General features: G+C 41.0%; 55 protein-coding genes and 2 tRNA genes (1 of these 57 running past the window's edge). 20 read left to right on the top strand and 37 right to left on the bottom strand.

Annotated features, from left to right (window positions below):
• Positions 1–587: 587 nt before the first annotated feature.
• The 3 genes from RG963_RS05650 to RG963_RS05660 form a co-directional block, all read right to left on the bottom strand.
• The gene (locus RG963_RS05650) at positions 588–1,370 is read right to left on the bottom strand and encodes a class I SAM-dependent methyltransferase (RefSeq protein ID WP_310575302.1); all 783 of its coding nucleotides are present in this window, start codon (positions 1,368–1,370) and stop codon (positions 588–590) included.
• A gap of 349 nt (positions 1,371–1,719) precedes the next feature.
• On the bottom strand, positions 1,720–2,445 hold the full coding sequence (locus RG963_RS05655; RefSeq protein WP_310575303.1) for a class I SAM-dependent methyltransferase: 726 nt from the start codon (positions 2,443–2,445) through the stop codon (positions 1,720–1,722).
• 516 nt (positions 2,446–2,961) lie between these two features.
• On the bottom strand, positions 2,962–3,318 hold the full coding sequence (locus tag RG963_RS05660; RefSeq protein ID WP_310575304.1) for a winged helix-turn-helix transcriptional regulator: 357 nt from the start codon (positions 3,316–3,318) through the stop codon (positions 2,962–2,964).
• A gap of 137 nt (positions 3,319–3,455) precedes the next feature.
• Between RG963_RS05660 and RG963_RS05665 the strand changes: the two genes are divergently transcribed.
• The 5 genes from RG963_RS05665 (at position 3,456) to RG963_RS05685 (ending at position 6,326) form a co-directional block, all read left to right on the top strand.
• On the top strand, positions 3,456–4,115 hold the full coding sequence (locus RG963_RS05665; RefSeq protein WP_310575305.1) for a nitrite/sulfite reductase domain-containing protein: 660 nt from the start codon (positions 3,456–3,458) through the stop codon (positions 4,113–4,115).
• Between the two features lie 274 nt (positions 4,116–4,389).
• A complete protein-coding gene (locus RG963_RS05670; RefSeq protein WP_310575306.1) occupies positions 4,390–4,728 on the top strand; it encodes a cupin domain-containing protein in 339 nt (112 codons plus the stop codon).
• Between the two features lie 42 nt (positions 4,729–4,770).
• Positions 4,771–5,199, top strand: a complete 429-nt coding sequence (locus RG963_RS05675; RefSeq protein WP_310575307.1) for an ester cyclase — start codon at positions 4,771–4,773, stop codon at positions 5,197–5,199.
• Between the two features lie 230 nt (positions 5,200–5,429).
• Complete coding sequence (locus RG963_RS05680) at positions 5,430–5,885, top strand: hypothetical protein (RefSeq protein ID WP_310575353.1); 456 nt, start codon at positions 5,430–5,432, stop codon at positions 5,883–5,885.
• Positions 5,886–5,957: 72 nt separating this feature from the next.
• Positions 5,958–6,326: an ATP-binding protein gene (locus RG963_RS05685; RefSeq protein ID WP_310575308.1), complete on the top strand. Its 369-nt coding sequence runs from the start codon at positions 5,958–5,960 to the stop codon at positions 6,324–6,326.
• 240 nt (positions 6,327–6,566) lie between these two features.
• Here the strand turns inward: RG963_RS05685 and RG963_RS05690 are convergent, their stop codons facing one another.
• The gene (locus RG963_RS05690; protein ID WP_310575309.1) at positions 6,567–6,728 is read right to left on the bottom strand and encodes a hypothetical protein; all 162 of its coding nucleotides are present in this window, start codon (positions 6,726–6,728) and stop codon (positions 6,567–6,569) included.
• A gap of 463 nt (positions 6,729–7,191) precedes the next feature.
• Positions 7,192–7,398 carry a CxxC-x17-CxxC domain-containing protein gene (locus RG963_RS05695; protein WP_310575310.1) on the bottom strand — a complete coding sequence of 69 codons (207 nt, stop codon included), beginning with the start codon at positions 7,396–7,398 and terminating at the stop codon, positions 7,192–7,194.
• A 911-nt stretch (positions 7,399–8,309) separates the two neighbouring features.
• On the opposite strand from RG963_RS05695, the gene cbiQ reads away from it, so the two are divergent.
• The 5 genes from cbiQ to RG963_RS05720 all read left to right on the top strand — a co-directional run bounded on the left by cbiQ (position 8,310) and on the right by RG963_RS05720 (position 11,618).
• Positions 8,310–9,122 (top strand): cobalt ECF transporter T component CbiQ, encoded by an 813-nt coding sequence (gene cbiQ / locus RG963_RS05700; RefSeq protein ID WP_310575311.1) that lies wholly within the window; start codon positions 8,310–8,312, stop codon positions 9,120–9,122.
• A gap of 131 nt (positions 9,123–9,253) precedes the next feature.
• The gene (locus tag RG963_RS05705; RefSeq protein ID WP_310575312.1) at positions 9,254–10,003 is read left to right on the top strand and encodes an energy-coupling factor ABC transporter ATP-binding protein; all 750 of its coding nucleotides are present in this window, start codon (positions 9,254–9,256) and stop codon (positions 10,001–10,003) included.
• A 222-nt stretch (positions 10,004–10,225) separates the two neighbouring features.
• Positions 10,226–10,891, top strand: coding sequence for an energy-coupling factor ABC transporter permease (locus tag RG963_RS05710; RefSeq protein WP_310575354.1), 666 nt, complete (start codon positions 10,226–10,228; stop codon positions 10,889–10,891).
• The gene (locus RG963_RS05715; protein ID WP_310575313.1) at positions 10,884–11,150 is read left to right on the top strand and encodes a hypothetical protein; all 267 of its coding nucleotides are present in this window, start codon (positions 10,884–10,886) and stop codon (positions 11,148–11,150) included. The genes RG963_RS05710 and RG963_RS05715 overlap by 8 nt, the downstream gene beginning before the upstream one ends.
• A gap of 105 nt (positions 11,151–11,255) precedes the next feature.
• Positions 11,256–11,618 (top strand): carboxymuconolactone decarboxylase family protein, encoded by a 363-nt coding sequence (locus RG963_RS05720; RefSeq protein WP_310575314.1) that lies wholly within the window; start codon positions 11,256–11,258, stop codon positions 11,616–11,618.
• 28 nt (positions 11,619–11,646) lie between these two features.
• Here the strand turns inward: RG963_RS05720 and RG963_RS05725 are convergent, their stop codons facing one another.
• From RG963_RS05725 to RG963_RS05735, 3 genes are all read right to left on the bottom strand, one after another.
• Positions 11,647–11,793, bottom strand: a complete 147-nt coding sequence (locus RG963_RS05725) for a hypothetical protein (RefSeq protein ID WP_310575315.1) — start codon at positions 11,791–11,793, stop codon at positions 11,647–11,649.
• A 189-nt stretch (positions 11,794–11,982) separates the two neighbouring features.
• The gene (locus RG963_RS05730) at positions 11,983–13,314 is read right to left on the bottom strand and encodes a sensor histidine kinase (protein ID WP_310575316.1); all 1,332 of its coding nucleotides are present in this window, start codon (positions 13,312–13,314) and stop codon (positions 11,983–11,985) included.
• A 144-nt stretch (positions 13,315–13,458) separates the two neighbouring features.
• Positions 13,459–13,650 (bottom strand): hypothetical protein, encoded by a 192-nt coding sequence (locus tag RG963_RS05735; RefSeq protein ID WP_310575317.1) that lies wholly within the window; start codon positions 13,648–13,650, stop codon positions 13,459–13,461.
• Between the two features lie 166 nt (positions 13,651–13,816).
• Here RG963_RS05735 and RG963_RS05740 point away from each other — a divergent pair, with 166 nt between their 5' ends.
• From RG963_RS05740 to RG963_RS05755, 4 genes are all read left to right on the top strand, one after another.
• Positions 13,817–14,182: a ribbon-helix-helix domain-containing protein gene (locus RG963_RS05740; protein WP_310575318.1), complete on the top strand. Its 366-nt coding sequence runs from the start codon at positions 13,817–13,819 to the stop codon at positions 14,180–14,182.
• A 741-nt stretch (positions 14,183–14,923) separates the two neighbouring features.
• Complete coding sequence (locus tag RG963_RS05745; protein WP_310575319.1) at positions 14,924–15,652, top strand: hypothetical protein; 729 nt, start codon at positions 14,924–14,926, stop codon at positions 15,650–15,652.
• Between the two features lie 16 nt (positions 15,653–15,668).
• On the top strand, positions 15,669–15,908 hold the full coding sequence (locus RG963_RS05750) for a hypothetical protein (RefSeq protein WP_310575320.1): 240 nt from the start codon (positions 15,669–15,671) through the stop codon (positions 15,906–15,908).
• Entirely contained in the window at positions 15,874–16,266 is a 393-nt protein-coding gene (locus RG963_RS05755) for a hypothetical protein (RefSeq protein ID WP_310575321.1), read from the top strand. The genes RG963_RS05750 and RG963_RS05755 overlap by 35 nt, the downstream gene beginning before the upstream one ends.
• Positions 16,267–16,419: 153 nt before the next feature.
• On the opposite strand, the gene rpsJ is transcribed toward RG963_RS05755, so the two are convergent.
• The 20 genes from rpsJ to coaBC all read right to left on the bottom strand — a co-directional run bounded on the left by rpsJ (position 16,420) and on the right by coaBC (position 42,542).
• Positions 16,420–16,728: a 30S ribosomal protein S10 gene (gene rpsJ, locus RG963_RS05760; protein WP_310575322.1), complete on the bottom strand. Its 309-nt coding sequence runs from the start codon at positions 16,726–16,728 to the stop codon at positions 16,420–16,422.
• Between the two features lie 40 nt (positions 16,729–16,768).
• Positions 16,769–18,037, bottom strand: coding sequence for a translation elongation factor EF-1 subunit alpha (gene tuf, locus RG963_RS05765; protein ID WP_310575323.1), 1,269 nt, complete (start codon positions 18,035–18,037; stop codon positions 16,769–16,771).
• 353 nt (positions 18,038–18,390) lie between these two features.
• Positions 18,391–20,583 (bottom strand): elongation factor EF-2, encoded by a 2,193-nt coding sequence (locus RG963_RS05770; protein ID WP_310575324.1) that lies wholly within the window; start codon positions 20,581–20,583, stop codon positions 18,391–18,393.
• A gap of 71 nt (positions 20,584–20,654) precedes the next feature.
• Positions 20,655–21,215: a 30S ribosomal protein S7 gene (locus RG963_RS05775; RefSeq protein WP_310575325.1), complete on the bottom strand. Its 561-nt coding sequence runs from the start codon at positions 21,213–21,215 to the stop codon at positions 20,655–20,657.
• Positions 21,216–21,221: 6 nt separating this feature from the next.
• Complete coding sequence (locus tag RG963_RS05780) at positions 21,222–21,650, bottom strand: 30S ribosomal protein S12 (RefSeq protein WP_310575326.1); 429 nt, start codon at positions 21,648–21,650, stop codon at positions 21,222–21,224.
• A gap of 104 nt (positions 21,651–21,754) precedes the next feature.
• Positions 21,755–22,180 (bottom strand): NusA-like transcription termination signal-binding factor, encoded by a 426-nt coding sequence (locus tag RG963_RS05785; RefSeq protein WP_310575327.1) that lies wholly within the window; start codon positions 22,178–22,180, stop codon positions 21,755–21,757.
• Positions 22,181–22,200: 20 nt separating this feature from the next.
• Positions 22,201–22,497: a 50S ribosomal protein L30e gene (locus tag RG963_RS05790; protein ID WP_310575328.1), complete on the bottom strand. Its 297-nt coding sequence runs from the start codon at positions 22,495–22,497 to the stop codon at positions 22,201–22,203.
• Positions 22,498–22,753: 256 nt separating this feature from the next.
• Positions 22,754–23,938 (bottom strand): DNA-directed RNA polymerase subunit A'', encoded by a 1,185-nt coding sequence (gene rpoA2 / locus RG963_RS05795; protein WP_310575329.1) that lies wholly within the window; start codon positions 23,936–23,938, stop codon positions 22,754–22,756.
• Entirely contained in the window at positions 23,938–26,580 is a 2,643-nt protein-coding gene (locus tag RG963_RS05800; protein WP_310575330.1) for a DNA-directed RNA polymerase subunit A', read from the bottom strand. Before RG963_RS05800 ends, rpoA2 begins: the two co-directional genes overlap by 1 nt.
• A gap of 8 nt (positions 26,581–26,588) precedes the next feature.
• Positions 26,589–28,403: a DNA-directed RNA polymerase subunit B gene (gene rpoB / locus RG963_RS05805; protein ID WP_310575331.1), complete on the bottom strand. Its 1,815-nt coding sequence runs from the start codon at positions 28,401–28,403 to the stop codon at positions 26,589–26,591.
• Between the two features lie 14 nt (positions 28,404–28,417).
• Positions 28,418–30,013 carry a DNA-directed RNA polymerase subunit B'' gene (locus tag RG963_RS05810; RefSeq protein ID WP_396654691.1) on the bottom strand — a complete coding sequence of 532 codons (1,596 nt, stop codon included), beginning with the start codon at positions 30,011–30,013 and terminating at the stop codon, positions 28,418–28,420.
• Positions 30,014–30,224: 211 nt separating this feature from the next.
• Positions 30,225–30,461, bottom strand: a complete 237-nt coding sequence (locus tag RG963_RS05815; RefSeq protein ID WP_310575332.1) for a DNA-directed RNA polymerase subunit H — start codon at positions 30,459–30,461, stop codon at positions 30,225–30,227.
• Between the two features lie 86 nt (positions 30,462–30,547).
• A tRNA-Lys gene (locus tag RG963_RS05820) sits at positions 30,548–30,624 on the bottom strand.
• A gap of 888 nt (positions 30,625–31,512) precedes the next feature.
• Positions 31,513–35,082, bottom strand: coding sequence for a PAS domain-containing protein (locus RG963_RS05825; RefSeq protein WP_310575333.1), 3,570 nt, complete (start codon positions 35,080–35,082; stop codon positions 31,513–31,515).
• Between the two features lie 382 nt (positions 35,083–35,464).
• Positions 35,465–36,700: an adenosylhomocysteinase gene (locus tag RG963_RS05830; RefSeq protein ID WP_310575356.1), complete on the bottom strand. Its 1,236-nt coding sequence runs from the start codon at positions 36,698–36,700 to the stop codon at positions 35,465–35,467.
• A gap of 224 nt (positions 36,701–36,924) precedes the next feature.
• Positions 36,925–38,223: an amidohydrolase family protein gene (locus tag RG963_RS05835; protein WP_310575334.1), complete on the bottom strand. Its 1,299-nt coding sequence runs from the start codon at positions 38,221–38,223 to the stop codon at positions 36,925–36,927.
• A 274-nt stretch (positions 38,224–38,497) separates the two neighbouring features.
• Positions 38,498–39,151: an HD domain-containing protein gene (locus tag RG963_RS05840; RefSeq protein ID WP_310575335.1), complete on the bottom strand. Its 654-nt coding sequence runs from the start codon at positions 39,149–39,151 to the stop codon at positions 38,498–38,500.
• A 2-nt stretch (positions 39,152–39,153) separates the two neighbouring features.
• Complete coding sequence (locus RG963_RS05845) at positions 39,154–39,915, bottom strand: 4-phosphopantoate--beta-alanine ligase (protein WP_310575336.1); 762 nt, start codon at positions 39,913–39,915, stop codon at positions 39,154–39,156.
• Between the two features lie 294 nt (positions 39,916–40,209).
• Complete coding sequence (locus tag RG963_RS05850) at positions 40,210–41,112, bottom strand: pantoate kinase (protein ID WP_310575337.1); 903 nt, start codon at positions 41,110–41,112, stop codon at positions 40,210–40,212.
• 170 nt (positions 41,113–41,282) lie between these two features.
• Positions 41,283–42,542 (bottom strand): bifunctional phosphopantothenoylcysteine decarboxylase/phosphopantothenate--cysteine ligase CoaBC, encoded by a 1,260-nt coding sequence (gene coaBC / locus RG963_RS05855; RefSeq protein ID WP_310575357.1) that lies wholly within the window; start codon positions 42,540–42,542, stop codon positions 41,283–41,285.
• 381 nt (positions 42,543–42,923) lie between these two features.
• Between coaBC and RG963_RS05860 the strand changes: the two genes are divergently transcribed.
• Entirely contained in the window at positions 42,924–43,964 is a 1,041-nt protein-coding gene (locus tag RG963_RS05860; protein WP_310575338.1) for a Vms1/Ankzf1 family peptidyl-tRNA hydrolase, read from the top strand.
• Positions 43,965–44,522: 558 nt separating this feature from the next.
• On the opposite strand, the gene RG963_RS05865 is transcribed toward RG963_RS05860, so the two are convergent.
• The 3 genes from RG963_RS05865 to RG963_RS05875 form a co-directional block, all read right to left on the bottom strand.
• Complete coding sequence (locus RG963_RS05865; RefSeq protein WP_310575339.1) at positions 44,523–45,155, bottom strand: DUF4238 domain-containing protein; 633 nt, start codon at positions 45,153–45,155, stop codon at positions 44,523–44,525.
• Positions 45,156–45,320: 165 nt separating this feature from the next.
• Positions 45,321–45,689: a DUF4238 domain-containing protein gene (locus RG963_RS05870; protein WP_310575340.1), complete on the bottom strand. Its 369-nt coding sequence runs from the start codon at positions 45,687–45,689 to the stop codon at positions 45,321–45,323.
• Between the two features lie 263 nt (positions 45,690–45,952).
• Entirely contained in the window at positions 45,953–46,696 is a 744-nt protein-coding gene (locus tag RG963_RS05875; RefSeq protein ID WP_310575341.1) for an Abi-alpha family protein, read from the bottom strand.
• 1,432 nt (positions 46,697–48,128) lie between these two features.
• Here RG963_RS05875 and RG963_RS05880 point away from each other — a divergent pair.
• The 3 genes from RG963_RS05880 to RG963_RS05890 all read left to right on the top strand — a co-directional run bounded on the left by RG963_RS05880 (position 48,129) and on the right by RG963_RS05890 (position 50,479).
• On the top strand, positions 48,129–48,788 hold the full coding sequence (locus RG963_RS05880) for a YoaK family protein (RefSeq protein ID WP_310575342.1): 660 nt from the start codon (positions 48,129–48,131) through the stop codon (positions 48,786–48,788).
• Between the two features lie 147 nt (positions 48,789–48,935).
• On the top strand, positions 48,936–49,727 hold the full coding sequence (locus tag RG963_RS05885) for a 23S rRNA (uridine(2552)-2'-O)-methyltransferase (RefSeq protein WP_310575343.1): 792 nt from the start codon (positions 48,936–48,938) through the stop codon (positions 49,725–49,727).
• A gap of 98 nt (positions 49,728–49,825) precedes the next feature.
• Positions 49,826–50,479: a histidinol phosphate phosphatase domain-containing protein gene (locus RG963_RS05890; RefSeq protein WP_310575344.1), complete on the top strand. Its 654-nt coding sequence runs from the start codon at positions 49,826–49,828 to the stop codon at positions 50,477–50,479.
• A gap of 372 nt (positions 50,480–50,851) precedes the next feature.
• On the opposite strand, the gene RG963_RS05895 is transcribed toward RG963_RS05890, so the two are convergent.
• Complete coding sequence (locus RG963_RS05895) at positions 50,852–52,306, bottom strand: right-handed parallel beta-helix repeat-containing protein (RefSeq protein WP_310575345.1); 1,455 nt, start codon at positions 52,304–52,306, stop codon at positions 50,852–50,854.
• A 1,420-nt stretch (positions 52,307–53,726) separates the two neighbouring features.
• On the opposite strand from RG963_RS05895, the gene RG963_RS05900 reads away from it, so the two are divergent.
• Positions 53,727–54,632 carry a DUF2971 domain-containing protein gene (locus RG963_RS05900; protein WP_310575346.1) on the top strand — a complete coding sequence of 302 codons (906 nt, stop codon included), beginning with the start codon at positions 53,727–53,729 and terminating at the stop codon, positions 54,630–54,632.
• Between the two features lie 34 nt (positions 54,633–54,666).
• Here RG963_RS05900 and RG963_RS05905 read toward each other — a convergent pair whose 3' ends face one another.
• Positions 54,667–54,879 carry a hypothetical protein gene (locus RG963_RS05905; protein WP_310575347.1) on the bottom strand — a complete coding sequence of 71 codons (213 nt, stop codon included), beginning with the start codon at positions 54,877–54,879 and terminating at the stop codon, positions 54,667–54,669.
• Between the two features lie 8 nt (positions 54,880–54,887).
• The gene (locus tag RG963_RS05910; RefSeq protein WP_310575348.1) at positions 54,888–55,220 is read right to left on the bottom strand and encodes a transposase; all 333 of its coding nucleotides are present in this window, start codon (positions 55,218–55,220) and stop codon (positions 54,888–54,890) included.
• 533 nt (positions 55,221–55,753) lie between these two features.
• On the opposite strand from RG963_RS05910, the gene RG963_RS05915 reads away from it, so the two are divergent.
• Positions 55,754–55,996, top strand: a complete 243-nt coding sequence (locus RG963_RS05915) for a hypothetical protein (protein WP_310575349.1) — start codon at positions 55,754–55,756, stop codon at positions 55,994–55,996.
• A gap of 657 nt (positions 55,997–56,653) precedes the next feature.
• Here the strand turns inward: RG963_RS05915 and RG963_RS05920 are convergent.
• The 3 genes from RG963_RS05920 to RG963_RS05930 all read right to left on the bottom strand — a co-directional run.
• Positions 56,654–56,736 (bottom strand) — tRNA-Leu (locus RG963_RS05920).
• Positions 56,737–56,856: 120 nt separating this feature from the next.
• A complete protein-coding gene (gene cutA, locus RG963_RS05925; protein ID WP_310575350.1) occupies positions 56,857–57,198 on the bottom strand; it encodes a divalent-cation tolerance protein CutA in 342 nt (113 codons plus the stop codon).
• Between the two features lie 165 nt (positions 57,199–57,363).
• Positions 57,364–57,671, bottom strand: partial view of a HEAT repeat domain-containing protein gene (locus RG963_RS05930; RefSeq protein ID WP_310575351.1) — the 3' portion only. 1,333 nt of this gene lie beyond the right edge of the window; the window shows 308 of its 1,641 coding nt (coding positions 1,334–1,641); the start codon falls outside the window, past its right edge; it ends in the stop codon at positions 57,364–57,366.

Consider the following 57,671-nt stretch of genomic DNA (forward strand, 5'->3'; position numbering starts at 1 on the left):
CTCTCCCATCTCGTAAATTTTCCAGACATCGGTAAGTTTGATAAGAGGATTGTACCCTGATATGGCAGCAACGTTACGAGTATCAGTATGATTATTAGCTTCAAAAAGACCTTTCTGATCAGTGAAATTTAATGATTTGTTTAGTGCCTCTGTAATATTTGATTGCATTTTATACCTCTAAAGTTCCGCGCGCTGTCTGATCTCTGTGAATTTATTTTAAATCTTCTTTTCAGGTTTTCACATACTTAGAGACTCGAAAACTTGCAAATTTACGAATATTGTACTTCTGGAAATTTCTGCAAATAAGATGTGAAAGTCAGCGCAAAATATTTATTGTGGAGGTTTTAACCAATTGGTTGGTGAGAATTCGTTAGATTTCTAACAAATAATATTGGATTCTATTTATAATTTTTGTACATACCTTAAAACTTAATGGGTGAAGTACAGACCAGCTTCAGTAAATGAGAATAATCAAACCCATCTGTTTAGAGAAATGCTTGAGTAAGGGGTCGGAACGGACGTAAAAACAACAGCTTCTGAAAAGTACAGAAAGGAATTTATAATTACATTCATCGCACGTTTTATAGTTAAGTTGTGAAATATGAAGGCCTTGAACCCTCTGCTAAAGCTTCACATATCCTGAGAGGTCTCATAATATCCTTCGATAATATCGTATGGTACCTGTACTCATAGTACATAGACTTTACATATTCCGTTTTGAAGCCGTGCTTATTGGCAATTTTTTCAATCAGGTAAGGACTGTGAGAATCTCCAATTATATCTCGGGGACGATTTTTCAAAATGGCAGATATTTGCTTAAAGCATCCCATACCAACCCTAGGCAAAGTTTTCCAGAATCTGAAGTTCTGTGAAAACCATCCGAATTTCCACAAAGAATACAGCTTGGGGTCAATTATATCAAAAAGGACTATTTTCCCTTCTTCATTGAGGTAGTTGGATGCGTGCTGGATAAAAGCATCTATCTGCTCAGGCGTCATATACTGGATCACTTCTGTTGCAGTAATCCGATCAAAAGATAAATTCAACTTGTCCCAGATTGTTTCGTCGTCGGCAAGGATTAAGTCTACATTCTTGTAGTTCTGCTGCCACATTTTCTTTTCCGCTTCAAAAAGCATGGAATTTGAAAAGTCAGCCCCCACTACCCTCTCATAATTTGGCACGTAGTATATTAGAAGTTCTCCAGCTCCGCATCCAAAATCGAGAAGAGATTTACCTCCATTTAAATGAAAAAGTTTTTCCTTAGCCTCTTTAAAAAGGAATTCTTCTGTAGAATACCTGTGACCCCCCGTCTTTTTGTCCGAAAAATATTCTGCCCAGGAAAACTTTGATCTATTTAATGCTGTTTCCATACCGAATACCTCTTTCCTTTTCTCTGTCCTTGTCATTTACGGAAGTAAATCAGCAATCAAGGCGCAAGTGAAAATGATTACATCTCTTTGGAGCTTATATAAAAAATATGTTTAGTACTACAAATATCACACGATTTTATATACTTATTGAAATATTTGTTCTGAAAATAAGTCCTTACCTGCCTTCGGAAATTCCTCTACTGATAACAGATTTTTACAATAAATAACCCAAATTGTATAATAACAAACTTTTGTAAAAATATTTTTAAGTGCTTACATAATTTATACAGGTCTCAAGATTAATTTAATTCTAAATTTATTTTAAATTCCACAGAGAATTGTTTCAATATTACAATGGTAATTTTCTTGACAAAATTGCGTGATATCTGTATTCATAATAAATTGATCTAATGTATTCCATTTCAAAACCATATTTATTAGCAATCTTTTCAATTTTATACGGATTGTGCGAATAGCCGATGATGTCCTTGGGGCTATTACTCAAACTTGCACAGATATAATCAAATAATTCCACAAATATCGTTGGTAGAACCTTCAAATAGTGGATTCTCTTTGAGAAAAATCCTATTTTCCACAGAACATATGACCTTGGCTCAATTATATCAAAAAAAACTATCTTTCCATCGTTGTTTAAATATTTAGATGCCGTCTCTATAAAACTGTCAATTTGCTCGAATGTTAAGTACTGGAGTACTTCTGTAGTTGTTATTCGGTCAAAGAGTGAACTAACCTCATTCCATACGGTTTTGTCGTCAGCTTTGATTAAGCACACATTGTCATATTTATTTACAGCAACTTTTCGTCGTGCTTCATCAAGCATGGAAGGAGAAAAGTCGACCCCTACAACCATTTCATAACATGGGGCATAATAAATTAAGAGTTCGCCAGCCCCGCACCCGAAATCAAGAAGAGAAGTGCCTCCGTCAAGGTGAAGTAATTTTTCTTTTGCTTCTTTATTGAGAAACTCTTCAGTTGAATGCCTGTGGCCTCCGTCCTTCTTATCCGAAAAATATTCATTCCATGAAAACTTTGATTTTTTAGGTGCGATTCCCATTTTTAATACTCCTTTTTTAAAATTGATACGAAAACAATAATATTAGGAAGAAATCTCTGAATACAACTTCTGATTTAAAATAGTAAAAGAAACGAAAGAATAAATAGGTTAACTGTATTAATTTATCTTTATTTTAATTACTGTACCTCTTATAATTTCCATATGGCCATTGAGAATTTCAAGAACAGGAGAAGATGCCAGGACTGCAAAAACCACAATATCAATCGTATCCTCAATCTCTCCGGGAGCCGAGTAACATCTAAGTCCTTTAATCTCCCGGATTACTTGCAGAGTAGATGTAGGTTATAGTTCAGAACTTAAATATTTACACTTAATAACTTCGGTTCTATAGGTTCTTAAAAAAGAAGTGTAAAACGCTGAAAGTTAGGTGAAACTCAGGACAAACTTCACAATCACGGAAAACACGGAGAGTACTGAAAAATAATATGCTGCTGTCTTCTTTATCCCATGCTTTCAGTGGTTTGAACTCACTTCATTTTCTATTACCACTGAGTTTCAGTGATCACAGTACATGCAAATGGCTTTTTCGCACTCTTCATTCTGGAATTTCCACTTCAGCCCCCAGCGTTTAATCGCCTGTATTATCTTCACGAAATCCACCCCACTTTCGGTCAGGTAATACTCGGATTTTGGGGGATTTGTCGAGTCATCAACCCTTTTTTTAATCAGACCCTCAGTTTCCAGTTCTGTCAGCCTCTCAGAGAGTATTTTCGGGGTTATGTATTCAAGTTTCCTTTTCAGCTCGTTAAAGCGCTTTTCTTTCTTTTCTCCTTTGTGCAACTCCAGGAGGATATGAATTGTCCATCTTTTTCCGATAATATTCATAGTCTTGTAGACTGTGCAGTCTTTCATAGTATAAACATAGAAACTGTTTAATATATAAATTAGTATCTCTTATATACTGGTATCAAAAGAATACTATTATATTATGCAATTTATAAAACTTACTTTTTAAAATATACTATAAAAATTTGGAGCAAGGATCAATCATGAAAGACAACTTACCGGAAAAAGGCGCAATCGTTCAGAGAGACCGTGAGACCTACGCAATCGCCCCCCATATTCCCGGAGGAATTGTGGACCCGACAACTCTCAGGAGAATTGCTGACGTTGCGGAAAAGTATGGGGCTGCGGCCCTCAAAATGACTTCTGCCCAGAGGATTGCAATAGTAGGCCTGAAAGAAGAAGACCTTGATAATGTTTGGGCTGAGCTTGATATAAAGCCAGGTGCAGCAATAGGGCTTTGCGTAAGAAGCGTAAAATTCTGTCCAGGGACAACTTTCTGCAAGCAAGGAAAGCAGGATGCTGTAAGCCTGGGTCTGAAACTGGATGAGAAATATCACGGAATGCAAATGCCTTCAAAGCTAAAGATGGCTGTTTCCGGCTGCCCGAATTCATGTGCTGAACCTGCTATCAAGGATATAGGGGTAATGGGCACTGCCAGAGGATACACACTGATGGTCGGAGGCTCTGCAGCCGCAACGCCAAGACTTGCCGAGGTTGTCGCAAAGGAATTATCCGAAGAAGAAATTCTTGAAACGGTCGATAGAATTCTTAATTTCTACAAAAGCTCAGGTACGAAAAAGAGGCTAGGGAAGTTCATTGAAGACGTGGGCCTTGATAAATTCAAAAACCAGGTAGGGCTGTAAAACATCCATTTCCAGCCCCATATGCTCTTTGCTTTTCTTTAAAATTTTTCCATATGTAAACTCAAACCCTTGATCTCAAACGGGATTTCAAAGGTTAAAGTTAATAATGGCTCTCAGAGGTAATGAAAAAATTTGTATCAGGCATATATGGGAAGGGTGTCAGAATTGAGTATGCATTATAAAAGAGCAGATAAAAATGATCTAACAATATTTATAATATATGCCGGTATAATACTGAAAAATCCGAAAATTGCGGTCAAACGGGGAGAATAATATGAAAGTTACCGAGATGAAATCCTCACCTGAAAAGCCAAACCCTCATAATGTGAGCGTCCGGATGCTCTACGACACCGAACATGCCCAGGCAGTGCACATAGAACTCAAACCAGGGGAAGCCTTAAAAAAACATATCACGCCTGTGGAAGTGTTCTTTTATATTCTTGAGGGAAAAGGCGTTGTTGAAATTGGCGACGAACAACAGGAAGTCAGCAGGGATATGTTAATTGAAAGTCCTGCAAAGGTCCCTCACAGCCTTCTGAATCCCGGAAATGGGATCTTCAGAGTGCTTGTTGTTAAAGTTCCACGGCAAACCGAATCCACACGTCTGCTGTAAAACCGGATCAGATAAACTGAATTAACAGGTTAGATAAAACAAATGGAAGAAAACATGTCTATAGAAGAGAACAAAGCAATAATTCGACGATTTTTTGAGGAAGGGCCCTCTAAAGGAAATCTGATTGTTGCTGATGAGCTGCTGTCACCTGACTTCACCCTTCATGTTCCTCTTCCTGTGTCTCCGGGAATCGAAGGGATACATGAAGTAATTACCACATGCAGGGGAGCTTTCGAGCACCTTAATGTTACAATTGAAGATCTGATTGCCGAGGATAATAACGTGGCTGCTCGTTTCACAGCTCATGGTATACATAAAGGCAGTTTTATGGGCCTGCCGGCTACAGGAAAGCCAATAACCATGACTGGTATAGAGACTTTCCGCATTAAGGATGGTAAGATTATTGAGCTGTGGGGTGAGGCTAACCTTCTTGGTTTGATGCAGCAGCTAGGGATTTTTGCTGCACCATAAGTTGAAATTTTGCAAAGTCATTCATAATTGCATCGTGCTTCTCATTTGGAGCTTTGCACGTTTCAGGTATGCAGATAAGTTTAGAAAGCATGTGTAAATGAAAGGAATATTCATAGGTAAGTATCAACCAACTAATGAGGCACAACCAGCTAACGGGGCATGGTAAAAATTTTATTTCATAGTGAAATACAACTTGCAGATATAACTTGAGAATATGCCAGGTCGATAAAATGAACCATGATATAACCAGGGACCGGAATCTCGAAGAAGATACAAATTACGAAGGTGTAGACCTTGAACTTCGGGATATTCCCCTTCCGAACACAGGCAACATACTCTATTCAATATTAAATTCTTTAAATTATAATATTGCAAACTTTTATGCTTATACGAAGTTCAAGGACTATATCTCTGAAAATACCTTAGCTCTTGAACTGCTACAGAGAAGCATGAGCATTCACAGGGATTTTTCAGCCCTGTTCCTGCACACTAAAGAAGAACTGGTACTTACTTATCCGGATCTTCTGGAAAAAGCTGAAAAATTGTTATTCAAAGGAGAAGCAAGTACTGACTTTATAAATTATACTTGCAAAATGTGCAAAGTAATCAACGATTACAAAGCAATGCTGCATAGAGAGGGATATTTGCCGGACCTTAAAATGAAGCTATTGCTGGGTGACATATAATTTCTGGCAGCTCGCTGCACAACATAAATAAAATCATTTTTAACGGCATGATCTTGAAGGGGGGTCGCTTTCATGGTAAAACGAATGATAGTGAAAATTGACGAAGAAAAATGTACAGGCTGCGGAAAATGTGTTGCACCGTGCGCCGAAGGTGCTATTCAAATCATTAACGGAAAAGCGAAGGTCGTATCCGAAGAACTCTGTGACGGCATGGGCTTTTGCCTCGGCATCTGTCCCGAAGGTGCAATTTCAATTGAGGAAAGACACACCATCGAATTTAATCGAGAAAAAGCAGAAGCCCAGCCCAAGAAAGAAGACATCTCCATTCACTGCTTTAGCTGCGGAGCAGGCGAAAATACCCACTATCTCCTCCCCCTGAAGCACAAAATGCAAAGCCTCTGGGTCTGTACCCGGTGCCTTCCCAAGCTGATTCATGGGTGACTCTCTCAACCTTTTCTCTTATTAAGTCAGTCTGCTTGAGCGAGTAAAGCGGGTGAAACGGACAGCGCATAATAATAATTAACAGCATGAGCTATTGTACTTGATTTTATACTTCCAATGAGTAATTCCTGTTAACCCACGGGTACTTTTATTTGTGCCTGTTATTCTGAGAACTTTATATTCGTTTAGCATAAAAATAACATTTTTAGATGTTTTGTATCTTAACAGAATACAAATGAATTACTTTTGTAGTTCCTTTTTAAGACATTCAGGACATCCCTTCCCTATTTTAGTCCATTTTCTACTAATATACATATAAACAGCTTGCTTATAGTATTCTCCGCAGATTTCACATGGGGCATAATTCCTCACCTTCTTGATTTTTGATTTACCGATTTTCATTTTCAACTCCATGTATCTATACATATTAATTAGTATCTATAATAACATCGATCATATTAGTGTCGCGTCAATCCTCAACGATTTAACGCTTCTGAATAATTGCAATCGATTTTATTCGACATTTTGCTGTTGACTCGATACCAGTGCATCGACTCCAAATTGTATCAAAAGCTAAATGTTTGAATTCAGATCCAGAAGTCAGCTTGAGCAAAGTGAAAAGGACAGACAGTGTGCCAATTTTCTGTAAAATCACAAATCTCAATAAGTTATTGGGTAGAAAATACCGCTTTAGAAGAAGCTATTTTCATACCGTGAAGAATATGACATTGAATTTGCTATAATTCGTGACACTTCCAAAGAACACCGTGTCCTCTAAGCAAAATTCATGTGGCAGAGCCTTAACCCTGCCCAAAAAGTGAAAGATAAATAAGTGTTGATGTAAACTCAGTTACATAAATAGAATTTAGTATCTGCGGTTTTCTCTGGGTGGCCTGTGATTGGGAAGACATTCCCTGCAGTAAACTGGTCGTCCTTCTGTTGGCTTGAACGGAACTTCGGTCTCAACACCGCAATCAGAACAGATTGCCTTGTACATTTCTCTGGGAGCTCCGAAACCTCCGCGATTGCTATCTCTTCCCCTGGAAAGGGTTCCTCTGTCGTTAAAAGCCATTTTCTTTTACCTTTGTTTTAGTTGTTAGTTGATAGTGAGGACGTATGCGGTTGAACTGAAAAATCAATAACTTTAACCCTTAACAGTCTGAAACATGAATTAAACACAGCGCTAATGTAATTGATTTTGCTCCTCCAGTGCGTAAGTCCTATATACTATAATATGCGCAAGTTGTATATATACATGTTTACTTGTATATATACATTTGATTTCTGGTTGCTACTTCCCTACATTTGAAACCTCACATATAAAGTATCTTTGCAATCATTTAGGGCATAGTTACAAAATTCTTACTTATTTATTTCTGAATATCGAAGGGATTTTGTATCTCCATAGAAGTACAGGATATTGGAGGCATTGTTTGAAGTATATCCCAAGGCAACGACCTGCAAAAAAAATTGCAGACAATTTGATATTTTAAATCTATTTTTGGACCTGGTTTTTGGCAGTAAAATAAGGCAAAGCAAAATTGCTTTTGAATAGCTGCCGTAGCTACCAAACCAGTTGCGGCTCCAAGGTTTCCATCCTTGTTTTAGAGGATATTGCTAACGAATCTTCAACTTAGAATCCTAGTGCATAATCTTATTCAGGTGCAGTTTGCACATACATAAATTTTGAAAAATTAAACTAAGGTAAAATTTGGATATATACCAAATTTCACTATATATCTTTGTATTTAGCCCAAAAGTTATATATCTATCTCAGGGGGATTAATTAATCCTGGAAATCAGGAGAAAAAATATGCGAAAAAAAAATAGTTTCAAGTTTAGGCGTATTTGTTTCTTGGAAGGTGAGGAATCAGATATTGCATCTCTGAGTTTCATGTTCCAGGCAGACGTGAAAGATATGTATTCTTACTTGTTGCTTGATTGTGGTTATATGTAATTTTGAGTAAATATTCTCGAGTATACATGAATAATTCACAGGCTTCTGGTCATATTCCCGATCTTGATCTTATCACTCATTATAGTGAGAACTGTCGCTCTGCCCTTTCTAGGGCCAGCCCCTGGACAAAACTAGTCGCTCTTATTGCCATTATCGTAATCCTAACTATTTCTAATAGTGTTAAGTTACTGGTGGCACTATATGCGCTTATACTTATCTTATACTGGCAGTCCAATCTACCGTTAAGGAAGCTATTTGACTGGTGCCTTTTGCCTATTTTGTTTGTTTTATCTTTAGTTGTTCTGTTGATGTGGAGTGAACCCGGTGTGCCATTATTTTCTCTAAGACTCGCTTGGGTTTCCTTGACTTTGACAGATAACGGATTATTGCTATTGATCCGGCTTTTGCTAAAAGCCCTTATATCAATGACATCTTCCCTTCTGTTACTCATGACAACTAAATATGCTCACCTTTCAGCCATAATTTACAGGACCTTCCCATCCCCTCTGGATCAGATATTTCTGATGTCTTACAGGTTTCTCTTTATAACTCTGGATATGGTCGATTCTATGATAAGGGCTTTTAAATCGAGAGGTGGGGGCTTTATTAAAAGCATGAGCAGGCAAAGCCAGACCTTTGCGGAGATCTTTGCACTTGTTTTTATCAGGGCTTATGATCAGGCGGAGAGGGTGAATAAAGCTATGGAGTCGAGGGGATATAATGGGACGTACACTACAACTACAGAAGTTCAACAAATTACGCCTATAGAATACCTTATTTTGTCGGCGTTTTTAGTTGCAGTAGCTTATTTGCTACTATTTTATGGTTCATCAATTTAGAGGTGAATTTGTAATTTATGAAAAAATATATTGATGTATTACACGATCATGGTTTTCCCGACCCTCATGAGCTGATACATGTAGATTGTGCAAGTCACATTTATCCCGATGGCAGTATTGGAATTCATGAGTTGTGCTTTAGGGTTAAAGAAAATGAGATAGTTGCGGTGTGTGGGGCAAACGGTTCAGGTAAATCAACCCTCCTGGAGCACTTGAATGGCCTACTTCTACCGTCAAAAGGTAACGTCTATGTCATGGGCGAACTGATAGACCCCAGAACGAAAAAAGATCTGTGGAAGAATGTAGGGATAGTGTTCCAGAAGTCGGATGATCAGCTTTTTGCGCCTACTGTCCTGGATGATGTGATGTTCGGTCCACTCAATTTAGGCATGAACAAAGGTGAAGCCTGGGATGCAGCAATGAAAGCTCTAAGGGCCGTAGGGGCTGAGGAGTTTATAAATAAGATTCCTAATTACCTTAGCGGTGGCCAGAAAAGGCTAGTCTCGATAGCTGGAATCCTTGCCATGAAACCAAAAATAATTGCTCTTGATGAACCAACTTCCGACCTGGATCCCCATCATGCTGAAATTGTTGAAAACGTAATCTGTGGATTAAAAGAGGAACATGGTATCAGCATAGTCCTGGCAACACACGACCTTGACCTTGCTGCACGTATAGCGAATAGGGTGTGCATTGTAAAGAAAGGATCAGTAATAGCAGAGGGCAGTCCCTCAGAAATCTTTTACAATACTGGTTTACTTGAAGATGCCGGGCTGAAAGAACCTAAGATTGTACAGATATACGAAGCCTTCTGCGAATTCAGAGGGGTGAAGATGGAAAAAAGGCCTGTGACTATAGAGGAACTGGTAAAATCTCTCTAACCCACGAACATATATAAGCCATATCGAAAAAGCTGTAGCGACCTGGCTTGAATTTGATCTTTTCCGATTAAACCCATTATTCTCTGGCTAACTTGCAAATATGAAGTTTGGTAAGGCACCAAACAATTTGGTGATCTACCAAAAATTAAACAATTTGGTTCCACTGAAACCTGGTTAAAAATCTGCATAAATAAAAAACAAGATATGTTAGGAAGTTCTGGAATGGCTCACATACATTTAGAAGATGGTGCTTTCTCCCTGCAATGGGTCTCTATATGGTGGATTCTCTCTCTAATTTTGGTCTGCCTTTGTATATACTGGATGAGAAAAATGAAGAATAAGAATAACAATAACAATAAAGTGTTAACTATAGCAGGGATGTGCACTGCTGCTTCATTTGCGATATTTCAGGTGAATATCCCTCTGTTCGGGGGGGTTCACATGAATCTTACGCCTCTTATAGGCATCCTGGGAGGCCCTGCCGGTGGGGGAATAATCGTGTTCATAGTGAACATATTATCGGCTGCAATAGGGCATGGTGGATGGGGACTGATTGGAGCTAATACTCTGGTCAATATAACTGAAGTTTCCATTGCCTACTTTACATACCGTGGACTTGCCAAAGCCAAATTGAGCTCATTCTCAAGAGCCGGTATTGCTACCCTGGCAGGACTTATGTTTGGTAATATAATTATGATAGTCATAATATTGGTCTCGGGCATCCAGGGAGTAACGCAGAGTCGCATGGATATTCTCTATGGACTCTCCCTGCTGGCAGGAGTCAATATGGGGGTTGCTGCAATAGAGGCTGTACTTACGGGATATGTAATATCGTATATACAAAAAGTCAGACCAGACATGCTTCAGGAGGCTGAGCCACTTGTATGAAATAAACCGCAAGAAAAGTATGATTCTGTTTGGGGTTTTGATTTTGGCTGTTGTGGGATTAAGCTTGGTTGCCTACCATGTTTCAGGCCATATGGGTATAGAAGAGAGATTTAATAGTGCCGTTGGGATTTACGCGGGTCCAGAAGAGGAAGGGTCTTCCGGCATATTTGGATTTAATATTGAGGGCAACCCATTATACTATGCAGTCATCCTTGCCTCCCTGATAATATTATGCTTGATTATTTACATTAAAAAATAGAAATACTGTCGCCTGTTGCATTCCGGAGCCTCAGGAATAGATATATATTATGCATAATGATACTAATATTAATATAAATACAAATACAATCGGGGGTTATTAAATATGGAAGAAGATAAACATCTGGAACCTAAAGAATTACTTGAAAGCATGAGTAAGAAACTGGGCTTTACTCCGCATATTCTTGAAATTATTGGAGAGCTTGACAGTGAATCACTTAAAAAATACAACAGGTGTAATAATAAATTACTGTCAGATGGAGCCCTGCCTGCAAAGGTGAAGATCCTGATAGCTCTTGCAGTTGTTGCATCCAAACAGTGCGAAAGGTGTACTGTTGTGCAGATGCAAAGTGCACTCAAGAATGGTGCCACCAAAGAAGAAATAATGGAAGTTATGGATGTCATATTCATAACCTCAGGCGCGCCTGCTGTAGCAGCTTGCAGGGATGCGTTAAAACTACTAAAGTAAAAAAGGCTTAACCCTTTTATGACATTTTTCAGACAGGTGCAATAAAAGCGTAGAAAGCCACATTATAGTGCCTGTAAGCTATTTTTATTTTTGTAGTGTATGTTCCAGACATTTCATTTATTAAAGTTCTTATGTCATCAACAGAAGCCGGGATGATTTCAAAAGGGACCTCCATTTCAATAATTTAAACCGGATGTTCTCTAATTCAACATTCCAATGTTTAGAAGTAACCTCTTTATACAGCTCCATGGCCTGTACTATGAAATCCCCCTCAGCGTAACTTTCGGTTTCTTCTAAAAATCGTTTTTGTACTTCAATTCTTTAACTTTATTTTTGATAGGTTGCCGCGATTTGTGACAGTGATTTAATTCAATTTGCTAAAGCAAATAATAAACGCAGTCCCATTGTCCCTTTTAAGTTCAATGTAACCTTCTATTTGTTCAACAAGGATGTTTACAATCTGGAGACCTAGAGATTTCGTATTCCGAAAATCTACTTCCTCCGGAAATCCCTTACCATTATCTGCTACTTTCAGTATAAACAGCAAATCATTTTCATTCCTGAAGTTCGATTTTGTCCCTGAATTTCCGAGATTGTTATTTTCTTTTTCGTAATTTTTCACCCTGGAAAGACTTATATGGATTTCCCCTTCTTTTCCGGTAGGAAATGCGTACTTCAGAGCATTTGAAATTAGCTCGTTAACAATAATACCGAGAGGAATTGCCGTATTCATTCCCAGATAAATTTGTTCAAGGTCAAGCTTAAGGTTTATCCTCTCACCCCCCAACTTGTAGGAACGGAAAAGATCTGCAGTGAGTTTTCGGAGATAATCTGCAAAGTCAAGGGTGTCCAGTTCATCACCTTTGTATAGTTCTTGATGAATTAGAGCCATTGAAGCTACACGGTTCTGGCTTTCTCGAAAAGCTTCAAGCATTTTTGCATCAGTGGACCTTTCAGCTTCCAGGCTTAAAAGAGATGAAATCACCTGCAGATTGTTTTTGATCCTGTGGTGAATTTCTTTTATACGAGCTTCCTGTATTTTTTTAAGATTAATGTCTATCGTTTTTCTATTCGTGATATCACGAACTAACCCATGTGCCTGTCCTGATGTTCTGGAACCTGTAGGAAATTTTTGGAGAATTTCCTGGACCCATCTTATTTCCCCATCCTTTCTCCATATTCTGTACTCCAGTTCGGTAGATATATCCGGTTCAGATATCGCCTTTTTCAGATTTTCACAGGCCAAAGGCCGATCTTCAGGTATAATTAGTTCTACCCATTTAACTTTACCAAAAAGGAATTCTTCTTTACTGTATCCAGTGATACTTTCGATATCTCCATCTATGGATATTGGTGCAAAGTTCTCATCTATCCTGAGTCCTATAAAACCCTCGATATTTTGCTTGAGTAAATGGTAGTTTTTTTTCGTTTCAGTCTTATAAACAGATTGAAGCCACTCCTGGCCTTCTTTAGTTTTCATAAGAACTTCAAGTAAATCAGGAATTCGATTTTTACGTTCCTCTGCTTCCTTTGTTTTTATATGATCGTACTTCCCAAAAAACTCAGATAGTGCTAGAGACACTACATCAGAAACGCTTGAAAATTCGAAAGTTGCAACTAACTCAAGGCACCGTATTTTAATCCATGGAGATACAGTGGCATTAATTTGTTCCTTTTTCTTTACCGCTTTGGCCATTTACAATCCCCAATTAGAAGTTTTCTACCTAGTACTTTAGAAATTTATATATAATGTAGTGGAGTTTTCACTATACAATGTAGTAATTATTATATAAGTAGGAAAAAATGTTTTGTAACCAAAAAATGTAGAGAAACTGGCAGATTACACTTCTCCTTGATAACCCTCTTTTTTTCCAGGCAAGCAGGCCACTTGCTGCAGGGCAAACGTTGATCCTGTCGTATTTCCCCCAGTCATGCAAGCAAGCATCTCTTCTTTTTCGTTGAAGGTTACCCCCACAGCACGACGAACAGCGGCAGAATAGCTCTTATATTGCTTTTTTCCATCAGCGATCACTGTTATATTTGGAAAATATCAGGTTGGAGCTGATAATTTTTCTGTATTTTTTTGCCATTTGTGGTGAATTAATCATATAATAATATGAAATATTCACATATAACGATTTGTATAGGTTCGTACTTCATACAATTATTTATATTATAGACAATTGTATGATTTAACGATGAAAGAGCGATTTACTGTCTCGATGGACGATGATCTTGCAACATGGCTTGACAAATTATGTGATGAAAAAATATTCAGCAGCCGAAGTCACGGAATTGAGTTTTGTGTTAAACAGATCAAAAAAATGGATGTCGAGAAAGTTGTGCTTTTACACTGGGGTAAAGAAGAAGTGGAGCCAATTTTTTTATCGAAAAACAACGCTAAGATCCTTACCAGGATATCTGAAAAATTAGACCTCAGTCCTGAAGATACACTCAGCATTCTTTTATATAAAGGATTAGAGGAAGTAAGTAAAAACGCCCAGAAGCTGGAAAAAGGGGAAGGAAATAAAAAGGAAAACTCTAGAAAAGTATTCTTCGAATGATTTTTTAACAATTTGAATAACCGAATTACTTTCTAATGGTTTTCGTGTTTTAAGTGTTAAAACCGGTATTTTCAAAAAGCCACATCTAAAATATGGATAAAGTATCAAAAACGGTCTTTCAAGAAGAAAAACTTTAAATGTTATTATACGCCGGGAGTTAGGAGAAGAAAGAAAATATGCTTAGAGCTCGAAACAAACGAGTAAGATCAAAACAGTTGTAGAAAAGAATAGACTTGAGAGCTAAATTACTTTTTCCCATTTTTTATGTCGGATTACTGGAAATTTCGTTTTTCCGTTTTTCTGTTTTTTCGAGTTAATATATAACTCTTTATTTTCTAACAATTTTATAATATAAATAATTTTCCTGGGTGGTTTACATAAAGAATCTATTTCAATAAGTAAGTCAATTTGTGAGCCAATTTACAAAGTAAATACTTTTCTATCTTTTTAGTATTGAAACTGGTTCGGTAATGGTGTGAGTTATTGAAAACCGTAAGCACAAGAATCTCTCTACATTTTACTCAAACATGGGGAATGTACTCTGTTTTTCAGAATTGATCAATAACTCACTAACACGACCCGAAATAAAGAGGAGCTAAAAATTCTTACCAATGTGTTTTTATCGTGTATTGTGGAAACATGAGCTTCTTTTCAGACTTTACTTTTCCTGAATTCTCAATAAAATCACATATATATAAATCTGAATTACATTAATAGTATGGGAGTAAAGAAATTTTTCATGTGGCTTACGTGGGATTTCTCGGAGAAATACTGATTTTCTCAGCCTGTATCCCCCAAAATACAGGGGTTATGGCTCAGGAATACGAACCCGGAAATGAGGGAGCTCAGATTAACTCAAGCCCGGGTATTGATGCGGGAATAAAACCTTCAGACACCTCAGAGAATTTGACCCCGGAAGCGGTTAAGGCCGCGGAGAATCTTGAGATCACTGTTTATGAACAGGGAATTTCCCTTGTGAAAGAAAAACGAGAACTTCTGCTGAAGAAGGGAGTCAATCAGATCCAATATACGGATATTGCTTCCGGAATTGATCCGACTTCCGTTATCATCGAGGACCCTGAAAATAAGGACACCGTCCTGCTTGAACAGAATTATGAATATGATCTTTTGAACAGTGCTGAGTTGCTTGAAAAATACCTTGGCAGGGAAGTCAACGTAACTGACAGAAACGGTGAAACTTACACCGGTACGCTGTTGAGCCATGAAGACAGCAGTATTGTCCTTAAGACCAAAGCAGAAAAAGTTGTGGTACTTAAGGATTTCTCAAAAATAGAACTGACTGACTCTTCCGGCCTCTCGGCAAAACCTGCTCTGATCTGGCAGATTTATTCTCCTGTTTCAGGAACACGACAGCTTCTAGTTTCCTACCTGACTGGCGGTATAAACTGGGAAGCGGATTATGCCCTCATAAGCAATGCGGATGATACGAAAGCAGATATGTGTGGCTAATCAAGCTGTCTCACAAATGCCCATGGCCGAAGAAGCTCTTTTTGAGTATCATCTTTATACTGTTGAAAAACCGGCAACCCTGAAAAATAATCAGGCAAAGCAGATCTCCCTTCTATTTGCAGATTCCGTCCCTATGGAAAAGAAGCTCATCTACGACAGTTCCCTGGGCGAGAAAGTCCTGGCTTACCTTACTCTTGAAAACTCAAACGAAAGCGGGTGGAATGCTTCTTCCAAAAGGAATCATGAGAATTTATAAAGCTGATTCTTCAGGAGGGCTTCAGTTTCTCGGGGAAGACCGGATAAAGCATATTCCCGAAGCCGGAGAGTTAAGAGTGGCTGTAGGCTCATCTTTTGACCTGATTGTTAAGCGAAACGAGACCGATTACCACCGCATAAGTGAAAATGTAGAAAGGACGAGCTATGAGATCGAGCTTAATAACAGTAAGGCTGATTTCCAGACCGTTACTATCATGGAACATCTTTCCGGAGAATGGGAAATTCTGGAAAGCTCGGACAGCTACGAAAAAACTGATGCCTTTACCATTGAATTCAGGGTGACGGTCCCTGCAAAAGGCACGAAGATTGCTTCTTACACTGTAGAACGCCGCTTTTAAGGGTAGATAATACCATATAAAAGCTTCAGAGAAGATTAAAAGTGCAGAGATGCCTGGCGGTGAGAACGTCTGAATTGACGGCCGCCGGCGAAATAAGTGAAAAATAAGTTTGCAAGACCAGGCACAGAGGATTTCTGTAACCGGTCTTTGCATTTATCCTTCGAGTACGATCTCGATGTTGATATCCTTGGGAACCTGGATTCTCATGAGCTGGCGAAGTGCCCTTTCATCGGCTGCAATGTCAATGAGTCGCTTGTGTACGCGCATCTCCCAGTGATCCCAGGTTGCAGTTCCATCTCCGCTGGGGCTTTTTCTTGTGGGAACGACAAGCTTCTTTGTAGGAAGCGGAACAGGTCCGGAAATACTAACTCCTGTTCTTTCCGCAATGGCCTTTACCTGATTACAGACTCCGTCCAGATCCTTGGGACTGATGCCTGACAGTCTTATTCTAGCTTTTTGCATACCTTTTTTCTCCTTAAAAAAAAATGAGAAAAGGAGAGTGTTATTTCTGCTTAACACTCATGCACATGCCGGCGGCAATGGTCATGCCCATGTCGCGGATAGCGAACCTGCCGAGCTGTGGAATTTCCTTTACGGGCTCGATAACCATCGGCTTTGTCGGTTTGATGGTAACGATTGCTGCGTCTCCGGCCTTAATGAAGGTCGGGTTTTCTTCCTTTACCTGTCCGGTCTTCGGGTCCAGCTTCCTGTCAAGAGAAATCAGCTGGCATGCGGTCTGGGAGGTGTGGGCGTGGAACACAGGAGTGTACCCTGCAGTGATTGCAGAGGGGTGCTGGAGAACCACAATCTGTCCTACAAACTCATCAGCAACCGAAGGTGGGTTGTCAACATGGCCACAAACGTCTCCTCTGCGGACATCGTTCTTGCCGATACCGCGAACGTTCCATCCAATGTTGTCTCCCGGAAGTGCCTGTGGGATTTCTTCGTGATGCATCTCAATGGATTTGACTTCACCTGTTGTTCCGCCTGGCATGAAAACGACCTTGTCACCCTTCTTCAGAATACCGGTTTCGACTCTGCCTACAGGGACGGTACCGATACCGGAGATGGTATATGCGTCTTCAACAGGGATTCTGAGGGGCAGGTTGGACGGTTTGTCGGGTTCCTTGAGGTTGTCGAGGGCAGTCATGATGGAAGGGCCCTTGTACCAGGGAGTCTTCGGGCTGAGCTTGACAATGTTGTCGCCGTGGAACGCAGAGATTGGGATGAAGGGGATTTCGCTTGGCTTGAACCCGATCATCTTAAGGATACCGGATACCTGCTCGATAACTTCCTTGTACCTGGCTTCGCTGTAGTCTACTGAGTCCATCTTGTTGATAGCGACAATCAGCTGGTTGATACCGAGGGTTCTGGAAAGGAAAATGTGTTCCTTTGTCTGGGCCATGACTCCATCAGGAGCTGCGACAACAAGAATAGCGGCGTCAGCCTGAGAAGCACCTGTGATCATGTTCTTTACGAAGTCACGGTGGCCTGGACAGTCTACGACTGTGAAGTAGAACTTGTCTGTGTCGAATCTCTTATGAGCGATATCAATTGTAATACCTCTTTCACGCTCTTCCTTAAGAGAGTCCATAACCCATGCAAAGGCAAAGGATTCCTTACCCTTCTGCTTTGCTTCTTCTTTATACTTCTCGATGATGTGTGCAGGTACAGCTCCTGCATCATACATTAAGCGTCCTACGAATGTTGATTTTCCGTGGTCAATGTGACCAATCACTGCTAAATTCAGGTGTGGTTTTTCTGCTGCCATATTTATAATTCTCCTGTAATTCTGGATGAGTTTAATTCGTATATCAAATATTTACTATATTAAGATTAGGGCAGATCTCAATATTGATTCATCCATTTCTATATTCTTTTATCAAATCAATATTGTTAATTTCCCTTTACCGGACTTTTTTCTTGAACCGGCACTGTATGAATATCCAGCGACCTGGACTGTTTTTCCCCAATATAGGCATACCTTGACTTAAAGCTTTCCGATTGGACGTATCCTCGAACCGATAGGGATTCTCTTCCCTTCCAGGTCAGTCGAGATCTTTTTTCATTCCAAAGGAAACAGGTATTATCTTATAAATATTGGAAAAGCGGAAAAAATTCCGCTTACATTGAAAGGTAGTCAGCAGATTTTGGAAGGTCCTTTTTGAGGCCTTTCCTTTCTCTGATCTGACCTACTACTTCAGTCTGGATACTGGAAGGCACAATATCAAAGCCTCCGAATTCAGTACTCCACATAGCACGTCCTTCGGTTGCGGACCTGATCTCTCCTGCAAATCCAAACAGTTCGGCTACAGGCACCCTGGCCTCGATAATTGCCAGGTCTCCTTCAGTAGTCATATTAAGGATAACTCCACGGCGGCCCTGCAGTTCCTTTGTTGCACCACCCATTGTAAGCTGGGGCACCTGGACAAAGACCTTCTGATAAGGTTCGAGAAGACTGTCTTCTGCCATAAGCATCCCTGCCTGGATGGCCTGCCGTGCTGCAGGGATAACCTGGGCCGGACCTCTGTGAATTGCATCTTCGTGAAGTTTTGCATCTACAAGCACACACTTCACGTTTGCTACAGGCTCTCTGGTAAGCGGGCCAGCACGCATAACTTCTTCAAACCCATCGAGCACCAGTTCCATTGTCTCGTTCAGATACTGGATACCTTTGGTCATGTCTATGAAAATGTTGGAGTTATGGATGCCAGCAATGCCTTTTGCTTCTTCTTTTCCCATCCCGAGTTCCATGAGCTTCTGCCTGCGCTCAAGCTCAGGCATGTTCATACTGATATCACCGGACTTTATCAGATCGACAATTGTAGTGTCAAGGGGTTCCACAAAAATATAGAACCTGTTGTGCCTGTTAGGGGACTTTCCTTCTACAGGTTCGATCTTTTTCTTGATGGTTTCCCTGTAAACTACAATTGGCTTACTTGTGGTGATTTCCACATTCTTATCTCTCTGAATCCTGTGGGCGATAACTTCCAGGTGAAGTTCTCCCATACCTGCCATCAGGTGTTCCCCGGTTTCTTCGTCCAGAGTTATCTGAAGAGTCGGGTCTTCCTTTGCAACCTGTCTAAGAACCTCGATCAGTTTAGGCAGATCTTTCGTGTGCTTGGCTTCCACAGCCACAGTCACCACAGGTTCGCTTACGTGCCTGATGCTTTCGAAAGGTATCATATCTTCAAGGGTTGTAACTGTGGACCCTACGATTGCATCTTTTAAGCCCGTAACTGCAGCAATGTTTCCTGCAGGAATTATCTCCACTTCGAGCCTTTCGGGACCCATGAAGATGCCTACCTGCTGGACTCTGCTCTTTTTTGCAGTCCCGGATGTGAAAACTTCCATTCCACGAGTAAGAGAACCGCTGAACAGCCTTCCGGTTGCGACTTCTCCTGCATGAGGATCTACGGAAATATCCGTTACCATGAAAGCAAGGTCACCAGCTGCATTTGCAGTGGCCATCGATTTGCCAATTTCAGAGCTAGCATCTCCATGCCAGATAGCAGGCACCCTTCCCTTCTGGGCGTCAAGAGGGTTTGGCAGGTACGTGATAACCATATCAAGGACAGTTGCATGCAGGGGACATTTTTCTGCCAGAGACTTCATGTCCTCTACCTTACAATAGTCATATACGTCTTTAAAGGAGATCCCGGTCTTCTTCATCATAGGCACACTGATAGCCCAGTTGTAAAGAGCTGATCCAAAAGCTACAGTTCCGGCTGAAGCATCAACTTTCCAGCCCGCCTTGAACTTCTCCGGGTTCATGTTCTTGATGAGCTTGTTCACGTGGTCAATTACTTTACCAAGGCGAACCTGCATTTCCTGAGAATCGACCTGCAGCTCATTGATAAGCCTGTCTACCTTGTTAACAAAGAGCACCGGTCTGACATGTTCTCTCAGAGCCTGTCTGAGTACGGTCTCGGTCTGGGGCATCGTGCCTTCTACTGCATCCACGACCACGACTGCACCATCCACCGCTCTCATGGCACGGGTAACGTCTCCACCAAAGTCAACGTGCCCAGGGGTGTCAATCAGATTGATCAGATAGTCTTCATTATTGTAAGTGTGAACCATGGAAACGTTAGAGGCATCGATTGTAATACCTCTTGCCTGTTCCTCTTCATCGGAGTCCATGAATAGCTGTCTGCCTGCAAGTTCCTTTGAAATCATGCCGGCACCTGCTAACAGGTTGTCCGATAATGTAGTTTTTCCGTGGTCAATGTGCGCAACGATACCGATATTTCGGATTTTTGTGGGTTCCTTCATGAGCGTCGTTACGCGCTCGACCATTTTCTTCCTTCGTCCCATGCTAATACCTTTTAAACAAATGTAATCTAGTTATATAATGACATTTTAAGTCGGGCAAGCCCGATAAGCGATTAACGTGCTGCCTTTGCAACTCTTTCCTTTGCATCTTTCCTGTTGATGGCGAAGGATTTCGTATCACGGTTTGCAGCGCCTATAATTTCGGTTGCCAGGCATTCTGCAACAGAGCGCTTGGATTTGAAGGCTGCATTTTTAGTTCCCATGCTGATGTAGCGCAGAGCAGTGTCCACACGCCTCTGGGGTGCAGTGTCTACTGCCTTTGGCACGGAAATCCCTCCGTATTTAAGCCTGACCACTTCTTCCCTGGGGCCTGCATTGGCAATAGCATCAACCAGAATCTGGATAGGGTTCTGCTGGGTCTTCTTGTTCATGATGTCAAAAGCTTCTTCAACTGCGCGGAGGGTCACCTGCTTCTTTCCGCTGTTGATTTCGGTCCTCATCAGGTTGTTTGCCAGGCGTTCAACAATGGAAATTTCGGATTTGTTAAACTGCTGCCTGGCGTGCTTTCCGCTGCTGTGAGGAACTATTACAGGAGTAAGACCGACGTAACGCTTAATTCCGAGGTCTCGGACTTCAACTTCAGTAGGGTCCCATTTGCCGAAAATTTTGTACAAAAAAAATCATCTCCTTGGCTTTTCCAATCTGCCGATTACCAGCTGGTTCAGGGACACATTGTTTACGGCAATCACTTTGAAGCGTACACCAGGAATGTCACCCATAGCACCACCCATGCGGCCTCCAATCCTTTCTACGGTTACTTCATCGTGTTCATCAATGAAGTTCACTGCACCGTCTCCAGGACAGAAAGCAGTTACCTGACGCCCGTTTTTAATGAGCTGGATTCGTACGCATTTGCGGATTGCAGAGTTGGGCTGCTTGGCTTCAACTCCTACCTTTTCTAATACTATACCCCGACCCTGCGGTGCACCACCAAGCGGGTCAGCTTTCACATCGAGACCAAGAACTCGCCTGCCGTAGTATGAGTCTTTCCAGCGGGCGTTTTTCCTGGTCTGTTTGAGTATATTAGCTGCAAATTTTCCTTTAGCCATTGTTAATTTCTCCAAGTTAAAAATTGATCACAGTTTCCTATAAGGCATTAGATGTCAGATTGTCTTTCAACGCCGGATTAATGGATCAACGTAAATTAAGGTGATTACTGCAGGATTACATCTTCTATATTGTGATGGCGACGGGCAAGCATCTTTACTTTTTCGATATTCTTGCCGTTGCGACCGATGGCAAGCCCCTTTTCTTTATTGGGTACCTCTACATAAGCTAATCGCTTGCCATTTTTGTTTATAATGTTTGCCGAACTAACGGACACAGGCCCGAAAGCGTTCTTTAAAAAGGTGACAGGGTCTTCTGAATATTCCACAAGCTCTATAGGTTTGTCCAGGGTTTTTTTAACACGGTTTATATTCTCCCCATTTTTGCCTATCGCAAGCCCCATATCACCCTGTTTCACGACATATACGAGTCTTTCCTCTTCCGGGATGCAGTCGAGAATATTCGCTCGTGTCATATTTTCAAATAATGCAATGTACTGGATGCTTTCTGCAGTAAGTCTTATTTCACCCAAGACGTTGCCAACTCCTTTTATTAAACAGTAGCTGCCAGGATATCCGATTCTCCTACATCGAGAATTGCCATGGCTGCAATTGTAAAGGGCTTTCCGCATACGGGCCCGAGTTCTACACTTGTGCCTTCATATTCCAGGACTGGAACATTTGCTGCCTGAACTTTCTGTTTAATTTCTTCGGGGCAGTTTGATGCCAGGACCACCATTTTTGCAGAGCCGTTTGCTGCTGCATCCATGGTCCGTTTGGCTCCAACGATTACTTTTCCTGTTTTCACAGCCTTGATAAGAGATTTATCAACATTGATCTTCATTTTCATCAACTCTGTCTCAAATTAGCTCGTCTACTCTACATATTATTTAATAAAGATTTCCAAGCTCGGTGAATATATGGTACTCTAAATACCTGATGCCTTATATCTATTTTCTGGTTATGAGCCTCGCGGACTCAAGTTTCTGCAGCAGGATTTGATAAGTTTCATTAATGTAATATATACCTGATTTGGACTTGTCTTCTATCAGGCTACACATTTAAATAATTATAGGTCGGGTTTTCGGGATTTTTCCTTAAAACCCTTACTCATCTTCTGTTTTGATTTCTTGTTTCCTTCTACTTACAAGGTGAACGTCTCCGGTACCCATGCGAATAGGTTGACCGACAATGATATTTTCTGTAACACCCTCCAACTTGTCAACATCTCCGCGCATTCCTGCATCCAGCAAATGATTGACAGTCACTTCGAAAGCTGCACGGGCAAATACACTTGCCTTTTCACCTGAGATTCCGTGTCTTCCTATTTGTTTTACTTCTCCGTCGCAGGTCATGAGATCTGACACGAGCATAATATGTCGGATATCCACGGTAAGACCCTGTTCACGCAAGGTATCTGTGGCTTCCTTGATAAGTGCATTTCTTGCAGCCTCGACTCCCAACACTTCGTATATTTCATTGACATTATTTGTGCTGGTTCTTGTCCTGTCCACTCCTTCGAACTGAAGCACTTCACGCAGAGCCGAGCCTTCGGTATAGAGGGTATACTCTTCACCTTCTTTCCTGACCACCACTCTTTTGATCCCCTCTATCCCTTTCATGGTGACATTGTGGATACTTTTCGCAAGCTGGAGAAGTTCTCTGTAAGAGGGCTCTCCCGGGGCGATGATAATCTGGTTATCTATATCAGGGGAAATCGTGACCAGCACGTTCAGTTCTTCGTTGAACTTCTCCTTTACCTGTTCAATAGTGATGTTCCTGCCTTCCATTGCTTTTTCGTGCAGGTCGATTATAAGCTTCATCTGGGAAAGGTCAGTGGTCACGTCAGCAATGTGGTCGATTTTTGTCGCTTCAATTTCCCAGGCAAGAGCTCTTGTCTTTTCCCTGTCGTAAGCATAATCCTCAGGGTTCTCTTTGGAGAGGGCAATTGTCATCATCGGAGTGCTCGGAATTTTCCGGGCATCCACGATTTCTATAAGGCGGGGCAGACCGAGAGTGACGTTAATTTCAGCCACACCGGCATAGTGGAAGGTACGCATGGTCATCTGAGTGCCTGGTTCGCCTATGGACTGGGCTGCAACCACACCTGCAGCGTCGCAGGGTTCGATGCAAGACACCTCATACTCTTCCATTGCCTTTTCTATGATCTCTTCCATTTCCTTCTTGCTTACTCCGGCTTTGATAACTTCTTCCTTGAGAGCTTTAAGAGTATTCGAAGGAAAGGGCAGGTCTTTTATCATGCTATCGATTGTAGCTTCGCTGATACTCATCAGGCCACCTCTTTGTTCACAACCGAACGAACAATCCTGTGGATCGTCTCAGGCTTGCTAAAGTCACTTTTCGTGGGATTGATCCCGTCTTCTCCGTACTTGAACTGTACGAGCACGCCCCTGGTATCCCTGACTGTAAGGTCATACTGGACTTCCAGATCCTGGAGGGCATTGACAAGTCTCCTCTGCAGGTACCCTGACTGGGATGTCCTGACCGCAGTGTCCACAAGCCCTTCCCTACCACCGATTGCATGGAAGAAATATTCGGTCGGATTCAATCCGCTCTTGTAGCTTGCCTTCACGAATCCATGGGCATCCGACCCGAGATCTCCCACTTCGAAATGGGGCAGAGTTCTGCCTGCATATCCTCTGCGGATACGTTCACCACGCACTGCCTGCTGGCCAACACAGGCTGCCATCTGGGTAAGGTTCAGAATAGAACCTCTGGCTCCGGAGCGGGCCATGATAACTGCCGAATTTTCAAGCCCCATGTGGCTGTCTGCAATTCCACCAGTCTCGTCTCTGGCCTTCCCGAGCTTCTGCATGATGCTCATTTCAATTGTTTCATCAAGGGTTCTGCCAGGGAGGGATTCAAGCTCTTTATTCTGATAAGATTTGATAAGGTTCTGCACGGCTTCTTCAGCTTTACCGAGGACTTCATTAATCTGGATCCTGGCTTCTTTCGGGATATCTTCGTCAGCTATTCCGAAACTAAGGCCTGTCCGCATGATTGCCCTGATTGCAAGCTTGGTCATATCGTCTATGAAGTTAGCTCCGGCTTCGGGACCGATTTCCTTGATAATACGGTCCTGGATTTTACCTTTAAATGCTCCTATCGCAGCCTCGTCTATAGTGCCCATAATGAGTTCACCATTCCGGATTACCACATAGGCATCGTTCGGACACCCTTCTTTCTTGCAGGTGTCACAGTGCGAGCAGACCTGGGCTGTAAACTCTACACTCAGGTTTTTTGGAAGAATCTGGCTGAAGATCTGCTTTCCTGTCCAGTAGGGTTTTCCGTCATCACCGTAGCCCGCAGGCGTAGGCAGGGTACGGGCACTGCTCTTCCGGAGGATGTCGTACGCATCGTAGCCGGGAATATGATTTTCGAGACGAGTCAACAGGAAAAGCCCTGAAATGTGGTCATGGATCCCGCCTATAATGGGACCTCCGAAACGCGGGGAGAGGATATTTTCCTGAACCTGCATGAGAATCTTTGCTTCAGCCCTGGACTCTTCTGTCTGAAGGGCGTGCATGTTCATTTCGTCCCCATCAAAGTCGGCGTTGTATGGAGGGCATACTGCAGGGTTCAGCCTGAAGGTCTTGTTTGGAAGCACCTTAACAGAATGAGCCATAATACTCATCTTGTGCAGGGACGGCTGCCTATTAAAGAGTACAATATCTCCATCCTTCAACTGGCGCTCCACTAGCCATCCAAACTCCAGTTTTTCGGCAAGGTCGTCTTTGTTTACATTGGTAACTTTTATTCGCCTGCCGTCAGAACGCAGTACATAGTTTGCTCCGGGATGGATATCCACACCATTGCGCACAAAAACTTTAAGCTGTTCTATATTCCTTGGCGTTACCACGCACGGCATTGTCAGAATCCGTGCAATGGGCATCGGAACCCCGACCTCATTAATGCTCAGGTTGGGATCAGGAGAGATTACTGTACGGGCAGAGAAATTAACACGTTTACCAGACAAGCTTCCTCTGAAACGCCCTTCTTTGCCCTTTAAACGTTGAGAAAGGGTTTTTAAGGGCCTGCCTGATCTATGCCTTGCGGGAGGTATCCCTGAGACTGAGTTGTCAAAGAATGTAGTAACGTGATACTGAAGGAGTTCCCAGAGGTCCTCAATAATGAGTTGAGGGGCGCCAGCTTCCCTGTTTTCCTGGAAGCGCTGGTTGATCCTGATGATATCCACCAGCTTGTGGGTCAGATCATCTTCACTGCGCTGCCCGGATTCAAGAGTAATGGAAGGACGAACCGTTACAGGAGGAACAGGAAGGACGGTAAGAATCATCCACTCAGGCCTTGCATTCTTCGGGTCCATTCCGATGACCATTATGTCATCGTCAGGGATATTTTCAAAACGGTCCCTTATCTCGGTCGGGGTCAATTTCTCCCCGTTTTCAAGATATTCAGTGGGTTTTTCGAATTTGATATCGAGCTGTTCCTCGTTACAGTAAGGACAGACCTTTACTTTGCTGGCCTCTTTATAAGCCTCGTTGATAAGGTCATCGGGCATATGTCCGATTTCCTCAATGCCTACAAGCTGGTCCAGAAACTTCTGTTTTTGTGCAGGTTCAAGCAAGATCTTGCTGCACTTTCTACAGGTTGCCCGAAGGAGTTTTCTGATTACTTTGTTAAAGCCAACGTGGACTACAGGGGCAACAAGTTCGATGTGCCCGAAGTGTCCTGGACACTCACCTGCCCGACCTGAACAGGTTTTGCAGCGAAGTCCGGGGTCAATAACCCCCAGTTTTGTGTCCATAAGTCCCATATCAATTGGAAATCCGTCATCATCGTAAGTGTCAGCCGTGATAATGGGCGTTGAACTCATCTTACGGATTTCTTTTGGGGACATTAAACCGAATTTAATTGAAGCAATTCTTTTCGGAATAGGAGGTACATTTGCCATCTTCCACCTCACACCGCATCTTCAAGATTAAGTCTGGGAGCAACTCCCAGGGATTTTATTTCGTCCAGTAGAAGCTTGAATGCGTAGCTCATCTCTACGGGGTAAATATCCGTGTCAGCACCGCAAGCGGAGCAGAAAGAGACGTTCCGCTGCTTGTCATATGTTGCAATCATTCCGCAATGAGAGCAGACAAGTTCTACAACCTTGTCCGACTCGTCCAGCAACCTCTCTTTTAACGACATGGCAGCTCCGTGCCCTACCAGCACATCACGCTCCATTTCCCCGAACCTGAGACCACCTTCTCTGGCTCGACCTTCAGTCGGCTGGCGGGTTAGCACCTGTACAGGCCCGCGGGACCTGGCATGCATCTTGGAGGTTACCATGTGGTGCAGTTTCTGGTAAAGAATAACACCAACGAAAACATCTGCAGGGATCATCCTGCCTGTTGCCCCATCATAGAAAACCTCTTTTCCGGTATGTGCAAAGCCATGCTTTTTCAGGGCTTCTCTGAGGTCGTCTTCCTTTTCTCCAGAGAAGGCTGTTGCGTTTACTCTTCTGCCTTCCATGGAACCTACTTTTCCGCCGATCATTTCCAGAACGTGCCCGACAGTCATACGGGAAGGAATTGCGTGCGGGTTAATCATCAGGTCCGGAGTCAGGCCGGATTCCGTAAAAGGCATATCCGCAATCGGGACTTTCAGCCCGATAACTCCTTTTTGCCCGTGCCTGGAAGCGAATTTGTCTCCTATGTCAGGAATCCTTTCGTCTCTTACCTTTACCTTGGCAAGACGGGTTCCATTAATTGATTCTGTTAGAATTACGGTATCCACAATCCCTGTTTCATTGGACCGCATGGTGATCGAGCTTTCTCTTCTCTGCTCCACTGCAATCCCAAAGTCGGACGGTTCTTCGAGGAACCTTGGGGGACTGGTCTTTCCGATCAGCACGTCGTTAGGGCCAACCGGGGTTTCGGGGTTGACAAGCCCGTCGATGTCCAGGTTCGCATATGCATCAGCACTGCGGGCTCCACGGTACTCGGAATCAGGAATTTCAAACTTGTCTTCCTGCCCTCCAGGATACCTTCTTTCTTCTCCCTCGAAGGTTCTGAGGAAGTGGCTTCTTCCAAGTCCTCTTTCGATTGAACCATTGTTAAAAATCAGGGCGTCCTCAATATTATATCCTTCATAGGACAGGATCGCGACCACGAAGTTCTGGCCTGCAGGTCTGTCATCAAAACCTATTGCTTCAGAGGTTCTTGTCTTGGTGAGTGCTCTCTGTGGATAGTGAAGGACATGGGCACGGGTATCGGGTCTGAGCTTCTGGTTTGCTGTAGAAACTCCGATACACTGCTTGATCATGGCTGCACCCATGGTATTACGCGGAGATGCATTGTGTTCCGGGTAAGGAACCATCCCTGTGCAAATTCCAAGCATAAGTTCAGGATCAATCTCCATGTGAGTATGCCTGGAGGTAATATCAGCTTCGTAGAGGGCAATGTAAGCATTTTCCTCCTCTTCGGCATCCAGATACTCCACACAGCCTTCTTTCACGATGTCTTCGTAGCTGATTTCTTTGTTCTTTAATTTCCGTATGTGCTCTTCTGTTACACGGGGCGCTCCGTTTTCCACTACTAAGAGGGGTCTTCTCGCTCTGCCCATGTCGGAGTTTATAATTATTTCCCTGGTATTGTCATTAAGAGCTATGTTGACCTGTCTGGATATGAACCCTTGCCGCCTCATTTTTCGGAGCTCGTTTGCGAGTTCCGCAGGGTTATCATGGGTTCCGACAAGCTCCCCGTTTATGAATACTTTTGCTTTAGTCATCTGGCATCGACCCCTTAATCACCGAAAGTTGAATCGGCATCGCTCATATCTGAATAATCGTAGAATTCTTCATCTTTGTATTTGGTTTCGGCTTCCGGAGTTTCTTCAAACTCCTCAACAATTTCTTCTCCGAACTCGTCGAGTAAAATTTCTTTTATTCGAGCCGGGATTTCTGGCACCTTTACAACCACACGCTCGACATTCAGATTGTAGAGTATTTTCTTCATGCTGTCGGTCTCTTCTATGCCTGTGGAAAGCTCAACCATCTCGGCAAAGTTTTTCACCAGGCCACAATTCGGACCTTCAGGGGTTTCCGAAGGACAGAGCCTTCCCCACTGAGTTGCATGAAGGTCTCTAGCTTCAAAATGGGGCTGGGCACGGGAAAGGGGAGAAATTACACGGCGCAGGTGGGAAAGAGTGGAAATATAGTCGTTTCTATCCAGGAGTTGAGACACACCTGTTCTCCCTCCAACCCAGTTTCCGGTTGCCAGAGGGTGCTGAAGGCGGTCAGTCAGAACGTCTGCCCTGACTATTGTGGCAACATTCAGTTCTCTGTTCCTCATGTTTGCGCGCTCGAGCTGGTATTTAATATCTCTTGCCAGCCTGTTGAAAGATACTCTGAAGAGATCTTCCATCAGGTCTCCGGCGAGCTTTAGTCTTTTGTTTGCATAGTGGTCTTTGTCGTCTTCAGACCGCTTGCCAAGGGCCAGCTCAAAACAGGACTCAGCCATTCTTGCCAGGAAGTGAGCCTTTGATACCCTGTCTCTCATATCGTTCCCAAGATGCGGGAAAAGGTATCTGTCAATGACATAATTTGCTCTTTTTATCTGGTATTCCTTAGCCTGCCCTGCAGCGACCCGTGCACCGATCTTTTCGATTGCTTCTTCCTGGGTCTCGACCTCGGCTTCTTCCAGGTTTTCCAGCATGAACTTGATAATTTCGGGATCACTTGAAACTGCGTTTACGATATCCTCATCAGTTACAATTCCAAGAGCCCTCATGAGGGTAATAAAAAATACTCTTCCTGAGATAGAAGGAAAGGAAACCTCAAGGAGAGACTTTCTGCCTCTTTCTACGATTACGAGCGCCCTGTACCCACGCTTCTGGGAGAAGACTTTTGCAACCTCAATGGAATCGCCATATCGCTCGCCATACTCTACAAGAATCTTGTTAGGGGCGAGGTCTTCAAGGGTCATGACCACTCTTTCGGTGCCGCCTATGATGAAATATCCCCCTGGATCAAGAGGGTCTTCCCCATACCGGACTTTTTCAGTATCACTGAGTCCGAGAAGATTGCATATTTTGGACTTGACCATTATTGGAAGCTGGCCTATCTTTGCTTCAATTACATCGGACTCGATTCCCTCTTTTACTACGCTCATCTCAAGGTAGAGAGGGCCTGAGTACGAAAGATTTCTAAGCCTTCCCTCGTTGGGGTAAAGCTTTTCGATTGCTCCGTCTGCCTCCTTTACTACAGGATGTTCTACCCGGATTTTCCCGAGTTTGAGGTATGTGTCCTCAATGTCAGTCTCTATTATCCTCTGTTCGTCTATGATTTTTTGCAGCCCGTAATCTATAAACTTGTTAAACGAGTCTATATGGTGCTGCACTATCTTGTCCCGTGTAAAATAAGCCTGCGACAGTATACTACTTTCTAACGCGATGATAGCACCCTCTTTGCTTTATTAAAATGAAAATCAATAAGAAGTGATCTTCAGATCTGTGTGCAGTCGTTGAATCTTTCCGTACGATGGTGCATGGAATTCAAAAAGATGTCCAGTGAAGAAAATCTGATCATGCAAGCGGTTTACTCCCCCCCGCTTACTCGATCACAAGTCTGTAATACTCTGCCTCCCCTGCAGTTTGACTTTTTCTTGTGATTTTCACTACATCTCCGACAACAGCTCCTATTTCTTTACTAACAGGATCCTGCACTTTGATTTTCGGAAGTTGTTCCTTTTCAATGGAATACTTGCTTAAAACAGACTTTAACTCGCCCTCAAGCATAATTTCATGTTTAGGGACCGACTCATGGTCGAGCAGGCTGAATTTTGTCAAATCCTTTCCTCCAAAAATAAAGTATTCAAAAAGCTTGGCCAAACATTTCCCGCGAATGGCCTTTCCGCCGAGTATAATTAAGAACATGGCGGGCCCGTAGGGATTTGAACCCTAGGCCGACTGGTTAAAAGCCAGTCGCTCTGCCTGACTGAGCTACGGGCCCAGCTGTTTTTCTCCACTTATGTTTTTCGCACCCTGGAGATTTTTTGCACGTCACCCTGCTGCCCCGCTGCATCAGGGAGCACCTCTCACACCGGTGCAACCCTCTAATTATAACTATTCTATAAATAGTTTCTGGTGACACTACTTTTTATCCTGAAATTTCTTTAAATCGGTTATTAATTAATCTCTAATGTGAATGATTTATACAGAATTTTTTCCGATCTTGCTGGAAAGATATATGTACGATAATTTTCACTTTTTTAAAAGTAAGGCTAAAAATCCAATTCATTTCTCTACAGATTCGGGTAAGCGGATAATTTTTTTCCCGATTTTGAATAACGCCCTGATTTCCCGACACTCGCCCTCTCCAAAAATAAAGCACTATTTTCCCAAAATAAAGCATTATTTATCAGAAGCAGGTTAAAATTTCTGGAAATTTAAATAAATCTTATAAATTAAGTAGTTTTTGGAAATTCACAAGTGAACTATAAGCGAACTCAATCTAAAAGCGAACTCAATCTAAAAGTGAACTCAATCTAAAAGTGAACTCAATCTAAAAGTGAACTCAATCTTCTAAAAGTGAACTCAATCTAAAAGTGAACTCAATCTAAAAGTGAACTCAATCTAAAAGTGAACTCAATCTAAAAGTGAACTCAATCTAAATAACTAGTTATAGTTTCGAATATATTATTCATGTAATAGTTTCGAATATATTATTCATGTAATTTCAAATTAAATACTCACACTTAAATTTCTCATCAGAGAAAATATGGAAAAATCACTTCTACTCATTTTCCATGGCTTTTGTATTTCATATTGTATTTTGAGATTAACTGTCTAAAAACACAAGAACAAATACACTTCCAAACACTTCCCTGAAGGAAATCTTTTACTGTTTTTGTACTGCGAACCTTATAACGAATTCAGTTCCAGCATCTCTTTTTAATTCAAGTTCGCCATCTAACTGGTCTATCAGAATCTCCACCAGCTGTATGCCAAGGGTATTAGAGTTTTCTAAATTAAAGCTTTCAGAAATACCCGCCCCATTATCCGAAACTGATAAAATAAAATTAGTGCCCTTATAATTTTCTTTATTGTTTCCCGGTCCGTTGTTTGTACGCTCTCCGGATTCTTCCCTGCAAAGCTTGATTTGAATTAACCCTTTTTCTCTACCCGGAAATGCATACTTGAGGGAATTTGAAACAAGTTCGTTAATGATTATGCCTAATGGAACTGCAATATCCATGTCAAAGAAAATGTCTTCTTCAAGGTCAATATTCAATCTGGTGTCGGCATTTCCAAGTCTATAAGTCTGGAAAAGGTTCTTAGCAAGCCTCTTCAGGTACAGCGAAAAATTCAGTGCATCGTTTCCTCTGCCTTCATGCAGTTCTTCATGGATCAGGGCAATGGACATTACTCTGTCCTGGCTTTCCCTGAAGGCTTTCAGAACTTCCGAATCCTCAACACATCCTCTGTCTCTGAACATTTCAGCCTGAAGGTCAAGAAGAGAGGAAACTACCTGCAAGTTGTTCTTGATTCTATGATGGATTTCCTTTTTGCGGGCAATCTCGATATTTACAAAATTCTTTTCTGCTTGCTTTCTTTCCGTAATATCTTTAACTACCCCAAGAATTCTGTTTACGTTACCTTTTGTGTCTCTCAGGCAGATCCCATTATCTTCAAAATAAATATATTCCTCATCCTTTTTTCTAAAACGGTACTCTACCCTGTAAGCATTTTTCCTGTAAGCATCTTTAGATTTCAGATGCTTTTTATAATTTTCCAGGTACTTATTCAGATCTTCCGGATGAATACGAGATAGCCAGAATGTTAGACTCATACTTCTAAACTCATCAGGAGTAAATTCTGTAAGCTCTTTGATACTACCTGCCCAATCAGTAGCGTCTTTCTCTAGATTATAATCGTATACTAGCTGCCCTGTCTGTTCGGTGACTATACGGTACCTTTCTTCGCTTAACTCAAGCTCTTGTTCGGTTTTTTTACGTTCGGTAATATCCTGGACTGTTCCCTTTATTCGAACAGGAGTATATCTCTCATCAAAAATAACTTCGCCCTGTGTATGGACTACGCGCTCTTTTCCATTGGCTAATATAATCCGATAATCAATGCTGTGTGGATTTCCATTTAAAAAATTTAGGAAGGCATTGTTCACATCATTTATATCGTCGGGATGTAAATAAGTTAAAAATGCATTGTAAGTTGTGCCTAATTCTTGAGGGCCACATCCAAAAATACGGTAAATTTCATCAGACAAGTATAGTTTATCAGTTACAATGTCCCAATCCCAATTTCCTAGATGTGCCATTTTTTGAGCTTCAGCGAGACCTTTTTCGCTTTCTTTCAACGAGTTATAAGCCTTCTCAAGCTCTGTTGTACGTTCTTTAACTAAGCTTTCTAAGTTATCATGTGCTTCTATCAGCTTAGCTTCTGCTTCTTTTATATCCGTAATATCCCGGGAAATAGCAAGAACAGAAGTCACTTCGCCATCAACAAATTCCGGTACTATTCGTGTGTTAAAGTAGAGTTCTTTTCCTTGAGGCGATTTATACTGGAATTCCATTGTTTCGGGTTTTCCGGTGGTAAACACTTTTTCATAATGTCCTTCCCATAATTTCACCTTTTCAGGACCCATTCCCAGTTCACTATTAGTTTTACCAGTGATTTCCTCTTGAGAATGACCATAAGGTTCCGTAGCAGCGGGATTAGTATATATATGGCGATATTGTCTATCAAACCGGGTAATCACGTCAGGAGAATTTTCAGCTAATGTACGGAAACGTTCTTCACTTCTGATCAGTGCTTCTTCAGCTTGCTTTTGCTCGGTAATGTCGCGGACAATACCTCCGGTGAAGAGGGGCCTCTCATTTTGACCCTTGATTACCTTGAAGTGATCGGCGAACCAACGGTATTGGTCGTCCTTGCACTTGAATCGGTACTCAAGGGTTCCGAAGCCAATATCGAATGCCTGAACCAGTCCCGCGGTAACCAGATGGCGATTGTCGGGATGAACGCGACTAAGAGACTCATTGATGCTCATTGCACTCATCTCCTGGGTAGAGAAGCCAGTAATTTTCTCTACCACCGGGCTCATGTAATCATAGCGGTCGGTCTGAAGGTTTCGTCGATACACTGCGTCAAGTGAGTTCTCAAGGACCGACCTGAATCGCTCCTCGCTCTCCCGCAACGCATCCACCAGGGCATCGCGTTCCGCCAGCGATTGGGCTAGCTTGATATTGCTGTAGCTTAGCTGTGAAAGCATGTTGGCAAGTTTTACGAAGAAGGCCATGCCTGTGTCCACAGCTTCTCTGCTCAACCGCGGAACTTTTTCAAGCGCTGCTATGTATTCCTCTTCATTGAAGCCGTATTTTCTCGCCTGAGATCGAAAAAGCTCATAGCCCAGAGGCTCGCCCTCGAAAAAGAACTGCCCTGAGAATATATTGCCGACATGCCGGCCACCCACCATGATGGGAGTCGCTATGTCCCACATGTTGTTCTTGCACCTGTAAAGCTTAAACTCCCCCGGGGAAACGCCCATGGCCAGTTTTGTGTCGCTTTCTACGCAGTGCTTGCAGGCTTCGGGGTGAACCCTGTGGAATCTGGTGCAGATATCCTGCCATCCGGCGCCTACCAGAACATTACCTTTGAGATCATCCAGGCTCATCGGGATGTGAGCAAGCTTATAGAAATCATCCACAAGGGACTGGATCGCCTGGGCATCAACGATATCAGCAAGCTCCAGGTTAGCCATCTTCCGATCAAGCGAAAGAGTGCTCTCCAACTTCAGCCTGACGTGCTGTTCACTCTGGCGCAGCTCCTCATCTGCCAGCTTTCGCTCGGGTATCTTTTCCCGCCTGGAATTTTCTATCCGCTCCCATTTTCCTTCCTTTTTGATCAAAACAAATTGATGTTTGAAGGCTACGTCGATGATCTCGGTTGCGCTGCATTTGTCGAGAGAATAGGTGCATAGAACCATCATCTGGTAGTTGCCGATAATTTTGTCTATTTCTTCTTCATAATCAAAAAAATTATTCCAATCCTTTTTTTCCAGCCAAAAATTGTTTCCACTCAACCTCACGCCCTTGTAGCCACTGTCCAGGGCCTGGTTAACTTTTTCGACTAACCCGTTTAATACCCTTTCCGAATCAAAAATACTATCTTTTACATACCAGTGAGTGCAGGGAATAATTTCGATTTGCCCTTTCTCCAGGTAAATGTCAAGATCAGGAACAGCTCTTCTCAGGGCTTCTTTTGCCTCTTTTACGTCAAGAGGTTGTGACGTGACCCACAAACAGAACTCGTTGTTTTCCAACCCTGCTTTGAAGTAGGGAATAAGTATGTCCAACAAATCTTCTTTTGTTCGATAGAATTGGCAGATATGTGTTCCCCAGGGAACATCCCCAATGATATCAATACCAGACTTTCTTAGCCTTTCATTCATTTCATACCCTCTCCGGGCATACTCCAATTCTATTCTTATTTTCAAACGCAGGTTCTGCAATAATTTATAGCTGGACGTTCAATTGTGCACTGTGTTCATTATGTTTATGATTTTTAAGTAACTTCTCTTCCAGTAAAAGTGATTCTGGACATTTTCCAAAAAATACATAAATACTATCCACTATTTAAATTGTTTTATAAAAAAGTAAAACATATATTAAATGTTGAACGTATTTATATATTACTTTATTGTTAAAAATCAGGTACAGTAAATAATATCACTTTCCGAAACTGGAAAGAGACGATATTCACTGCACTTATGTACTTTTAAAGCATCATAATTTCTGGATTACTGAAAATATTCTCTGCTGCTTCTTTTATAATTATGTCCCGCACTCCCAGCCGCTCATATAGCATTCCTGCGTAGAAGTGAGTTCATCAATGCTTATCCCCATTGACTTAAGTTTCATTTTTGCCACAAACATATCGAGTTCCTCCGGTACCTTGTGGACTCCGTTCAGAAGTTTATTTTCGGCAATATGGCGTACACAAAGAGCCTGATTTGCAAAGCTCATATCCATAACCTCAGCGGGGTGCCCGTCGCCTGCAGCCAGGTTAACAAGCCTGCCTTCAGCTATGACATTAATGCGCCGGTTGCCGATGTCATATTCTTTTATGTTGTTCCTGACAGTTTTAACTGATTTTGAAAGGGAAGCAAGAGCGTCCATATCGATTTCCACATTGAAGTGCCCGGAGTTTGCAAGGATTGCTCCGTCCTGCATGACCTGGAAATGTTCGGCTGTGAGGATATCCCGGTTTCCGGTGGTGGTCACAAAGAGATCCCCTAACTTTGCAGCCTCTTCCATTTTCATGACCCTGTATCCGTCCATTCTGGCTTCAAGGGCTCTAATAGGGTCTATTTCGGTAACGATTACACTTGCCCCAAGGCCCTCAGCTCGCATTGCAACCCCACGCCCGCACCAGCCATAGCCCGCAACAACAACATTTTTGCCTGCAACCAGAAGATTTGTGGTCCTGTTAATCCCGTCCCAGGCTGACTGTCCTGTCCCGTAGCGGTTGTCAAAAAGATATTTGGTCTTAGCGTCGTTTACTGCGATTACAGGCATTTTCAGGGCTCCTTCCTTTTCCATTGCATGAAGCCTGTGAATCCCTGTAGTTGTTTCCTCACAGCCTCCCAGGATATTCGGAAGCAAGTCTGTCCTTTCTTTGTGTAATTTAAATATAAGGTCTGCCCCGTCGTCTATGGTAATGTCTGGCTTAAGATCCAGAACCCTGTCGATTGCTTCATAATATTCCTTGCTTCCGATTCCATATTTTGCAAAACAGTGTATGTTCTCGCGGGTATCCAGGGCCATGGCCACATCATCCTGGGTACTGAGAGGATTGCAGCCGGCAATGGATACCTTTGCACCGCCTGCAGCCAGAGTCTCTACAAGGACTGCAGTTTTTGCTTCCACGTGCAGGGCCATTCCTACTTTCAGCCCTTTCAGGGGTTTTTCTTCCTCAAACTTCTCCCTGACGATAGCAAGCACAGGCATATGATTTCGTGCCCATTCCATTTTCATGTTTCCGGATTCTATGAGTTCTTTTTCTGTCATGGTGATCCCGTCATACCAGATAAGCTGTTGAATTTGATTTTCATTATAGCTTCGAACATAAGTATTTACACTCACTCACATTCTACAGCGGAAAATTTAACTGAATTATTTTTAGTTTACCTGAATTGTTATTTTGATTATAATCTAAATAAAATAAACCTGTGTTATTTCCAGGTTTCAGGTATTTACTGCTGATATTTTAAAGTATTTTCCCAACGAATTTTTCAGGCGTTTACCTTTGATACAAGCTCTGCTGCGGCTTTTTGAGCTTCTTCCATTACTTTCTGCTCATCCAGAACCAGAACCCTGTAATTGTCCATCAGGACCTTCCCGTTTACGATTGTTGTCCTTACATCGCTTCCTTTTGCCGAATACACAAGATGGGATGGAACATCGAAACAGGGAGTAAGATGCGGCTTTTTCATATCCAGGATTATCAGGTCTGCTTTTTTCCCGACTTTTAACATGCCTGTTTCCGGGTCAAGGGCTTTTGCACCGTTTACAGTGCCCATCTCAAGGACCTGCCGTGCAGGAAGAGCAGTGGGGCTGAAAGTGTTCACCTTATGCAGAAGGGCAGCGGTTTTCATCTCCTCAAAGAGGTCAAGGTTATTGTTTGATGCACAGCCGTCAGTGCCAAGGCTGACATTTACTCCTTTTTCGAGCATCTTATGCACAGGTGCAATTCCGGAAGCCAGTTTCATATTGCTTATGGCATTATGGGAAACATTTACTCCCCTTTTCCTCAAAATCTCTATATCTCCGTCCGAAAGCCAGACACAATGAGCGGCAAGCACATCAGGGCCGAAAAATCCTATATCATCCAGAAGGTGTACGGAACATTTTCCGTACCTTTCTTTCATCGCTAACAGTTCGGCTTCCGTTTCAAGGACATGGATGTGGATTCCAGCCCCATCCCTGCTGGCCTCTTCCCTTACTTTTGCAAGAAACTCTTCTGAACATGTATTCGGGGCATGGGGCCCGTACATCGTTTTTATCCTTCCGTTTGCTGCTCCCTGCCAGGCCCTGACGAAACGCCTGCCTTCCTTAAGGTCGGCTTCTCCCTTTTCTTCATTCCAGAGTTCTATCAGTCCATGGGAAAGCGAGGCTCGAAGCCCTGATGCCTCAACAGCCTTTGCTGTTTCATCCATATGGAAGTACATATCTGCAAAAGAAGTAGTTCCCGACCTTATCATCTCCAGGCAGGCAAGCAGGCTGCCTTTATAAACGTCTTGTGCAGTGAGCCGGGCTTCGGCAGGCCAGATATGCCCCTCAAGCCAATCTGAAAGCTGCAGGTCGTCGGCATAACCCCGGAAAAGAGTCATTGCTGCGTGCGTATGTGTATTTACAAGCCCTGGCATTACGACCGAATGTTTTGCATCGATTACGGTCTCGGCACTTTCGCTCGTTTTTTCTCCGATTTCCGTAATCCTTCCGTCTTCAATGACAACAGTTCCGTTTTTGAGGTCCCCTGTATCCGGGTCCATCGTTAAAATGTAAGCATTTTTTATGATTATATCAGCCATATGATCAGATCCGTCAGGTAATGAACTGAAACTCGTTAGATTAATCTGAATTTAAGAAGTACTGGAATTAAGAAGTACTGGAATTAAGAAGTACTGGAATTAAGAAGTACTGGAATTAAGAAGTACTGGAATTAAGAGGTTATCCTAAAAAAAGTTGTCCTGAGAATTGCGCTAAAACTCTGTAAAAAGGGAAGTTTTGTAAATTTTGAGATAGTCATACTCCAGTTACATCTGGAATTTTTCTGCGCGAAATTCTCAAAAATAGGCTCACCATTTAGAACCGTTGTTCATCGATTGCGGTCTCAAGGTTCAGGGCTTCAAGGTAAAGGCGCATGATTTTCAGCCTTTCTGCAGCAATCCTCTTTGAAGCTTCGGTATTCAACTTCTCAGGAATCGTGAAAGGTTTGTATTGCATATATTCGTTAAAGCCTTCGATAGGGTCTTCAACATACACCGTCTTTTTTGAGCTCCCTTTATCTATTCCTGTTGTATACTTGAGCATCCTGAGGGCTCCCATGGAAAAAACTGCCCTGAAAATTCCCACAGCTCCAAGGGCATCAAGCCGATCCGCATCCTGCAAAATCCGGGCTTCAATAGTCTCCGGCCTTTTATCTCCGCTGAAACGGTGGGTCAGGATACAGTCTCTAACGGCCTCAATAATCTCTTTTTCAAGCCCTGTTTTACCAAGAAATTCGGAGGCTATTTCCGCGCTGTACAGGGCATGGTCGCCGCCTTCTTCATGCTCCTTAATTACGCCCACATCATGGAGAAGAGCTGCGAGATGGAGTATGAGAGGATTTCCTCCTTCTTCTTTCTGAATTTCCAGGCAGAGGGCTTCTACTCTGTTGATATGGGACATATCGTGGGAACTGGGCTCCCCTTCAAGAAAATAGGCTACAAATTCCCTCGTTTTTTCTATAAGGTCCATATTCAGTATTCCATTTCAGCGGCATGTGCCTTGAGATGTTCCTGGATTTCTGAAATAGCTTCGAAGAGAACTGTTTTGTTATCATAAGTGGTAATGAGCTTTACAAGTTCCTCTTTCTTCTCGTGTTTCATCTCCCGTGCAAACCTGGCCATGTTTTCGAGCGCCCGAATAAGGTTGTCCACAATGGATATCGTAGCTGTCCTGGAGGTCCGTGAAAGAGGGTTAAGGTCAATTGTTATGACAGTTTTGCCCATTTCTACAAGCTTTTCACACCGGTCTCCGTCTTCCAGGGGAACAAGCACCACATCGGCAGTATAGATCCCCTTGCTTTCTACAAGCCGTCTGGCATGGGAGAGTTCAAGGCTCGCATCCGGGTTTTTCCCGAGCACCTCGGAAGCCCCGCTGGCTTTCAGTTGTTCTATTATAAGGTGAACCCTAGTCTCGGTCCTGTGAAACAGGTTCACCTCAATACTGGCTCCTGTAATGTCTGCCAGGGAAACAACTTTTTCAGGCGATAAGGCTGCAACATTGCCGTTTACGGAAATTACCGGGTTATTTGCCAGAAGAAGAGCAGCAACTGCAACTCTTTCAGCATGCAGCGCAGACTCTATGCTTCGCTCGCCTATAAGGTAATCAAAGCTTTCACCTCTTCCCTGTGCAATCAGACCCTGTACGCTTGTAATTCCCATTTTTACCCCGGCTACAACCTTTTCACGGGCGAGCAAGGACTCATACCTTGGATGGTCTTTGGGTATCTCGGTCATGTCTGTCGCTTACCTTTTTGCTTGTTAACTTATTTCTTCATCTCGTTTTTGTTTATTATTCAGGTCTGGAAAGGATTTTCTTTAAGGCTGGAAAGGATTTTCAATATATTTGCCCGATTATATTTATTCGGAGCATTCAGAGAATTATCTGGACTGGGTATCATCTATTTGACCACAGTTTTCTATTTCTATTCTATTTAAGCTATGGGGATCTGCTGATGTAGCAAATTTTCTGCCAATATTTCTATCTCCTGCCTGGCATTAAAAAAAGTAAATAAAGTTTCGCCCTGAGGCTCAATCGTACATCAATTTCGGCAAACAGGTGCTTATACCGTATTCCAGCACCTGCCCGAATTCCTGGAGGGCTTCATAGAGAGGAAATTCCTGGCAGGAGGGGGAAATTGCAAAGACCGTATCCCCTAGCATTGCCTGAGAAGCAAACCCTCCGGTTGCGTTTGCAGCTTCAATCACATCTTTTGCCCTGCTGCTCATAAGACCGGTTTTACTTGCAAACATTTTTGCCTGCTGCATGAAATTCTCAAGAGTAGGTTTTTTAAGCAATTCGGACATGGCTGCTTTTCCTGCAGTATTAATTTTCCCGGTTGCAGCTTCGTCCCTCAGCACTGAACCAGTGGAAATCTCGCCAAGCACAATGCAAAAAACCCTGGCTTCGGGAGCCGGGATCCTGTCCACAAGTCCGAATTCAGGCCCTCCGGGCTGCAGTCTAATGACTACCCCTCCGTTGGACTGGGCAGCAATATCCCCAAGTCCGCTGCAGTTGACAACCTCTGCCACATGTGCATATTCGGTCAGGCTTTTTACGGTCTGGTTCAGGGAAAGTGCCCTGTTCAGGGCATAGGCTGTCCCGAGAGCCCCTGCACCCGAAGCTCCAAACCCGCATCCGGTTGGGATTTCTGCCCAGCTTTTAATCCTTACAGGCACATCAGTCATCATGTCTGCGACTGTCCGCGTAGTCCTGCCTTTAACACTTTTTCCATTAAGGAATATTTCGGTTTTCTCTACGGATTTCCCAACCTTTACTTCGGTGGTAACTCCCCCATTCAGGACAATTCCGCAGCCTGTAGAACCTTTCCGATGAGGGTCTTCATGCTCGTGAATCTGGAAAAAACCTGTGATATGTCCCGGAGCATAGGCTTTTGCCAGAAAATCTGCTCCTTCACTCTCATATGTGTACATAGAAAACGCCTACAATTTCAATCATTTTTTCAAATTTCGTTCCTGTTTTGCAGAATACCTTACAGAATACTTTGCAGGATATTCAGATATATTCAACATTGAACACAGCTTAATGCGTTTATGGAGCTTCAACTTTAAGATGGGGATTTATACCTTCATGGTATTTTTTGTTATTTTAAAAGCCCGGTTACCTCTTCAAGGACGCAGGCTGCAAGTTTGCGTTTATCTCCGCTTACGTGCCTGGGCTCACCTTTTTCCCGTCCGAGCAGGTAAAGTTCGTTTTCCTCTGTGCCCATTCCACCTTTTCCGACATCATTTGCTGCAATGAGATCCAGTTTTGACCCTTCAAGGGTTGAAGTTGCCCTCCTGAGGAGCTCCTCTCTTCCAACCCCGGCTTCAGCCTTGAAACCTATGATCACAAGGTCAGGGTACTTTTCACGGCATTCTTTTATCAGTTTGCGAGTTGGTTTCAGTCTCAACACAAGTTCTCCTCCCGATTTGATCTTTTCGGGAGAAGGTTCGGCTGTATAGTCTGCTATCGCTGCCGAGCTGATCAGGACATCGTACCCTTTCTGCAGTTCCGAGAGTACGGCATCTGTCATTTCGGCGGCGCTCTCTACAAAAATTTCCCTGATTCCTGCAAACCCCAGCCGGTTCCTATGTACGAGGGTTACATCAGCTCCACTGCGGTAAGCTTCAAGAGCAAGTTCTCTTCCGGTTTTCCCTGAAGCCCGGTTCGTGAGGATGCGGATCGGATCCAGACTTTCGGCAGTTGAACCGCTTGTGATAATTACCTTTCGTTTTTCAAGGCCTCTTTTTCCGAGAGTCCTTTCGACTTCTAGCACTATTTCTTCGTTTGATGCAATTTTTGCTATCCCTTCTTCCAGTTTGGGACCTACGATAGAGATTCCCCAGCCTCTCAATTTTGCTATATTCTCAGCTACAGCCGGGTGCCTGTACATTGACTCGTGCATCGCGGGCACAACCATTAAAGGTACGCCTGAGCCAAGGGCAGTTGTTGTAAAAGAGGTGACAGTGGTATCGTCTATTCCATATGCGATTTTTCCTATGGTGTTTGCTGTTGCAGGGGCTATCAGGAGAAGATCGGCTCTGCCCTTCAGTCCGCAGAATTCCACATGTTCAACCCTGCCTCCAAGTTCAGTAATTACAGGGTTTCCGGTGGCATAGTGCAGGGCATCAGGGTGCAGGATATGCGTGGCAGCCTCTGTCATAACAGGATGGACATCAGCTCCGTTTCTTATCAGTTCTCTTGCAAGTTCAACTACCCTGACTGCTCCGATACTCCCTGTAACGCCAAGAACTATAGTTTTTCCGGCAAGAGAAGAGCTCTTCTGTCCCTGGATCCAGAGCGTTGGATGAAATTTTTCAGCTCCGGATCTGGCGGCATTTTGCCTTTCTTCTTTATCCATATTATTTACTTTATCCGGTTCCTTTTGACCGGGATTTTCCTGGTTAGGGCACTTCTGGTCCGTCTGATTTTGAAAGTCTTTCAATGGGGTTTTCATTCAGGCACCGGATTAATTTATAATAATTAAGTAAGTATGGAAATTGGCTTTCTTTTCAGGAAATCCTGAAAAACAGATTGACATTAAATACGATATTCATAAAACTTTCGAAATGCGAAGAATTAAAACTGATACATAGGCTTTATTTTATTAGTAAGTCCGCACATCTAGGCTAAAATAAGTTATAGGCTAAAATAAGTTATAGGCTAAAATAAGTTATAGGCTAAAATAAGTTATAGCTTCAATCAAAGCCGGAGAATTATCAGAGCCAGGGAAGGGAGGCAGATGAACGACAAAAAAACAAAAAGAGAAAACACTGCAGATACGAAAAAGGGCTTGAGTAGTTTCATAGGAAAAATTTCAGGAAAAGGACAGCTCGAGCTTGAGATTGACCGGCTCAACTCCGTAATAGTTAAAATGGAACTGGACCTGCGCACTACAAAAAACCAGCTTGAAAAGAAAGAGGCTCTTGCGAGGCAGGCAGTTGCAGACAGGCAGGAAGCTGAAGCCCGTTTAAACCAGGAGCGTATTCGAAACCAGACTCTCTCTCACGAGCTTGAAACTATCAGAATTGAGTCCCAGGGCAAACTGGAGTTTCGCGAAATTGAAACGCTGAGTCCGCAAGCTGTTCAGGCTTACCTTTCCAAACTTAGTTCATTCAGGACTCCTGCAGACGACCTTTTGACTGCTTATTTGCCTCCTGGAACTCGCCTCTCAGCCGTGCTGAGTGAAAAAACCCTTGATCTGGTAGAAGAAGAGACTCTTAACCTCCTTGACAGGCTTGATCCTGAAACTGGTATTGTACTTTTCTATGATTTTCATCGCATGGTCTGCGAAGCCATAGTCCCTCCTGTCCCGGTCCCTTCCCCGTCCTGGCAGCTTGGGGACAGTTTTGAGACTTCTTTCCTCAAAGAGATTTTGAATAAGAACTATCGCCTGCTCGTCCTTGTGCTACATGCAGGTGAGTCTTTCATCGGTTTTGCTCCTGATGCCAGAGTCTTCGATATCGAAGAGCTTGTCCATAGCAGCGTCAAGGAAAAACACAGCAAAGGAGGTTTTAGCCAGCGCCGCTTCGAACGCCTCAGAGAAGAGGATATTGCCCATCATATGAACAAAGTATTTGAAGCCCTGGATAAAGTCCTCGAAGAAAATTCTCTTATAGACTGCGTTATTATGAGTGGAGATCCCCAGCTTATAAGGGAAATCCAGAGACGTCTGCCCCTTAACCTTGAGATAATTGAAAAACCATCTGATATAAAGGTCGAAAAATCCGGCGGTGAAGAGATTCTCAGAACGTTTTTAAGCTCCAGACGATATCTGCTGTAAAGCGAGGGCATTTGCTGTAAAGTGCCGAAAAAGATGTGTTGCAAAGTTCCCAAAAAGCTAGAAGTCAGACCTGTTTAGACGAGATCCTCAATACGATTATTGTAGTAATCTCGAAAATCAATCCGGACTATATTCTGCCCCATATCCGCTGATGATACTCAAAGAAAGGCTTCCCAAAGTTGCGGAGGTATAAATCTTTATTCCTTTTCTCTTTTTAACTCTATTTTCAAACTAATTATTATTTATACTCATATTATCCTTGAATTTAACCTGGTATCCTACTTTCGGCAGGTCGACATTTAATTTTTAATAATTTTTAATATCGACCTGCCGAAAGTAGGCTGGATGTTTCAGTTTAATGGTTGTTGATCTTTTAGGCCGTTCGCATCAATAAAATATCTCAATTTCCCACTGTGTGGGTATTACTTCTTTTAACTCTTTTAGCCTAATTCTTGAGCATTAAACTACATCCAGTCTATATTCTGAAGTGGTCTTATTCACCTTTGTATTTTATCTCAGGCTTCGTGTGGTGATGTCCCTGGATATTAGCGTGGATCATCAATAATGCGTACTATTGGTAAATTCATTAGCAGGAGAAATATCATCATATGAGAAGATCTGTCTCATTGAGTTATCTACCTGAAGCTTATTTTTTTCTATAACATTTTGAATGTCAGTATCTAATATTCTAGATGGGTATTCATAAAAAGATAGATCATACATTAGTAAACAAATTTTTGGAGTTAATGGAAAGTATATTTTACATCCTTCTCGGATTTGATGAGGTTCGTTTTGATCAATTTCAGTTATATTTTCTATAGCAAAAGGATTGTCCGAAGTCCAATAAGTTAAATTAGTCTTATTTATATATAATGTCCAACCCAAACCAAAAAAAACTTTCAATGCAACTTCACTATTAAGCACATTAAGTATATGTAAATATTTTAGAAAAAAGTCATCATAATAAAAAAGGGCTAAATGTCTTATATATTCAACAGAATTTGTCATTGCTATTTGTTTTTTTACAAAATTAAGAATTATGTTTTTAATAAAGTTTCTTTGTGCTTTCGTTCTTTTCCATTGGTATATGAGAAACGTGGAAGTCACAGCTCTTTCATAATCACTAAGTTGAGATATATCTTCTAAATCTATTATTTTCCTATATATCCCTAATTTGACAGAAGCATACATTTTTTAATGTATAAATGGGCTTCATGCTTCTGTTTTCTACATACAATTCAAATTTATATCTTGTGTTTATTGATTTTTGACATTTTCATTTTATAAAAATATAATGTGTCGATGCAACGTGTTTTTTGTAAGAAAATACTGTATTAATTAGCAGGATCTGTCAAATTAGGGATATATTTTACTAAACTCATTTTCATTAACATTAAAAAGAATCTCAGGAGGCTTAATAAATATTGGTTCTTCGTCATCCCTTAATTCAATGAAATCTTTTACAGTGTTTATTTTTTTAAGTTTTTTACCAGATTTCGATTCATTAATAAGAGATTCATAATAAGAATTTGGAATTCTATCAATTAGATCATTAAAGTAATCTTCACAGCAAACATTCTGAACGTTTGTTTGAAAAGTTTTCTTGAAGACTTTATCGAATGTGTATATATAATATTCTTTACCTCTCTTATTGGAAAATTGTCTTAAATAAAACTGTGGCACATAGTGGTGACTTATTGGTTGTTGATTATTCGATTTATTCATAAGTTCTCCGTAATATTAACTGCATAAACATACTTTTGCAAAATTACGATGTAATTTATTCTGAAGTTATATATACAGATCAAAGCTCATTGGGGGTGGCAAGCTAGGACTCCTAAACGTAAGCAAAACTTTCTTCTTTTTTCATCAATTTTAAACCTGTTTTCCCATTTGGCCTGTACAAATTCTATAACTTATCCAAAAAAGCCGGAAATTCGATATCTAATTAGCTTGGATACATATCATGGAGAAGATTGAAGGCGGTTTCAATCCCGGCCTTCTAACTCATTTGTTTCCATACAAGCTTCAACAAGAGCTATGCCTAAAGGTGTTATAGCAACCCACATAGGATCATTTAGCATTGAAGGTACAGTTTCATCTTCTCCGACTACTATTGAGCTTTGTTGACCAAAATATCTTAAGCATTCAACTCTCATTAAATTATGGTAACTTATAGTTAGCTCTTCTTCATGTACATTCAAGTACTTGTAAATAGTTTCCAGCTTCACTACAATTTTTGACATATACATTTTTATGGACTCTTGGTTTACAGTGTCAACTTTTCTTAAAGTTTCATGGTAAGCAAATTCCAATACTTTGGCGTCTAAAGGAGTAAGATTTTTGATAATATCAATGTATGCATAGTGGAATTCGACGTTAATATTTGGATCTAAACTGTTTGCTATCAATTTGCACCAAATTTCTCGCAAATCATCATTATCTTCTAAAAGAGCCTGATCTATAAGCGGTATTCCAAGTTTTGGAGTGATCATTCTTAAAGTTTTACAGCCTCTCTCCTTGAGTATTGCGTTAACCTTATCTTGTATTTTTACTAGATTCTCCCACCGGTCGAATTTTCTATTATCTACCCATTTCCCAGCCAATTCCATAAGTGGTTCATCTATATATTTCGCGATGAACCCTGGTACATTACTTACCTTTTCTACCACGGTTGTGGCAAGTTTTGCACCTTCAGTAGTAGCTTTTACCCATTCTTCCATATCAGACATAAGAGTGAGTTATTATTTTTTTCATTAATTATGTATTTCGGTTTTTCAGGATCTCTTGCAGTGAACAAATATCCAAGCTAGGTTCAAAAACCCGAAATTCAAGGGCTAATTAGTTCCAATACATACTAGTGTCTAGGAAATTTAGTTATGAGTCATCATAATTAAGAAAGGGACTACGTATGAGGATTGTTACAGGACTTCTGCAAGGTAAGTTCACATTGACTGATGATGGGAAAGCCGTAAGACCTGGTGAAACGGTCAGTCAGGACGAATTATTGGGTACAATTAAAGAATAAAATAGACTCGTATAACAGCTTTTTCACAAAACAGCGTAAGGTGAGAGGGTAATACTGTAACTTATGGCATTACCCTCTCCCACACCCTCCGGCAATTCATCCGTGACTTGACCTCCTTCCTTTTCTTTTTATGCACGCACGATAAGCACGCATAAATATTGCACCCGCACGTAATATAGTACAAAATCACATTAAAGGTAAAACTTACCATCTAGCCGTTTAAAAACGTATAGAATTTTCTACATGGGTTTTCCATATAACCAGTTACCTCAACTTACATTCTAGGTTGTCATTCTTCCAATTAGTTTGCTCATTTACTTGCTACCTTCCGTAGATTATGACAGAACAAAAATCACAAAAGAGATGAAACTAATTGCTTTGTTATCACTTCTTTGTGTTGCTATTCCAATAATTGTGCAAACAGTTAAGATAAGGATAGGATTGATCGATGAGATTATGATTCAATTTTTCTGGTCAGAAATATTCTCAGACAGAGGACTGATGGGTTTCTTCCTGTTAATGCCCATACTAAGCATTTTGTATGTAAGGCATTATTATGGAACGAAAGGAAACATTATTGAGGATTTTACGTGAACACATAAATTTTTCATTATTTAGTAACTTCACGTTTTCATTTTAGAATTGGCTTTATAATCCCATATTCCAAACAATCAGACAACATAGGTACATAAACATTTGAACTAAATATTCATTACTCCTTAATAAATATTAACGGGTTATGATCATATCTTCAACTAATTTTTAGCCTTATAGCAATCGAAATATCATCAAGTCGACGCAAAAAAGTGAGCCTGTTTTTTCTGCGAAACATTCATCTCTTTTTTGCGAAACATTCATCTCTATATCTATGCAAGCACACGAGAAAGTGGAAGAAGAATTAATTGAAGTTCTTTTTTATAATATTCAAATAGATTAGAATTCTTACAAAGCCAAAGTTTTTAAATTAATCTTTAAGAGAGCTTAAGAGATTCTTTTATATAATATAAAATAACTTAAATATAATTATGAGACAGGCTCGTTACCATTAAATAGAGTTCTTTGAATTCAGAATGATAGAGATGCCAATATTGAAAAATGAAAGAAAAATACTTCTGCGTAATTTTACCTCTGAATCTGTGGAGCTTGGAATACTCCTTGCAATTGTAGGGGGATTTCTGGATGCTTATACATTCATAGGGAGAGGCGGTGTTTTCGCCAATGCCCAGACAGGAAATGTCGTGCTTATGGGCATAGAAGCTGCAACAGGAGAATGGAGACAAGCAGTACTTCACGCGGTACCTATTCTGGCATTTATAGTCGGAGTAGTGGTTGCCGAGATGATTAAAAAACCTTCAATGCGCCTGTTTATACCGGATTCCGAAAGAGCAGTTTTAATTCTTGAAATTGCAGTCCTTTTTATCATAGGTTTTATACCTTACACGAGCCCGAATATCATTGTAACTGTTGCGGTTTCATTTGTCTCTTCGGTTCAGGTATCTTCATTTCGCAAACTGGTTGGTTCTATTTATAGCACAACAATGATTACAGGAAACTTGCGTGCAGCTACACAGGAAGCTTATATCTTTTTCACAAAAAAAGACAATGAATCGGCTCTGCGAGCCATCCGATACTCTACGATTAACCTCTCTTTTCTAGCAGGCGCTATTTTGGGAGGGCTGCTTACGTCATTTATCGGCGTTAAAGCAGTATGGATAGCTGTAATCGTATTAATTTGCTCTGTAATTTTGTTCAGCAGAGACGAACGTAAGAATAAGAATGCTGATATTGAAGTATAAGATTGAGAGATTAATGATAGCAGAACGACAGCAGATTAGTGAATAAGTGGTAACACATCAGGAGATTATTGACAAAAGATCAGTGAATTAGTGACAAAACTACTTTTGCGCAATCTATATCAGCTTTCAATGCAGGGAAGGTAAGCAATGGCAAGAGATAGAAGAGATTATTATTATCATCAGGCAAAACAGGAAGGTTACCGGTCCAGGGCTTCCTTCAAGCTCAAACAGATCAATGAAAAGCACCGTATTATCAATCGAGGAGACTCGGTTGTGGATTTAGGCGCAGCTCCTGGAGGATGGCTGCAAGTTGCAAAGGAGCTGTCTGGGGGAAAAGTCCTTGGCGTAGATTTACAGAGAATCGAGCCTATCCAGGGAGTCGAGACCATTCAGGGCGACATAAACGCAGATTCAACAATAAAGAAGATTATCCAGATCGTAGGGGCAAAAGGAGCTGATGTGGTGCTCTGTGATGCAGCCCCCAATTTGTCAGGAAACTGGTCTTATGACCATGCGAGGTCAATTGAACTTGCTACCTCAGCACTGGAATGTGCGAAAAAGATCCTGAAACCTAAAGGGAATTTCGTTGTTAAGGTCTTCCAGGGAGACATGTTTAACGATTATATGCAAAATGTCAGAGGGAATTTTGTTAAAACAGCTGCTTATTCTCCGCAAGCGTCGCGATCCCAGAGTGCGGAAATCTATGTTATCGGGAAGAAATACCTTACAGCTCCGCTCCGCAAAGGAGATGAATTCGTTATGGATATTGAGAAGCTGGGTTCAAGCGGGGACGGGGCCGTACTTATTGAGGGGTTCGTTGTCTTCGTAAAGGAAGTCGAGGTAGGGGAAAAAGTCAGGATCAGCATAACAGATGTCAAGCCGAATTTTGCTTTTGCAGATGTTGCAGAAAGGCTTGGAAAATCCGAGAAGTCGGAATAATTTCATTAGAGAGTTCAGTTAATAAAGCGAACTATATAATTTAGTGATGAAAAGTCAAGCAGTAAAGAATAAAACGAGTTTCAAATACGGTGATCCGGTTGATTGATCTTCATACTCACACAATTTTCAGCGATGGGGAACTGCTCCCCAGTGAACTTGTCCGGCGGGCTGTCATTCACGGCTATGAAGCTATTGCACTTACCGACCATGCCGATTACACAAATCTCGAACATGTTCTGGAAGCTGCAAAGAAGGCAAAATACCTGGAAGACGAATGGGATATCCGTGTTTTGCCTGGCGTTGAACTGACGCACGTGCCCCCAAGGAAGATTGCTCCCCTTGCAAAGAAAGCAAAGGATCTGGGCGCGAAAATAGTTGTAGTGCACGGGGAAACCATATCCGAACCTGTTGCACCCGGAACAAATGCAGCGTCGGTTTCCTGCGAATATGTGGACATCCTGGCTCACCCCGGCCTGATCTCTGAAGAAGACGTTCAGACAGCGGCAGAGAATAATGTTTTTCTTGAGATTACAGCCAGAAATGGGCACAACAGGACAAACGGCCATGTTTCAAGGCTTGCCCTTGAAATCGGCGCAACTCTTGTGGTGAACACTGACACCCACGCCCCTGAAAACTTGATCACCGATGAAACCGCCCTGAAAATTGCAATGGGAGCCGGGCTTACCGAATCCAGGGCAAAAGAAACGTTTAAAGCATCTAAAAAGAAGGTAGCAGAGATTGAATGGTTGTGAACTGCGGATTTTCTGCAACATATGCAAAAGCTTGATTTATCTCTACCTTAAAATTCAAACCATTCATACAATTGGATAATGGACAATGTTAACTTTCATATTCACATATTAACTTTTTTAAATTAGTTGGGCACGCATTGGCTTTAAAGATGTTATTTTATCCCATAGGACTTACGCATTCGAGGTATAAAATCAAATGCAATAACTATCATTGATTTAAATTAAGCTTTAGATATTTAACGGCTGAATGCTAATGTTTTTCAGTTCAAGTGTGTAAGTCTTATCTCAATTATAGAACCAAATTTAATTTTAAGACATGCTCTAAGAGATTCTCGAGAGATTCAAACCTTTTCTTTAGAGCTGCAGGCGGCATCATGAGCATCTTTTTAGAAAGATGGACTTTATGGTGGTCTGGTTAATATTTTTTGGAAGCTCTTCTGAAGAGTATCCTGCACCAATTTTCTGGTTTAAAAGGAGAGGATCTACATAGATATCAGTGGTTGATGCGCAGTTTAAGTAGTTACCTGCATAGTTATTGTACAAACAGTTATTTTCCAGCACAAAGGTATGTGTTTCAGGGAGATAATTAATCACTCCATACCCTGTTCCGTTAGGATCTTTATTACGTTGTTTGGTATTTGCGATAATATTATTGCGGACAATTGTTGTATATCCTGTATCTTTAGGTGAAAGGTCAATGTGACCTGAATTATTATATGTAGGATAAATGTGAGTGCCACCTGTAGGATACATGTGAACAATTGCACCATGATATACCCCATCAAAGGTATTGTTTTCGATGAGAGTATCGTAAAATCCGCTTGTCACTATACCTCCTACCCAGTCAATATGTGGATTTGTACCAGTCTTACGAAAGATATTGTGATAAATGTGGACATTCTTAGCCTCGTCCTTAGGATAAGACTTACAACAACCTATTAACCAGATTCCAGGCCCATAAGTATTTTGGATAGTATTATTATATATCTCTACATCGTTAACGACACCTGTTGTTTTCTCAATCAGAATTCCAGCGCCGCCTGCACTCCAGTGGTAAAAGGAGTCGATTTCATTATCATGGAGTTTTACATAGTTTGAGTTCCTTGATCTAAAACCGCTGTCAGTCCTGACGGTTATTTTATTGTTCCAGGCCTCTACATTCTGGCAATCTTCTGCAAAAAGACCATTATGCCCCGTTTTATATGCGGTGTTATTGTAAAACCGAATATTGTAACTACTGTCTACTTTCACCCCTTCTCCATGCCCATCATGCATGTACATATTGTGAACCTGAATGTCCGTGGAATTGAGGAAATGAATCATATTGTAATATCCGAGTCCTTTCTTTTTATCTAGATTATTGTCATGATTTCCGTCGATTTCAAATCCTTTTATAGTGACTCCGTGGATTTCGGTACTGTTAATTTGCGTTATCAGTGGCTTAAATACTGGCCAGTCCGCATTGTCTATAAGTCTAATTACGGCTGTAGGATCGCCTTCCAGGGTCGTATTATTTCCAATGAAAATACTATCCGAGATAACGTATGTATTCGGACCCTTCAAATAAACTGTCGTGAACTGCGGATTTTCTGCAACATGTGCAAGAGCTTGATTTATCTCTACCTGATCATCACTCCCATCACATGTGAATTTTTCACTTCCATCACCAGTTACCCACACAGTCTCATTTGACGGAATAAGAGGAGATATGGACTGTATGGTATGAAAAATGAATATTCCCAGTCCAATCAGGAAAATGAGATTTACAATGGAAAATCCTATTTTTTTCCAGTTTTGTCGTACGTACCTAAGATATTTTTCGTTCATTTTACCCCCTACTTTTAATTACAAACCCCAGTCTTGAAAAGATCTTGAGAGTGAATTCTTGATTGAACCTGATAAAATAAACGCATGGTTATTATTTTAAACTATATATTCAAGAGGATATTATGCTTAAGATTTTCAGTAAATTACCTCTAAATATACAGCTATATTCGGCAGCAAGCACATTAAAAAATATTGATGTTTGTTATTGTAGTTTTTTGTAGATACACTTGAAAATCAGTATCATAAGGACTAAGTATCTAATAGGATTTGGTTACATTGCAAATACTTCAGCAGATTTAAGTGATACCATGGTAATATATTAACATCAATCAATCCCTAATTTAACAGAGTCTGTTAATTAACTCAGTCTTTTGTCCCAAAAAATGCATTGCATCGACATGAAGTATTTCGAAAAAATGAAAAATGTCAAAAATCAAAAACACAAGATAGAACTTTGTTGTATGGAGAAAACAGAGGCATGAAGCCCATTTACATATTCTAAAATGCATGATTCTATCAAATTCGGGATCAATAACGGAGATTTTAGTTCTCTGAAAGGTTAGAGTAAAGTTTTAATGATGTCTACTGACTCAGTGATAAAGGAAAGTGAGAGAAATGTAATTAGAACCACTTCAAAAATAAAAACTTGAAGTTATTTTTTTACTTATACCTATGCTTTTCTAAACTCAAGAGTTTCACCGCTTGTAGGAACAAGCAGAATTCCATCGATTACATCGCTATTCAATTAAAAAAGTTATAAGAAAAACATAGCTTTGTAAAAAATCAATAGAGAAAGCCTTAAAATGAGGGATATCGTTTTCAAGGTATTGTTAATACTATTTAATTAATATGTATTACTACAATTATTGAATTCTTTGTAATGTTTACTGCCTGTTGAAATTTGTAAACCTTAATTCTACCACATATAGGGATTAACTAATTCCAATGATCAACGCCCATGATTGCGTTTCTCAACAAGAGTTTCTAACTAAAGTCAAAATGTCCCCTTCCAATTTCCCGCTGAAATCAATATAACAAATTGATGTTTGGGTCTTCAGGTATCGAATTTGGAGAATAAGCAAAAAACAAAAAATGCACTCAAACTTACGCCCTATAGGGAATAAGTTTTGTCTGAAATTTCCATTTTGTTTCATACCACATTTTCGGTATCAAAAGAAGAGATATACCTTAACATAGAAAAAAGATCTGATGAAATTGAAAGTAATAGAAAGTAGAGGAAATGCATAATTTAGTTAGAAAACGAGGTCGAAAGAACTAATCATTGAATTGGCTTACCCCCTAAGCGAGACGGAGTTAAGGATGTAAAATTAAATTAGTGAGAGCAAATTAGTTCATGACATTGATTTTAAATCGACTATGAATGAAAAAATTAATATTTGTTTTTTTACTTTTTAGTTACATGAATCAAATGATAGCCGCTGGAAAATTATTTTACAAGTACCAGCCAATAAATAAATATCTATTTGAAAATTTAAAAAATAATCAATTATACTTCAAAAATCCATGTGAATTTAATGATCCTTTCGACAGTAAAATGAAAGGTTATTATAAAGGTTCAGAACAAAAGTGGAACGAACGCTTTTCTCATTTAATTGGAAATGATATCGATTTTCAAGAATGTATTAGGACAGATGTTCTTAAACTTGATGAAACTAATGGAGATCTAATTTTTGATGAGCAGTTGGTGAAAAAATATGTAAACAAGCTACCCTTAACTTATTGTCTTTGTGAAGAAAATAACAATATTTTGATGTGGAGTCACTATGCGGATGATCACACAGGAGTGTGTCTAAGTTTCAAATCGAAATATAAACCAAAGTTGCCAGATTATGAATATGTGTTAACATTGAACTCGGAATCTGCACCGATACGTAAAGTAGTGTATAATTACACAATACCAAGCCCAATAAACTTGATGGATAAAAGTGAATTTAAACAAGTGTATAAATTTTTCTTATCAAAGTTTCAAGGTTGGGGATATGAAAAAGAATACAGAATTGTATTACTAGAGCCAAATTCACAGAACATAAACGAATTCGAAAAAGATGAATTAGAAGGTGTTATTTTTGGATTAGATATAGATTATAAAGCTGCTGACGAAGTTCGCAGAATTATAGAAGAAAATTATTTGTTAAAAGGATTTAATGTAAACTTTTATAAAGCTGAACCTATTTCTGGTGAATACAAAATTCGGATTGTCAAAATAAAAAATATTGATTATTATATACGAGTTATAAAATATAAAGAGTTGGATAAGCATTTAAGAGAATGGGTACCTCATTATACGACAGATATTATGAGATAATAAATCCGCCATATAATTTTATTTATTATCGAGCCTATCCCAAAACTTCATCTAATATCATAATTACTGCTAACATTACAACTCCAAGGTATGATATTTCTTTGATTTCATATCTTGGAAATACTTTTTTACATGACTCTATCCAGCTAAAGAACCTATTTACTGCACTTTTTTTGTATTCTTCCTGATCTACCTTTATTGGTCTTCCTCTTTTCTTTTTCTTCTGATTTCTTTTGTTTACTGGCACATTGGACTTTATTCCTCTTTTTCGGCAGGAATATCCTTTGTATCTGTAAAGCAATGAGAAAGATCTATTTTCTTCAGATCATAACCTTTGTTTAAAAGTTCATTGAAAGTCTTCTGATAAGTACCGTGTTCACACAAATAGAGATGAAATCTATGTACTGTTGACTTAGAGCCATAGCGACAGGGAACGTCTTTCCATGCACAACCTGTCATAATTACGTACAAAATACCGTTCATTAACTTTCGCAGATCTGCACGTGGCCTTCCGGTATGTGATTTCTGTGGAGGAAGATAAGGTTTTATGAATTCCCATAGAACGTCATCGATTTCATGGAATGACATAAAAATAAATATATAATTTCAATATTATATTAGTTTCGGGATAGACTCCAGATCAAAAGTACAAAGGAATTACTAACGTTCGGAGTTCAGGTTCAATGACTTAGGGAGACGACCAGATATTAGAAGGTCTGTCTGGGCAATCTTTGTATGTTGGCTTGCCTATCCCTCAGTAAAATGTATTTTGTATGAAAACTCTGAATGATAACCCATAAGCTCTCCGGAAAAGTGCAGACTGGAAGATTTACGTTCTTGGGGATTTTACATAGATAATACCCTAAATAATGGGCTGAAACTGTCACAACTGCTTAATCCCACGAATTTGAAATCTATTTAATTGAATAGGTTTCCTCTGAACTGATTCCGGAAACTATATCTCTTCTTATGCCAATCTACTTTTAATTATTTTCAAGCCTTTCTATAAAATAAAGAGAAGATGGTTGGCTATGGATAAGCCTGATATAAAAATTTTAAGTTTCATGTTCTATTTATTGATAATTTTTTCAGTTTTTGCCTGTGTTGAGGAGAGAGACTTTTTGGCTATAAGATCTCCTTCTTCCGGAGATGAGGGTAAAGCTTTTTTCATCGTTAATGAAGAAGAATCGCAGTCAGAAAATTCTCTTTACGATAATGAACCGATTTATGAGGGTCAAAATACAGGTGTACCGGCTTCCGGATTAATTGATCCCGAAACAGGAAAGGATGTTCCGGGTCCCAGCTACATAATTTCTCTGGCAGTTTTCGGGCTGGCTTATTGCCTGAAAATATACAAAAAATGAAAGTAACTGCTCAGGGTATAGTTAATGGCGATCTTTTGAGCGCCGCTAGACTACTACCCACAACAGACGAATTATTTTTATGATTTTGAAAGAGAAAAGGAAATTTTGTTAAGACAACTTCCTTAAAAGAGTTACTTATTTTTGGCTAGGGCAACTTCCAATAAATGGTTTTGCGTAAATTATACACTAGCGTACAAAAAATTCACGTTACCTATATCCCAAAATTTGGTGCGGGGAGTAGGATTTGACCCACGAATATCCTCGTAAACAGATCATAAGTCCGATGTCTTTGACATGGCTCGGCAAATATCGCACATTGGTGAGAATTTTTAAGAAATGTCTTTCTCTGCCTTACTCTTAATTTGGGGCTCTTCATTGTTTCGATGGGTAATTTACATCCATTTCCTAGATGAGAGTAACGAGTATAATATTAGAACCCATTTGTTGTTGAAAATCAAATTCAAGTTCGATGGTTCCCATTTTGACCGACCAACTTTCTAACTAAGGAATTATTTTCAACCCACAAAAAACAGCGAAGAGCAAAAATTGAAGCCCATCACTCGATTCCTGGCCACAACTCAAAAGAGGTGTATGGATCAGAAAAATATAAACTAAAACAGAATCTAAAAGATAACGAAAAAATTATAATGAGTTTAGTGCGGGAGAAGGGATTCGAACCCCTGAACGTCTGCACGAACAGATCTTGAGTCTGCCACCGTTGACCGCTTGGTTACTCCCGCATTTTATGGAATCCAATAAGGTAACGATATAACTAACATATAAAGCTAATCCTATCAATAGGCTAATCCTGTAATTTAAATTTCAAAAACATTGTCATTATTTTTATTATTTTTTCGACTTCAGAATTTAGTTTTATCGGATCTGGAAGTATCTTCTCCTGAACTATTTACATGAACCCAGTCAAGATACTCCTGTTCTCCTTCGATTCCCCAGAATTCGATTGCAGGCAGCTCATATGTATGTAACGATTTTACAAGCCTTGTGATCTCTTCGAAGCGTGAAGAATCGGTTTTTACAAACAGGGCGATCTCATTACCTTCTTCAATCTTTTCCTTCCAGCGGTAAACCGAAGATACTGGAAACATATTCACGCAGGCTGCAAGCCTCTTTGCAACCAGTTCTCTTGCAATTTCTGATGCATTCTCCATATTTCCGGCAGTAATATATACAATTCCAAGCATAGGCGTCAACATCGGTTAACTATTAATTAATTTTTTTATAGCTTTTTTAGTTTTTCTATTATCATTCTACTTTATATTTCTATTATCATTAGACTGTATCAGGAACTATTTTCATTCGTTTTCTATTTTTAATATTTATTATTATTTCCGAAATAGCGGCTAATTTTAATATTTAAACTTCAGCTTCATCCCGCAGAAGGGACAGAAATTAGGGGCAATGGAGAGCTTCAGATTCCTGGAGCAATACGGGCAGGATAATCTGATTCCTTTTTTTTCTAGAGGGCCAAAGTTTTGAGGGGTTCTGGATTCCTCAGTTTCTCCAAAAGAAACTGCGAGTTCCAACTCTTTCAGAGAATTAGTATTGTGTATATTTTCAAAAAGGTTCTCAGTTTCTATTCTAGCTTCAGCATTATCACCTAGAAGGCAGTTCCTTAGAACCGGAGCTTCATCAGGGGTTTCTACCTTATTGGGGG

The sequence above is a fragment of the Methanosarcina baikalica genome (assembly GCF_031461075.1).
Lineage (GTDB): Archaea > Halobacteriota > Methanosarcinia > Methanosarcinales > Methanosarcinaceae > Methanosarcina > Methanosarcina baikalica.

What these genes read in the sequence shown, in the direction of transcription:
- rpoB (WP_310575331.1), bottom strand. Translation starts at nt 28,403, where the DNA reads ATGACTAAAGCAAAAGTATTCATAAACGGGGAGCTTGTCGGAACCCAT.
- RG963_RS05750 (WP_310575320.1), top strand. Translation starts at nt 15,669, where the DNA reads ATGCCCATGGCCGAAGAAGCTCTTTTTGAGTATCATCTTTATACTGTT.
- cutA (WP_310575350.1), bottom strand. Translation starts at nt 57,198, where the DNA reads ATGCTTGGAATTGTATATATTACTGCCGGAAATATGGAGAATGCATCA.
- RG963_RS05710 (WP_310575354.1), top strand. Translation starts at nt 10,226, where the DNA reads ATGGCTCACATACATTTAGAAGATGGTGCTTTCTCCCTGCAATGGGTC.
- RG963_RS05670 (WP_310575306.1), top strand. Translation starts at nt 4,390, where the DNA reads ATGAAAGTTACCGAGATGAAATCCTCACCTGAAAAGCCAAACCCTCAT.
- coaBC (WP_310575357.1), bottom strand. Translation starts at nt 42,542, where the DNA reads ATGGATAAAGAAGAAAGGCAAAATGCCGCCAGATCCGGAGCTGAAAAA.
- RG963_RS05825 (WP_310575333.1), bottom strand. Translation starts at nt 35,082, where the DNA reads ATGAATGAAAGGCTAAGAAAGTCTGGTATTGATATCATTGGGGATGTT.
- RG963_RS05870 (WP_310575340.1), bottom strand. Translation starts at nt 45,689, where the DNA reads ATGAATAAATCGAATAATCAACAACCAATAAGTCACCACTATGTGCCA.
- RG963_RS05830 (WP_310575356.1), bottom strand. Translation starts at nt 36,700, where the DNA reads ATGACAGAAAAAGAACTCATAGAATCCGGAAACATGAAAATGGAATGG.
- RG963_RS05690 (WP_310575309.1), bottom strand. Translation starts at nt 6,728, where the DNA reads ATGAAAATCGGTAAATCAAAAATCAAGAAGGTGAGGAATTATGCCCCA.
- RG963_RS05660 (WP_310575304.1), bottom strand. Translation starts at nt 3,318, where the DNA reads ATGAAAGACTGCACAGTCTACAAGACTATGAATATTATCGGAAAAAGA.
- RG963_RS05685 (WP_310575308.1), top strand. Translation starts at nt 5,958, where the DNA reads ATGGTAAAACGAATGATAGTGAAAATTGACGAAGAAAAATGTACAGGC.
- RG963_RS05770 (WP_310575324.1), bottom strand. Translation starts at nt 20,583, where the DNA reads ATGGGACGAAGGAAGAAAATGGTCGAGCGCGTAACGACGCTCATGAAG.
- RG963_RS05900 (WP_310575346.1), top strand. Translation starts at nt 53,727, where the DNA reads ATGAATCAAATGATAGCCGCTGGAAAATTATTTTACAAGTACCAGCCA.
- RG963_RS05725 (WP_310575315.1), bottom strand. Translation starts at nt 11,793, where the DNA reads ATGGAGGTCCCTTTTGAAATCATCCCGGCTTCTGTTGATGACATAAGA.
- RG963_RS05730 (WP_310575316.1), bottom strand. Translation starts at nt 13,314, where the DNA reads ATGGCCAAAGCGGTAAAGAAAAAGGAACAAATTAATGCCACTGTATCT.
- RG963_RS05800 (WP_310575330.1), bottom strand. Translation starts at nt 26,580, where the DNA reads ATGGCAAATGTACCTCCTATTCCGAAAAGAATTGCTTCAATTAAATTC.
- RG963_RS05740 (WP_310575318.1), top strand. Translation starts at nt 13,817, where the DNA reads ATGAAAGAGCGATTTACTGTCTCGATGGACGATGATCTTGCAACATGG.
- RG963_RS05835 (WP_310575334.1), bottom strand. Translation starts at nt 38,223, where the DNA reads ATGGCTGATATAATCATAAAAAATGCTTACATTTTAACGATGGACCCG.
- RG963_RS05675 (WP_310575307.1), top strand. Translation starts at nt 4,771, where the DNA reads ATGGAAGAAAACATGTCTATAGAAGAGAACAAAGCAATAATTCGACGA.
- RG963_RS05720 (WP_310575314.1), top strand. Translation starts at nt 11,256, where the DNA reads ATGGAAGAAGATAAACATCTGGAACCTAAAGAATTACTTGAAAGCATG.
- cbiQ (WP_310575311.1), top strand. Translation starts at nt 8,310, where the DNA reads ATGAATAATTCACAGGCTTCTGGTCATATTCCCGATCTTGATCTTATC.
- RG963_RS05860 (WP_310575338.1), top strand. Translation starts at nt 42,924, where the DNA reads ATGAACGACAAAAAAACAAAAAGAGAAAACACTGCAGATACGAAAAAG.
- RG963_RS05910 (WP_310575348.1), bottom strand. Translation starts at nt 55,220, where the DNA reads ATGTCATTCCATGAAATCGATGACGTTCTATGGGAATTCATAAAACCT.
- rpsJ (WP_310575322.1), bottom strand. Translation starts at nt 16,728, where the DNA reads ATGCAAAAAGCTAGAATAAGACTGTCAGGCATCAGTCCCAAGGATCTG.
- tuf (WP_310575323.1), bottom strand. Translation starts at nt 18,037, where the DNA reads ATGGCAGCAGAAAAACCACACCTGAATTTAGCAGTGATTGGTCACATT.
- RG963_RS05780 (WP_310575326.1), bottom strand. Translation starts at nt 21,650, where the DNA reads ATGGCTAAAGGAAAATTTGCAGCTAATATACTCAAACAGACCAGGAAA.
- RG963_RS05845 (WP_310575336.1), bottom strand. Translation starts at nt 39,915, where the DNA reads ATGACCGAGATACCCAAAGACCATCCAAGGTATGAGTCCTTGCTCGCC.
- RG963_RS05755 (WP_310575321.1), top strand. Translation starts at nt 15,874, where the DNA reads ATGCTTCTTCCAAAAGGAATCATGAGAATTTATAAAGCTGATTCTTCA.
- RG963_RS05885 (WP_310575343.1), top strand. Translation starts at nt 48,936, where the DNA reads ATGGCAAGAGATAGAAGAGATTATTATTATCATCAGGCAAAACAGGAA.
- RG963_RS05695 (WP_310575310.1), bottom strand. Translation starts at nt 7,398, where the DNA reads ATGGCTTTTAACGACAGAGGAACCCTTTCCAGGGGAAGAGATAGCAAT.
- RG963_RS05840 (WP_310575335.1), bottom strand. Translation starts at nt 39,151, where the DNA reads ATGGACCTTATAGAAAAAACGAGGGAATTTGTAGCCTATTTTCTTGAA.
- RG963_RS05895 (WP_310575345.1), bottom strand. Translation starts at nt 52,306, where the DNA reads ATGAACGAAAAATATCTTAGGTACGTACGACAAAACTGGAAAAAAATA.
- rpoA2 (WP_310575329.1), bottom strand. Translation starts at nt 23,938, where the DNA reads ATGAGTATCAGCGAAGCTACAATCGATAGCATGATAAAAGACCTGCCC.
- RG963_RS05865 (WP_310575339.1), bottom strand. Translation starts at nt 45,155, where the DNA reads ATGTATGCTTCTGTCAAATTAGGGATATATAGGAAAATAATAGATTTA.
- RG963_RS05655 (WP_310575303.1), bottom strand. Translation starts at nt 2,445, where the DNA reads ATGGGAATCGCACCTAAAAAATCAAAGTTTTCATGGAATGAATATTTT.
- RG963_RS05850 (WP_310575337.1), bottom strand. Translation starts at nt 41,112, where the DNA reads ATGTACACATATGAGAGTGAAGGAGCAGATTTTCTGGCAAAAGCCTAT.
- RG963_RS05665 (WP_310575305.1), top strand. Translation starts at nt 3,456, where the DNA reads ATGAAAGACAACTTACCGGAAAAAGGCGCAATCGTTCAGAGAGACCGT.
- RG963_RS05875 (WP_310575341.1), bottom strand. Translation starts at nt 46,696, where the DNA reads ATGTCTGATATGGAAGAATGGGTAAAAGCTACTACTGAAGGTGCAAAA.
- RG963_RS05680 (WP_310575353.1), top strand. Translation starts at nt 5,430, where the DNA reads ATGAACCATGATATAACCAGGGACCGGAATCTCGAAGAAGATACAAAT.
- RG963_RS05790 (WP_310575328.1), bottom strand. Translation starts at nt 22,497, where the DNA reads ATGAAAATGAAGATCAATGTTGATAAATCTCTTATCAAGGCTGTGAAA.
- RG963_RS05650 (WP_310575302.1), bottom strand. Translation starts at nt 1,370, where the DNA reads ATGGAAACAGCATTAAATAGATCAAAGTTTTCCTGGGCAGAATATTTT.